The organism is Catellatospora vulcania (assembly GCF_009720385.1).
Classification (GTDB): Bacteria; Actinomycetota; Actinomycetes; order Mycobacteriales; family Micromonosporaceae; genus Catellatospora; species Catellatospora vulcania.
This window is the reverse complement of sequence record NZ_WARX01000001.1, coordinates 967,334-1,023,171: the sequence shown is the minus strand read 5'-3', so window position 1 is coordinate 1,023,171 and position 55,838 is coordinate 967,334. Positions and strand designations below refer to the sequence as shown.

54 protein-coding genes (2 of these 54 running past the window's edge) are annotated in these 55,838 nt (G+C 72.9%); 24 read left to right on the top strand and 30 right to left on the bottom strand.

All coding sequences use genetic code 11. The features are described from left to right. The 3 genes in view from F6W97_RS23910 to F6W97_RS23900 are tightly spaced (at most 20 nt apart) and all read right to left on the bottom strand, a layout consistent with a single transcriptional unit that may run on beyond the window. Positions 1-617: the 5' portion of an alpha/beta fold hydrolase gene (locus F6W97_RS23910; RefSeq protein WP_155372634.1), read on the bottom strand. It extends 178 nt beyond the left edge of the window; 617 of the gene's 795 nt are visible here — the first part of the coding sequence; the start codon lies at positions 615-617; the stop codon falls past the left edge of the window. Positions 618-637: 20 nt separating this feature from the next. Then, positions 638-1,381, bottom strand: coding sequence for an SRPBCC family protein (locus F6W97_RS23905; RefSeq protein ID WP_155372633.1), 744 nt, complete (start codon positions 1,379-1,381; stop codon positions 638-640). Position 1,382: 1 nt separating this feature from the next. Beyond that, positions 1,383-1,976 (bottom strand): winged helix-turn-helix domain-containing protein, encoded by a 594-nt coding sequence (locus F6W97_RS23900; RefSeq protein WP_155372632.1) that lies wholly within the window; start codon positions 1,974-1,976, stop codon positions 1,383-1,385. A 169-nt stretch (positions 1,977-2,145) separates the two neighbouring features. Between F6W97_RS23900 and F6W97_RS23895 the strand changes: the two genes are divergently transcribed. After that, positions 2,146-2,967, top strand: coding sequence for a hypothetical protein (locus F6W97_RS23895; protein ID WP_155372631.1), 822 nt, complete (start codon positions 2,146-2,148; stop codon positions 2,965-2,967). A gap of 86 nt (positions 2,968-3,053) precedes the next feature. Next, positions 3,054-3,827 carry a 2-phosphosulfolactate phosphatase gene (locus F6W97_RS23890; RefSeq protein ID WP_155372630.1) on the top strand — a complete coding sequence of 258 codons (774 nt, stop codon included), beginning with the start codon at positions 3,054-3,056 and terminating at the stop codon, positions 3,825-3,827. Between the two features lie 36 nt (positions 3,828-3,863). Here F6W97_RS23890 and F6W97_RS23885 read toward each other — a convergent pair whose 3' ends face one another. The 3 genes from F6W97_RS23885 to pip all read right to left on the bottom strand — a co-directional run bounded on the left by F6W97_RS23885 (position 3,864) and on the right by pip (position 6,056). Further along, complete coding sequence (locus F6W97_RS23885; protein ID WP_230686906.1) at positions 3,864-4,331, bottom strand: GNAT family N-acetyltransferase; 468 nt, start codon at positions 4,329-4,331, stop codon at positions 3,864-3,866. Next, positions 4,328-4,915, bottom strand: coding sequence for a TetR/AcrR family transcriptional regulator (locus tag F6W97_RS23880; protein WP_155372629.1), 588 nt, complete (start codon positions 4,913-4,915; stop codon positions 4,328-4,330). The genes F6W97_RS23885 and F6W97_RS23880 overlap by 4 nt, the downstream gene beginning before the upstream one ends. Before the next feature lie 190 nt (positions 4,916-5,105). Next, positions 5,106-6,056, bottom strand: a complete 951-nt coding sequence (gene pip, locus F6W97_RS23875; protein ID WP_155373089.1) for a prolyl aminopeptidase — start codon at positions 6,054-6,056, stop codon at positions 5,106-5,108. Positions 6,057-6,098: 42 nt separating this feature from the next. Between pip and F6W97_RS23870 the strand changes: the two genes are divergently transcribed. Continuing rightward, positions 6,099-6,599 (top strand): MarR family winged helix-turn-helix transcriptional regulator, encoded by a 501-nt coding sequence (locus F6W97_RS23870; RefSeq protein ID WP_155372628.1) that lies wholly within the window; start codon positions 6,099-6,101, stop codon positions 6,597-6,599. Positions 6,600-6,701: 102 nt separating this feature from the next. Then, positions 6,702-7,346 carry a DJ-1/PfpI family protein gene (locus F6W97_RS23865; protein WP_230686905.1) on the top strand — a complete coding sequence of 215 codons (645 nt, stop codon included), beginning with the start codon at positions 6,702-6,704 and terminating at the stop codon, positions 7,344-7,346. 88 nt (positions 7,347-7,434) lie between these two features. Here the strand turns inward: F6W97_RS23865 and F6W97_RS23860 are convergent, their stop codons facing one another. Next, positions 7,435-8,316: a bile acid:sodium symporter family protein gene (locus F6W97_RS23860; protein WP_155372627.1), complete on the bottom strand. Its 882-nt coding sequence runs from the start codon at positions 8,314-8,316 to the stop codon at positions 7,435-7,437. Between the two features lie 86 nt (positions 8,317-8,402). Between F6W97_RS23860 and F6W97_RS23855 the strand changes: the two genes are divergently transcribed. Next, positions 8,403-8,933: a hypothetical protein gene (locus F6W97_RS23855; protein WP_155372626.1), complete on the top strand. Its 531-nt coding sequence runs from the start codon at positions 8,403-8,405 to the stop codon at positions 8,931-8,933. A 3-nt stretch (positions 8,934-8,936) separates the two neighbouring features. On the opposite strand, the gene F6W97_RS23850 is transcribed toward F6W97_RS23855, so the two are convergent. Next, positions 8,937-9,608, bottom strand: a complete 672-nt coding sequence (locus F6W97_RS23850; protein ID WP_155372625.1) for a FadR/GntR family transcriptional regulator — start codon at positions 9,606-9,608, stop codon at positions 8,937-8,939. A gap of 254 nt (positions 9,609-9,862) precedes the next feature. Here F6W97_RS23850 and F6W97_RS23845 point away from each other — a divergent pair, with 254 nt between their 5' ends. The 3 genes from F6W97_RS23845 (at position 9,863) to F6W97_RS23835 (ending at position 13,481) form a co-directional block, all read left to right on the top strand. Beyond that, the gene (locus F6W97_RS23845) at positions 9,863-11,122 is read left to right on the top strand and encodes a phosphotransferase family protein (RefSeq protein ID WP_155372624.1); all 1,260 of its coding nucleotides are present in this window, start codon (positions 9,863-9,865) and stop codon (positions 11,120-11,122) included. A gap of 183 nt (positions 11,123-11,305) precedes the next feature. Further along, positions 11,306-12,598 carry a L,D-transpeptidase gene (locus F6W97_RS23840; protein ID WP_155372623.1) on the top strand — a complete coding sequence of 431 codons (1,293 nt, stop codon included), beginning with the start codon at positions 11,306-11,308 and terminating at the stop codon, positions 12,596-12,598. Between the two features lie 256 nt (positions 12,599-12,854). Beyond that, positions 12,855-13,481 (top strand): hypothetical protein, encoded by a 627-nt coding sequence (locus F6W97_RS23835; protein ID WP_155372622.1) that lies wholly within the window; start codon positions 12,855-12,857, stop codon positions 13,479-13,481. Between the two features lie 390 nt (positions 13,482-13,871). Here the strand turns inward: F6W97_RS23835 and F6W97_RS23830 are convergent, their stop codons facing one another. The 3 genes from F6W97_RS23830 to F6W97_RS23820 form a co-directional block, all read right to left on the bottom strand. Further along, entirely contained in the window at positions 13,872-14,534 is a 663-nt protein-coding gene (locus F6W97_RS23830; protein WP_196279290.1) for a hypothetical protein, read from the bottom strand. 76 nt (positions 14,535-14,610) lie between these two features. Beyond that, complete coding sequence (locus F6W97_RS23825; RefSeq protein WP_155372621.1) at positions 14,611-15,492, bottom strand: hypothetical protein; 882 nt, start codon at positions 15,490-15,492, stop codon at positions 14,611-14,613. Positions 15,493-15,568: 76 nt separating this feature from the next. Further along, the gene (locus F6W97_RS23820) at positions 15,569-16,285 is read right to left on the bottom strand and encodes a YqeB family protein (protein ID WP_155372620.1); all 717 of its coding nucleotides are present in this window, start codon (positions 16,283-16,285) and stop codon (positions 15,569-15,571) included. 155 nt (positions 16,286-16,440) lie between these two features. Between F6W97_RS23820 and F6W97_RS23815 the strand changes: the two genes are divergently transcribed. Next, complete coding sequence (locus tag F6W97_RS23815; RefSeq protein ID WP_155372619.1) at positions 16,441-16,953, top strand: hypothetical protein; 513 nt, start codon at positions 16,441-16,443, stop codon at positions 16,951-16,953. 41 nt (positions 16,954-16,994) lie between these two features. On the opposite strand, the gene F6W97_RS23810 is transcribed toward F6W97_RS23815, so the two are convergent. Further along, the gene (locus F6W97_RS23810; protein WP_155372618.1) at positions 16,995-17,840 is read right to left on the bottom strand and encodes a slipin family protein; all 846 of its coding nucleotides are present in this window, start codon (positions 17,838-17,840) and stop codon (positions 16,995-16,997) included. 207 nt (positions 17,841-18,047) lie between these two features. Here F6W97_RS23810 and F6W97_RS23805 point away from each other — a divergent pair, with 207 nt between their 5' ends. From F6W97_RS23805 to F6W97_RS23780, 6 genes are all read left to right on the top strand, one after another. Beyond that, complete coding sequence (locus F6W97_RS23805; RefSeq protein WP_407924604.1) at positions 18,048-19,253, top strand: geranylgeranyl reductase family protein; 1,206 nt, start codon at positions 18,048-18,050, stop codon at positions 19,251-19,253. A gap of 229 nt (positions 19,254-19,482) precedes the next feature. Next, a complete protein-coding gene (locus tag F6W97_RS23800; RefSeq protein ID WP_155372616.1) occupies positions 19,483-20,418 on the top strand; it encodes a transporter substrate-binding domain-containing protein in 936 nt (311 codons plus the stop codon). Next, entirely contained in the window at positions 20,415-21,416 is a 1,002-nt protein-coding gene (locus F6W97_RS23795) for a hypothetical protein (protein ID WP_155372615.1), read from the top strand. Before F6W97_RS23800 ends, F6W97_RS23795 begins: the two co-directional genes overlap by 4 nt. A 129-nt stretch (positions 21,417-21,545) precedes the next feature. Further along, the gene (locus F6W97_RS23790) at positions 21,546-22,139 is read left to right on the top strand and encodes an RNA polymerase sigma factor (RefSeq protein WP_196279289.1); all 594 of its coding nucleotides are present in this window, start codon (positions 21,546-21,548) and stop codon (positions 22,137-22,139) included. Further along, complete coding sequence (locus F6W97_RS23785) at positions 22,139-23,059, top strand: hypothetical protein (RefSeq protein WP_155372614.1); 921 nt, start codon at positions 22,139-22,141, stop codon at positions 23,057-23,059. Before F6W97_RS23790 ends, F6W97_RS23785 begins: the two co-directional genes overlap by 1 nt. A 91-nt stretch (positions 23,060-23,150) precedes the next feature. Continuing rightward, a complete protein-coding gene (locus tag F6W97_RS23780) occupies positions 23,151-23,609 on the top strand; it encodes a VOC family protein (protein WP_155372613.1) in 459 nt (152 codons plus the stop codon). 64 nt (positions 23,610-23,673) lie between these two features. Here the strand turns inward: F6W97_RS23780 and F6W97_RS23775 are convergent, their stop codons facing one another. Both F6W97_RS23775 and F6W97_RS23770 read right to left on the bottom strand, forming a co-directional pair. Then, on the bottom strand, positions 23,674-24,363 hold the full coding sequence (locus tag F6W97_RS23775) for a hypothetical protein (RefSeq protein ID WP_155372612.1): 690 nt from the start codon (positions 24,361-24,363) through the stop codon (positions 23,674-23,676). 10 nt (positions 24,364-24,373) lie between these two features. Further along, positions 24,374-24,934 carry a TetR/AcrR family transcriptional regulator gene (locus F6W97_RS23770; protein WP_155372611.1) on the bottom strand — a complete coding sequence of 187 codons (561 nt, stop codon included), beginning with the start codon at positions 24,932-24,934 and terminating at the stop codon, positions 24,374-24,376. A gap of 285 nt (positions 24,935-25,219) precedes the next feature. Here F6W97_RS23770 and F6W97_RS23765 point away from each other — a divergent pair, with 285 nt between their 5' ends. Beyond that, complete coding sequence (locus F6W97_RS23765; RefSeq protein WP_155372610.1) at positions 25,220-26,470, top strand: hypothetical protein; 1,251 nt, start codon at positions 25,220-25,222, stop codon at positions 26,468-26,470. A gap of 87 nt (positions 26,471-26,557) precedes the next feature. On the opposite strand, the gene F6W97_RS23760 is transcribed toward F6W97_RS23765, so the two are convergent. Then, positions 26,558-27,064: a DinB family protein gene (locus F6W97_RS23760; RefSeq protein WP_155372609.1), complete on the bottom strand. Its 507-nt coding sequence runs from the start codon at positions 27,062-27,064 to the stop codon at positions 26,558-26,560. A gap of 197 nt (positions 27,065-27,261) precedes the next feature. Here F6W97_RS23760 and F6W97_RS23755 point away from each other — a divergent pair, with 197 nt between their 5' ends. Beyond that, the gene (locus F6W97_RS23755; protein WP_155372608.1) at positions 27,262-28,683 is read left to right on the top strand and encodes a glycerophosphodiester phosphodiesterase family protein; all 1,422 of its coding nucleotides are present in this window, start codon (positions 27,262-27,264) and stop codon (positions 28,681-28,683) included. A gap of 45 nt (positions 28,684-28,728) precedes the next feature. On the opposite strand, the gene F6W97_RS23750 is transcribed toward F6W97_RS23755, so the two are convergent. The 4 genes from F6W97_RS23750 to F6W97_RS23735 form a co-directional block, all read right to left on the bottom strand. Continuing rightward, positions 28,729-30,009 carry a GAF domain-containing protein gene (locus F6W97_RS23750; protein ID WP_196279288.1) on the bottom strand — a complete coding sequence of 427 codons (1,281 nt, stop codon included), beginning with the start codon at positions 30,007-30,009 and terminating at the stop codon, positions 28,729-28,731. Between the two features lie 199 nt (positions 30,010-30,208). Next, entirely contained in the window at positions 30,209-31,816 is a 1,608-nt protein-coding gene (locus F6W97_RS23745; RefSeq protein WP_196279287.1) for a GTPase family protein, read from the bottom strand. Next, positions 31,813-33,543, bottom strand: coding sequence for a GTPase (locus F6W97_RS23740; protein ID WP_155373085.1), 1,731 nt, complete (start codon positions 33,541-33,543; stop codon positions 31,813-31,815). The genes F6W97_RS23745 and F6W97_RS23740 overlap by 4 nt, the downstream gene beginning before the upstream one ends. Positions 33,544-33,688: 145 nt before the next feature. Then, a complete protein-coding gene (locus tag F6W97_RS23735; RefSeq protein WP_155372606.1) occupies positions 33,689-34,813 on the bottom strand; it encodes a TetR/AcrR family transcriptional regulator in 1,125 nt (374 codons plus the stop codon). Positions 34,814-34,917: 104 nt separating this feature from the next. On the opposite strand from F6W97_RS23735, the gene clpX reads away from it, so the two are divergent. Beyond that, positions 34,918-36,180, top strand: a complete 1,263-nt coding sequence (gene clpX, locus F6W97_RS23730; RefSeq protein ID WP_155372605.1) for an ATP-dependent Clp protease ATP-binding subunit ClpX — start codon at positions 34,918-34,920, stop codon at positions 36,178-36,180. 6 nt (positions 36,181-36,186) lie between these two features. Here clpX and F6W97_RS23725 read toward each other — a convergent pair whose 3' ends face one another. After that, complete coding sequence (locus F6W97_RS23725; RefSeq protein ID WP_155372604.1) at positions 36,187-37,107, bottom strand: ornithine cyclodeaminase family protein; 921 nt, start codon at positions 37,105-37,107, stop codon at positions 36,187-36,189. Between the two features lie 118 nt (positions 37,108-37,225). On the opposite strand from F6W97_RS23725, the gene F6W97_RS23720 reads away from it, so the two are divergent. Then, positions 37,226-38,599, top strand: a complete 1,374-nt coding sequence (locus F6W97_RS23720) for a sulfatase-like hydrolase/transferase (protein ID WP_155372603.1) — start codon at positions 37,226-37,228, stop codon at positions 38,597-38,599. Positions 38,600-38,603: 4 nt separating this feature from the next. Here the strand turns inward: F6W97_RS23720 and F6W97_RS23715 are convergent, their stop codons facing one another. After that, the gene (locus tag F6W97_RS23715) at positions 38,604-39,134 is read right to left on the bottom strand and encodes an NUDIX hydrolase (RefSeq protein ID WP_155372602.1); all 531 of its coding nucleotides are present in this window, start codon (positions 39,132-39,134) and stop codon (positions 38,604-38,606) included. A 171-nt stretch (positions 39,135-39,305) separates the two neighbouring features. Here F6W97_RS23715 and F6W97_RS23710 point away from each other — a divergent pair, with 171 nt between their 5' ends. Next, positions 39,306-40,097 (top strand): N-formylglutamate amidohydrolase, encoded by a 792-nt coding sequence (locus F6W97_RS23710; RefSeq protein ID WP_155372601.1) that lies wholly within the window; start codon positions 39,306-39,308, stop codon positions 40,095-40,097. Between the two features lie 10 nt (positions 40,098-40,107). On the opposite strand, the gene F6W97_RS23705 is transcribed toward F6W97_RS23710, so the two are convergent. Next, a complete protein-coding gene (locus F6W97_RS23705; protein WP_155372600.1) occupies positions 40,108-41,112 on the bottom strand; it encodes a LacI family DNA-binding transcriptional regulator in 1,005 nt (334 codons plus the stop codon). Positions 41,113-41,659: 547 nt separating this feature from the next. Between F6W97_RS23705 and F6W97_RS23700 the strand changes: the two genes are divergently transcribed. Beyond that, positions 41,660-42,850: a GNAT family N-acetyltransferase gene (locus F6W97_RS23700; protein ID WP_155372599.1), complete on the top strand. Its 1,191-nt coding sequence runs from the start codon at positions 41,660-41,662 to the stop codon at positions 42,848-42,850. A 57-nt stretch (positions 42,851-42,907) separates the two neighbouring features. Here the strand turns inward: F6W97_RS23700 and F6W97_RS23695 are convergent, their stop codons facing one another. The 4 genes from F6W97_RS23695 to F6W97_RS23680 form a co-directional block, all read right to left on the bottom strand. Next, a complete protein-coding gene (locus F6W97_RS23695; RefSeq protein WP_155372598.1) occupies positions 42,908-46,075 on the bottom strand; it encodes a hypothetical protein in 3,168 nt (1,055 codons plus the stop codon). Positions 46,076-46,144: 69 nt separating this feature from the next. Next, positions 46,145-47,500, bottom strand: coding sequence for a GGDEF domain-containing protein (locus F6W97_RS23690; RefSeq protein ID WP_155372597.1), 1,356 nt, complete (start codon positions 47,498-47,500; stop codon positions 46,145-46,147). 112 nt (positions 47,501-47,612) lie between these two features. Further along, the gene (locus tag F6W97_RS23685; RefSeq protein WP_155372596.1) at positions 47,613-48,476 is read right to left on the bottom strand and encodes an alpha/beta hydrolase; all 864 of its coding nucleotides are present in this window, start codon (positions 48,474-48,476) and stop codon (positions 47,613-47,615) included. 3 nt (positions 48,477-48,479) lie between these two features. Beyond that, positions 48,480-49,178: a TetR/AcrR family transcriptional regulator gene (locus tag F6W97_RS23680; protein WP_155372595.1), complete on the bottom strand. Its 699-nt coding sequence runs from the start codon at positions 49,176-49,178 to the stop codon at positions 48,480-48,482. A gap of 123 nt (positions 49,179-49,301) precedes the next feature. Between F6W97_RS23680 and F6W97_RS23675 the strand changes: the two genes are divergently transcribed. After that, the gene (locus F6W97_RS23675; protein ID WP_155372594.1) at positions 49,302-50,276 is read left to right on the top strand and encodes an extracellular catalytic domain type 1 short-chain-length polyhydroxyalkanoate depolymerase; all 975 of its coding nucleotides are present in this window, start codon (positions 49,302-49,304) and stop codon (positions 50,274-50,276) included. 94 nt (positions 50,277-50,370) lie between these two features. Here the strand turns inward: F6W97_RS23675 and F6W97_RS23670 are convergent, their stop codons facing one another. Next, the gene (locus F6W97_RS23670; RefSeq protein WP_155372593.1) at positions 50,371-51,348 is read right to left on the bottom strand and encodes an EamA family transporter; all 978 of its coding nucleotides are present in this window, start codon (positions 51,346-51,348) and stop codon (positions 50,371-50,373) included. Positions 51,349-51,434: 86 nt separating this feature from the next. On the opposite strand from F6W97_RS23670, the gene F6W97_RS23665 reads away from it, so the two are divergent. Further along, complete coding sequence (locus F6W97_RS23665) at positions 51,435-51,980, top strand: CGNR zinc finger domain-containing protein (RefSeq protein ID WP_155372592.1); 546 nt, start codon at positions 51,435-51,437, stop codon at positions 51,978-51,980. 127 nt (positions 51,981-52,107) lie between these two features. Here F6W97_RS23665 and F6W97_RS23660 read toward each other — a convergent pair whose 3' ends face one another. Beyond that, positions 52,108-52,872: a sulfite exporter TauE/SafE family protein gene (locus F6W97_RS23660; protein ID WP_230686904.1), complete on the bottom strand. Its 765-nt coding sequence runs from the start codon at positions 52,870-52,872 to the stop codon at positions 52,108-52,110. Between the two features lie 136 nt (positions 52,873-53,008). Next, positions 53,009-54,442: a sigma-70 family RNA polymerase sigma factor gene (locus F6W97_RS23655; protein ID WP_155372591.1), complete on the bottom strand. Its 1,434-nt coding sequence runs from the start codon at positions 54,440-54,442 to the stop codon at positions 53,009-53,011. A gap of 196 nt (positions 54,443-54,638) precedes the next feature. Between F6W97_RS23655 and F6W97_RS23650 the strand changes: the two genes are divergently transcribed. Then, a complete protein-coding gene (locus tag F6W97_RS23650; RefSeq protein ID WP_155372590.1) occupies positions 54,639-55,154 on the top strand; it encodes a DinB family protein in 516 nt (171 codons plus the stop codon). A 30-nt stretch (positions 55,155-55,184) separates the two neighbouring features. On the opposite strand, the gene F6W97_RS23645 is transcribed toward F6W97_RS23650, so the two are convergent. Continuing rightward, on the bottom strand, positions 55,185-55,838 hold the 3' portion of the coding sequence (locus tag F6W97_RS23645) for a coiled-coil domain-containing protein (RefSeq protein WP_230686903.1). The gene runs 390 nt beyond the window's last position; the window shows 654 of its 1,044 coding nt (coding positions 391-1,044); the start codon falls outside the window, past its right edge — the gene reads right to left on this strand; it ends in the stop codon at positions 55,185-55,187.

Sequence of the window (55,838 nt, the reverse complement as noted above, 5' to 3'; positions counted from 1 at the left end):
CCCGCCCAGCGGGAGGCGTCCAGCGCCTGGCCGCGACCGGTGTCGCCGAGCACCCGGAAGTCGTACGGCAGCGTGTGCGCCACACCCTTGAGCTTCTTGAAGTTCGGCGTCAACTTCATGATCGCGACCACGAACCCGGGCACCCCGACCGTCTTCATGAACGTCGTGACGGCGTCGCCGCGGCGGTCCTGCGCGATCATCGCGTCCATCTTGTCCAGGTAGTCGTCGGGCCGGGCCGCGTGCGTGCCGTCCACGATGAACGGCGGCTCGTACACGGCGAGCTTGCGCACCCCGCCCAGCCGCGCGGCGGCGTCGCAGGCCAGCACCGCGCCGGAGGAGATGCCGTACACGTAGGCGCTGCCCCCGGCCTCCTTGATCAGCGCGTCGAGGTCCTCGACCTCCCGCTCGACCGAGTACGGCGCGGTGTCGCCGCTGTCGCCCCGGCCGCGCCGGTCGTAGGTGTAGACGGTGTAGCTGTCGGCCAGCAGCTTCGCCAGCGGCTCGGCCGGGCCCATGGCGCGGTAGCACATGGCCCCGTCGACCAGGATCACCGCCGGGCCCTGCCCGACCTTGCTGAAAGCGATCGCGGTGCCGTCCGCGGAGACGACGGTGTTCATGGGTTGCTCCTTGTGGGTCATCACGCCCGGCCCTGCGCGTAGAGGGTGTCCAGCCAGGACTGCCAGGCGGCGGATTCGTCGGTGGGGGTGAACAGGTGGTGCATGGCGACCATGGACCCGGTGAAGCCGCGCACGAAGCGGTACAGCGCGTCCGGGGTGCGCACGGCCAGGGCGTGGGCGCTGACGTGATACACGGCGCCGGTGCGCGCGACGCCGTCGACGGTGAACCCGGCCGCGTCACCGGGCTTCGGCGCGTCCGCCAGGCCGAGCGCGCCGTGCAGCAGCCGCCAGGCTTGCGGCCAGTCGCCGACCGGCGGGCCGAACACCGTGACCGGCGTGGCGGTGCGGCCGCGGAACCAGGTCAGGTACTCGGCAAGGGTGCGGTGGAACAGCGCCAGGCCCAGGCCCATCGCCTCGAACTCGTCGGCCCAGTCGTCGCCGGGCAGGAACCCGCTGGTCACCGTACGCACCACGGCGCTGCCGCCGGCGCGGCCCTCGATGAGGAACTCGTACGCCACGAACCTGCCGTCGGGGGCGGGGGCGTCCCCGTACGCCAGGCGGTGTCCGGGTTCCCAGGCGGTGATCGGCAGCGTCGGGGCGTACCCCCCGAAAGCAGTGCTCACCGTGCCACCCGGACCGGGTGTCACCTCGTTGCGGCCCATGAACCACGAGTCGATGCCCGGACCGGTCGCGATGGCGTCCCAGACCTGCTCCGGAGTCGCCCCGACCGGCAGCTCCTCGGTGATCTCGAAGTCCTTGCCCATGTCAGCCCTCCTCGGTCCGGGTCACGCTCGGGTGCACGGCGATGATGATCCGGTGCTCGCGCCCGCCCTCGGCCTGCTCGTCGTGGTACTTGCTCACCAGCGCGGTGACCGCGCTCGCCAGCTCCTCGGCGAACGCGGACCGCTCGGCCGGCCCGGCGAAGCGCACCGTGCCGTCCATGGCGAACGTGGCCAGCCGCTTGTTCGCCTTGGCCGCGCCGGTCAGCAGCTCGCCGATGTCGCGGACCAGCCGGGCCGCCAACGCCAGCAGCCAGCGCGCGGACAACCGGTCGGGCGCGCGGCCCGGATCGGGCTGCACGGCCGACAGCGCGATCGGGGAGATGACGTAGGACGCGGCGGTGGCCTGCAGCACGCGCTCGGTGACGTTGCCCTTGCGCCGCTCCTCGATCAGCTCGACCAGCCCGTGCCGCTCCAGCTCGCGCAGGTGGTAGTTCACCTTCTGCCGGGGCTGGCCGACCTTGGCCGCCAGCGAGGTCGCCGAGCCGGGCTCGACCAGGGCGGCCAGCAGCCGGGCCCGGATCGGGTCCAGCGAGGCCTCGGCCGCCGCCGGGTCGTCGATCACCGCTACATCGAACATGTCCGTATCCTGCTACCGACAAATTTTTTTGTCAAGCCGCGGGCAGCCCGGCCGCCGAACCGGGCAGAGGTGACTTTCCGCAGGGGCGTCAATCCGGCGACAGTCAGAAACCCCACAAAAGATCACCAGATCGTAGAGCACGCGGCTACGCAACGTTAGCGTCGGTGGCATGACGAACCCGATCGCCGATATCAGCGTGCCGGAACTCAGCCGGCGGATCGCGCTTCTGGAGCGTCAGGAGATCGCCGAAGGCGCGCTGGACGTCTGCACCCTCACCATGGACCTGCGCCACAAGTACCGCCGCGCCCTCGTCGCCCGCGACCAGGCAGCCCTGTCCCTGGTGCACCGCGAGCACTGGACCGCCGCCGACGTCGCCGAGGTCATCTGCGGCCACCGCGCCTGCGCCCCGCGCGCCGCGGTCATTCTGGAATGGACCGGGCTGACCGCCGACGGCGGCACCGAACGCGACCTGGCCGAACGCCAGCTGGTCGCGACGCAGCTGCGCGAGCTGCTGTCCCTGGCGTACGACAAGGCGCTGCGCCTGCTCCCGGCGGCCCCGGTCGACCTGAACCTGCCCGAGGATCCCACCGAGCGGCTCGCCTACTGCGCGCACTGGCTGCGTTTCGTGGACGGCTACCGCGCCGCCAACGAGGCCTCGCGCATCCTGTTCGCCGCGATCCTGGCGCACCACCACGGCTGGCCGCTGCTCGACGTGGCCGAGCTGGGCGGCGTCACCGCCGACGAGGTCACCTCGGCGCTGGCGGCCGCCGCGGCGAGCCCGCCGTCCGATGCCGACAGCGGCCTGCTGGCCCAGCTGGCCCTGCTCGACCGCGTCCTGGAACACAACACCGAACGCCTGCTCGCCGTACGCGAACGCGCTCTGGCCGACAGTCTCGCCGACGGCGTGCCCGAACGTGTCGTCGCCGCCCACATCGGCCTGCCCGCCCACGAACGCTCCGCCGGCCACGACCGCCAGCCCTGCCCCGCCTGACCCCCGCAGCACCGCGCGAAGGACACGGGAACCACCGAAGCAGGTGTGCGCAGCGGTCGGCACAGCGGCTGCGGCAGACTCAGCTGATGACCAACCCGTATCTCCAGGCCGGTTACCGGGTGCGCTTCGACTGGGGGCCGAGCGGCGCCGACGTCGTCGGCGCGGGCGCGAGTGTCGTGGCAGTCGTCGACGTGCTGTCGTTCACCACTGCGCTGACCGTCGCCGCCGACCAGGGGATTGAGGTCTTCCCGTACCGGTGGCGCGATGCGAGCGCGCAGCAGCACGCCCGTCGGCATGACGCGGTGCTGGCCGTCGGGCGCTCCCAGGTGAGCGCGGAGCATCCGGTTAGCCTGTCGCCGGCGACCATCCGGCGGGCGTCCGGGGTGAGCAGGCTGGTACTGCCGTCGCCGAACGGCTCGACGATCGCGCAACGCCTGGCCGAGGCAGGCGCGACCGTCATCGGGGTGGCGCTGCGCAATGCCGCTGCCGCCGCGACGTGGACGGCGGCCCGGCTGTCCGACGATCCCGACGCGGTGGTGGCCGTCGTAGCGGCGGGTGAGCGGTGGCGGGCCGACGAGTCGCTGCGGCCCGCGGTGGAGGACCTCTGGGGCGCCGGGGCGTTCGTCGACGCGCTGGATGGGCAGGGGTTCGGCGCACTGTCGCCGGAGGCGGAGGCCGCCGCGGCCGCGTACCAGCGGGTGGCCGGCCGGTTGCCCGCGGCACTGCACGACTGCGCCGGCGGCCGCGAGCTCATCGGGTACGGGTACCCGCAGGATGTCGCGATCGCGGCCGAGGTCGGCGTGAGCCGGTCGGTGCCTGTGCTGTCGGGTGCGAGCTTCCGGGTCCAGACGTCCGGCTGAGCAGGATCGTCAGGCGCCCGCCGAGACGGCGCCCGGTCAGGCCGGCAGCGGCTTGGCGTAGCAGACGCTCATCTCCCACCGGTCGTACGGCGGGTAGTTGGGGATGCGGGTGAACCCGGCCCGCTCGTACACGGCGATCGCCTCCGGCTGCCGGACTCCGGTCTCCAGCTTCATCCGGCGCGCGCCCGCCCGCACCGCCAACGCTTCGGCTTCCGGCATCAGCCGCCGGGCGATGCCGCGGCCGCGCCAGGCCGGGACGACGTACATGCGCTTTAGCTCCGCCTCGCCGCCGTCCAGCGGCTGCACCGCGCAGCACCCGACAGCCGCCCCGCCCGCGAGCACGAGCAGGAACCGCGCCGCCTCCCGGACGGTCGGGTGCTCGAAGTCGATCTCCTCGGGGTAGAGCGCGTCCAGCTCGACCCGCATCGCGCCGACCAGCGGCGCCAGCCGCGGATCCGCCGGCGACACCTCGATGATCTCCATGGTGGCGGTCTCCGTGCTCATCGTCTCACTCCCAGCAGCAGGTCGAGATGGTTGTCGACGGCCCGCACCAGCAGGTCCGGCGGATACAGGTCGGGCGTGGCCACCCCGCACAGCGCCAGCCCCTCCAGCAGGGCGACCAGGTTGCGGGCCCGCAGTTCAAGATCGTCCGGGGGTACGCCGTACGCGTCGCGCAGCAGCCCGGTCAGCCGCCGGATCCACGACTCGTGCCGGACCACGTGCTCGGCCAGCAGCACCGGATCGGTGCGCGCCGCCATCAGGAAGTAGGCCCAGATGGTCGAGTTCAGCCGCCGCTCCTCGTCGAGCGGCACGCCCTCCTGTAGCACGGCGCGCAGCCGCTCCCGAGGGCTGTCGAACCCGCCGAGGGCGTCGATGCGCGCGGCCATGCGCCGGTGCATGACGTCGCGGGCATGGGTGAGCAGGGCGTTCTTGTCACGGAAGTAGTGCGCGACGCGACCCGTGGTGCAGTCCGCGGCGTCGGCGACCGCGCGCAGGGTGAGCCCGTCGAGCCCGTGCTCGCTGACCACCTGCCAGACGGCGGCGGACAGCTGCTCGCGTCGCTCGTCGTGGTCCACCAGCCGGGGCACGCCGCACCTCTTTTACATCACAGCCGTTACGTAACGCGCGTTACGCTATCAGCCTCGCCCGAACCCTGTCCAGGGTTCGGGCGAAGCGCCCCTCGATCATCCGACTTGCCTGGCTCATGGGCGTATCTTGAGCTCGCTTTCGACCACGTGCCAGGCAAGTCGGGTGATCTGGCGGGCGCCCGGGGTCCGGCTACCGGCGGGCCGCGAAGCGGTCGAGGGCGGCGAGCACGACCTCGCCGATGCCGCCGCCCGAACCGTGTCCGGCCCGGTCGACCAGGGTCAGCTCGGCGTCGGGCCAGGCCTGGGCGAGGCGCCAGGCGATGTCGGCCGGGCCGCTGATGTCGAGCCGCCCGTGCACCAGCACGCCGGGGATGCCGGCCAGCCTGCCCGCGTTGGCCTGCAGCTCGCCGTCGGCCAGGAACGCCGCGTTGGCCCAGTAGTGGGTGACCAGCCGGGCGAAGACCATCCGGAACTCGGGGTCGTCGTAGCGCGGGTCGGCCTGGAATGCGGTGGCGATGGCGACGTGCTGGTCCTCCCAGGCGCACCAGTCCCGGGCCGCCTTGTCACGCACGGCCAGGTCCGGGTCGGCCAGCAGCCGGGCATACGCCGCGGCGAGGTTCCCGTCGCGGTCGGCCTCGGGCACCCCGTCGCGGAACCGGGCCCACTCCTGCGGCAGGATGCGCCCCATCTGCCGGGTCACCCAGTCGACCTCGGCGTGCGTGGTGTTGGTGAGGCTGAACAGCACCATCTCGGAGACCGCGGACGGGTGGCGCTGCGCGTACGCCAGGCCCAGCGTGCAGCCCCAGGACACGCCGAGCACCAGCCAGCGCTCGATGCGCAGGTGTGCCCGCAGCTGTTCGAGGTCGCGGATCAGGTGGTGGGTCGTGTTGACGCCCAGGTCGGTGGCCGGGTCACCGGCGCTGGGCGTACTGCGTCCGCAACCGCGCTGGTCCACGAGCACCACCCGGTACGCGGCCGGGTCGAAGTAGCGCCGCCAGCCCGCGGTCGCCCCTGAGCCGGGCCCGCCGTGCAGCACGACCGCCGGTTTGCCGGCGGGGTTGCCGCAGACCTCCCAGTACACGCGGTTGCCGTCGCCGACGTCGAGCAAACCGCTGTCGTACGGCTCGGTCTGCGGGTACACGGCCACCTCCGGGAAATACAACAGCGCTGTTATATTTTTAGCATGGCCCACCTCCCCGAGCGCGAAGCGGTCGGCACCCTGCTGCGTCACGTGCTGGAACTGCTCGACGGCGATGTCGCGAAGGTTTACGCCGAACGCGGCCTGGCCGACTACCGCCCGCGCTACTCCCCCGTGGTCCGCGCGCTGCTGGCGAGCGGCCCGATGCCGATCCGCGACCTGGCCCGCGCCGTCGGGGTGACCCACTCCGCGGCAAGCCAGACGGTGGCCCAGATGAACCGCGCCGGCCTGGTCGACCTCACCCCCGGCGCCGACGCACGCCAGCGCCTGGTCACCCTCACCGCCAAGGCCCGCGCCCTGCTGCCCGTGGTCACCGCCGAGTGGTCGGCCACCACCGCCGCGATGCGCACATTGGACACCGAACTCTCCATCCCCCTGGCAGACCTCCTCACCGAACTCGCCACGGCCCTCACCCGCCGCCCCTTCCGCGCCCGCATCGCCGACGCCGGCCTTCCCTCCCCCGAAGCTCGCGACGATCTTGTGTGAACCGTTGCCCGCTGCCCGGAAGGGGCGTGTCCCCCACGGTTCGCGCAAGATCGTCGGGTCGGAGTGGGGCGGGAGTGAGGGTGGGCGGGTGATAGTGGGGAGGTGACGATCGTGGCGGTGCTGCTTTATCCGGGGTTCACGGCGCTGGATGCGGTGGGGCCGTATGAGGTGCTGGCGCGGTTGCCCGATACGCGGGTGGTCTTCGTGGGCAGGCAGGCCGGGGCGGTGGTGGCCGACACCGGGGCGCTGACGATGGTCGCCGAGCGGGCCATGGACGAGCTGCGGGAGCCGGATGTGGTGGTGATCCCGGGCGGGCTGCAGGGGTCGTTCGCCGCGGCCGCCGACGCCGGGTACGTCGACTGGGTCCGTACCGCGCACGTGACCTCGACCTGGACCACGTCGGTCTGCACCGGGGCGCTGATGCTGGGGGCCGCGGGCATCCTGCGCGGCCAGACCGCGACCACGCACTGGGCCGCCAAGGACTACCTGGCCCGGTACGGCGCGACGTACGTGTCCGAGCGCGTGGTCGAGAACGACCGCGTGATGACCGCTGCGGGGGTGTCCGCCGGCATCGACATGGGGCTGCGCCTGGCGGCGCACCTGGCCGGACCGGCGCTCGCCGGGGCGGTCCAGCTGTCGATCGAGTACGACCCACAGCCGCCGTACGCGGCCGGCTCGCTGGGCACCGCCTCGCCGCAGACGGTGCGGCTCGCCGTCGACCTGATGCGTACCGAGACGCTGCCCTGACCGGTTGCCCGCCGCCCCTACCCTGCGCGCGGCATGGGGACGAGCCTGACCGCCGGCGCCCTGCCGGGCAGGACGCCGGCAGGCGTCCTCAGCCCTCCAGCGCCGGTTCGGGCCGCTCCGACCGGGCGGGGCGGACCAGGTAGCCGAAGGCTGCGGCCGTGAAGAACATGATGATGCTGTACACCGCGGCGGGCACCGCCAGCGCCGTGCTCGCCAGCAGCGTGGTGGCGATGAAGATGGCCAGCGTTCCGTTGTGGATGCCGATCTCCATCGCGGCGGCGACCGAATCCCCGCGGTCGAGCCCGGCCAGGCGCGGCAGGAAGTAGCCGACGGCGAGGCTGAGCACGTTGAACAGGAGCGCGACCAGGCCCGCGTCGGCGAAGTAGGCGGCGATGTTGTCCTTCTCCGACACCAGCGTGCCGATGATGACCAGCACCAGCACCGCCACGGACAGGAAACGCACCGGCCGCTGCATCCGCTCGGCGAAGTCGGTCGAACGGCTGCGGATGAACATGCCGATCACCACCGGGATCAGCACGATCGCGAACACCTGCACCGACTTGCCGAACTGCAGGCCGATCTGCTCGGTGCCGCCCAGGAAGTGGTTCAGCGCGAAGTTCACCACCAGCGGCAGCGTGAAGATGGCCAGCACCGAGTTCACCGCGGTCAGCGTGACGTTGAGCGCCACGTTCCCGCCGAACAGGTGGCTGTAGAGGTTCGCGGTGGTGCCGCCGGGCGACGCCGCCAGCAGCATCATGCCCGCCGCCAGCGTCGGATCCAGGTCGAGCAGCACCACCAGCCCGAAGCACACCGCGGGCAGCAGCAGCACCTGGCAGACCAGGGCCACCAGCACCGCCTTCGGGTACACCGCGATCCGCTTGAAATCGGCGACGGTCAGCCCGAGGCCGAGGCCTAGCATCACGATGCCGAGGGCGACGGGCAGGAACACCTGGGTCAGCACTGAATCCATAGCCGAGGATTCTTCATGGCGTGTGACCGGCGACACATCAGCCGGACAGCCGACGTGGCAGACTCCCCGCCCATGGGGAGCCCGCGATGAATTACACCCGCGATGCCGCGATGACCGCTTTGATCTTCGGCTTCTTCGCCTCGGCCTGGTTCGGCTGGGCGCAGGAGGCCCCACCGGCCGCCTGGAAGAAGCGGCTCGGCATCGCCGGTGGCGTGAGCATGCTGGTATCGGTGATCGGCGGCATCCTGGCCTGGCAGCACTGGTCGGCCGGATCGGCGCTGAGCGAGCCGGGCGCGATGCGCAGGTACGGCATCATCGTCGGGATCGAACTCGTCGCCGCGGTGGGCGGCGCGCTCGTGCTCGGTCTGCGCGGCAAGCGCGAGCTGATCGCGCCGTGGGTGTGCCTCGTGGTCGGCGTGCACTTCATCCCGCTGGCCGGTCCGCTGCAGAGCCCGATCCTGTTCCCGCTGGCCGTGGCGATGACCCTGGTCGCGGCGGGCGCCACCCCACTGGCCCGCAGACACGGCCTCCCGCCGAGCGCGACCACCGGCGTCGGCGCGGGCGTCTGCCTGCTGGCCTGCGCCCTCGCCGCTCTGGTCTACGCCTTCACCCGCTAGGGGTCAGAGGGCGCGGCGGAGCCATTCCTCGACGCCGGCGACGTGGATGAGGGCCCAGGACTGGGCCACCTCGGGGCGGCGGGCGGTGATGGCGTCGAGGATGGCCAGGTGCTGCTCGCGGGTGCGTGCCACGGCGCCGTCCTGGGTCAGGCCGCGCCAGATCCGGGCCCGGGTGGTCGGGCCGGACATGCCGTCGATGATCGAGCACAGCACCGCGTTGCCGGTGCCCGCCGCGATCAGCCGGTGGAACTCCAGGTCGTTGGCGACCAGCTCCTCCAAGGACGCGTCGGGGCCGATCGCCTCGACCACCGTGGCGAGTTTGGCTACGTCCTCCTCGGTCATCCGCTGTGCCGCCAGCGCCGCGGCGGCGGGTTCGAGGATGCGGCGCATCTCCAGGAACTGCAGCACCGTGTCGTCGCGGTGGAAGTCGACGACGAACGTCAGCGCCTCCAGCAGCAGCCCGGGTTCGAGGCTGGTCACGTACGTGCCGTCGCCCTGGCGGACGTCGAGGACCCGGATCAGGGACAGGGCGCGCACGGCCTCGCGCAGCGAGTTGCGGGACAGCCCCAGCCGCTCGGCGAGGTCGGCCTCCTTGGGCAGCTTGTCGCCGGGGCGCAACGCACCCGAGAGGATCATCTCCTTGATCTTCTCGATGGCCTCGTCGGTCAGTGCCATGGCGCGCTCCTGGTGCGAAAGGTGGGGTGGGAGTCCTCACGAACACCGAACAGGCTCGCGATCACCGTCCCGACAGCCGCGACAGCAGCGTCGCCGTCTCCATTGGACACCCCCCGTCCCGAGGAAAGGAAGGGCACCTTCACATCGCTATGCGTTATAGAAGGTGCCCTTCCTAACGGTGACAGCCTGCGACCTGGGGATGCGTGGTTAAAACCCGGCGACGTGCGGCGTCGCGCGGCGGTAGGGTCCGCGGCGTGGGACGAGTCGTGACGCTGGTGCTGGTGGACCCGGTCGGAGCCGTACTGGGGGCACTGCCTCCGTACGAGGTGGAACTGCCCTGGTGGCAGGAGGTCGCCGAGGTCGTCGCCGGAGCCCGCGAACACCACGGCGTCGACGTGACGGTGCTGCGGCTGCTCCACGCGGACCAGCCGGCCCCTCCCGGGGGCAAAATCACCTATCTCGCCGAGGTCGCCGGGGATCCGGGCCCGTTGCGCCCGGCCGCCGCCGCGCTCGTGCCGCACCCGCGCCGCGCGCCGTACGCCGAGGTCGGCGGCCCCGCCGCCAGCCTCGCCTGGGCCACCGAGGCGCTGGCCGCCCAGGGCCGGACCGTGACGGCCGCCGCGCAGCAGCGGACCTGGAACCTGTCCGCCATCTGGCGGCTGGACACCGACACCACGCCGGTATGGCTCAAGCAGGTCCCCGCGTTCTTCGCCCACGAGGCCGCCGTGCTGCGCTGGCTGGGCGAGCACTCCCCCGGCACCGCGCCCGTCCCGATCGCCGCCGACGGCGGCCGGGTGCTGCTCGACGACCTGCCCGGCACCGACCGGTACGGCGCGCCCGCCGCGGAGCGGCTCACCATGCTGGCCGACCTGCACGCCGTGCAGCTCGCCGCGGCCGGGCGGGTCGGCGACCTGCTCGCTCTGGGCGTGCCCGACCAGCGGTCGGCCCGCCTGGCCGAACGCCTCCGCGCGGTCGTCGCCCGCGACGCCGGACCGCACGCCGCCGTGTCCACACCGGTGGCTGAACCCGGCGACCAGACGAACGAGCAGGCGCGTGCCGCCGGGGAGCTGTCCGGGGCGGCCGGCGTCGGCGGACCTGGTCCGCGGTTGTCGGCACTGCTGGCCGGGCTCGACGACCGGCTGGACGAGCTGGCCGCCTGCGGGCTGCCGGACACGCTCGTGCACGGGGACTTCCACCCCGGCAACGTGCGTGGCACGGCCGAGCGGCTCAGCATCATCGACTGGGGCGACTCCGTGATCGGGCACCCGGCGATCGACCTGCTGCGTATGTGCGAGCACGTCGACGACCCCGAGCCGCTGCGCCAGGAGTGGGCCGCGCGGTGGCGGGCGGCCGTGCCCGGCTGCGACCCCGAACGGGCCGTGGTGCTGATCGAGCCGCTGGTCGCGTTGCGCAACGCGGCCGCGTACGCCGGTTTCCTCGACGCCATCGAGCCGTCGGAGTGGCCGTACCACGCCGACGACGTGCCGTACTGGCTGGCGCAGGCGGCGGCCTGACCTGTTCGGCCGCTCCCGCGGAAGGCGGCGCGCACGGCCCGGACCGATGTCATGATCCGGGTAGTAGGCGATCTTTGCCCCATCCGGCTGGTCCCGAAGGAACCGAACAGGGCTCACGGAGCGTTCGGGCGATGCGGCAGGATGTTCCGCGATGTGTGGATCTGGGGAGCGGGGTAGGCGGCGATGAGCCTGAGGACGACGGCGCGCAGGGGCGCGATGGCACTGGTGCTGGCGGTGGTCGCGCCGCTGGCGTTGACGGCGTGCTCGAAGGGTGAGACGCCGCCTTCGTTCGTGGCGCCGACCCAGTCGGCCCCGGTGCCCGCGCCGGCCAGCACGGAGCCGCTGGCGCTGGCCGTGACGCCCGCCGAGGCGGCCAAGAACCAGCCGGTGAGCGCCGAGATCGGCACCAAGGTCAGCGGCGGGCAGGTGCAGTCGGTGACGATGACCGACGCGGCCGGCGGCAAGGTCGGCGGGAGCATGCGTGCCGACGGCTCGTCGTGGGTGCCGAGCAAGCCGCTCAAGTACGGCAAGAAGTACTCGGCGACGGTCGTCGCGGTCGGCCCGGACGGCACGACCATGGAGAAGAAGACGTCGTTCACGACGATGGGCAGGCCGAGCAAGAAGACCGGGGCCGGGCTGTACCTGTTCGCCGAGCGTACCTACGGCGTGGCGATGCCGGTGGTCATCGAGTTCACCAAGCCGGTGCCGGCGTCGGCGCGGGCCGCCGTGGAGCGCCGCCTGTTCGTGAAGGTGGAGCCGCCGCAGCCGGGCATCTGGCACTGGTCCAGCGCGCTGCAGGTGATGTACCGGGGGCCGGAGTACTGGCAGACCGGCACGAAGATCACCGTGCGGGCGGCGCTGGAGGGCGTGCCGATGGGCGACGGCCGCTACGGCGACGCCGACCGGCTGGGCGTCGGCAACATCGCCAAGGAGAAGATCGAGCTGATCGTCGACAACGCGAACAAGCGCATGCAGGTGTTCAAGAACGACGCGGTGGTCAAGACGATCCCGGTCAGCCTGGGCAAGAAGACGACCCCGTCGTCCTCCGGCACCATGGTGATCATGGACAAGCAGCGCAAGACGGTCTTCGACACCACCGACGACCCGGGCAACGTCGACCGCTACGTCGTCAACATCGAGTACGCCCAGCGCCTGACCTGGGGCGGCGAGTACATCCACGCCGCACCGTGGTCGGTGCAGCACCAGGGCGTGCGCAACGTGTCGCACGGCTGCGTGAACGTGTCCATGGCCAACGCCGTATACCTGTTCAACCTGACCAGCGTCGGCACGCCCGTCACCGTGAAGGGCACCGAGCGCAAGGTCAAGCCCGCCAACGGCTGGACGGCGTGGAGCGTGGGCTGGGAGGACTACATGAAGGGCAGCGCGCTGCCGATCCCGCCGGAACTGGCCGCGCTCGGCAACCCGGATCCGTCGGCGTCGGCGCAGCCGTCGCCGAGCGTGTCCCCGACGGCGTGACCAGGGCCGCCTGACTTTCGTCAGACATAGGTCCCGACCGACGACAGGTGCAGTCGGGACCTGTGTTTGGGCAGACTGGTTCAGGTCGGCCCGGGTTCGCCTCAACGGCGCGGTGAACCGGGGCCGCACAGACCTTCCTCGCACACCTGTCCCCGCCCTCGGGCCGCCGCCGGCGCCGGGGGCGTCCCCGTCTCCGGGTCAGGTCAGGGTCACGTCCCTGATGCGGGACCGGGCGGCAGCGGCCAGGCTGGCCCGCATGGCACGCAGAAGTGGGCAGTGGGGGCGGCAGACGCTGGTGTGGCTGCACGCCGTCACCTCGATCGGCTGGATGAGCCTGGCCCTGTGCCTGTGCGTATTGCTGATCACCCGCACGCCGGCCGGTTACGAGGCCGCCCGCACCCTCGACAAGCAGCTGCTGGCGCACCTGGCGACCTCGTCGGCGTTCACCGGGCTGATGCTGTCCGCGCTGACGGCCTGGGGTTACCTGCGTTACTGGTGGGTGCTGGCGAAGTTCGCGGTCACCCTGATCCAGCTCTACGTCGGCATCTTCATCCTCAGCCCGCGGCTGGACGCGCTGCCCGAAGCCGGGGCCGCCGCCGACGCCGGCCCGATGATCGTGGCGTCGGCGCTGATGGCCTCGGCGATCGCGGTGCAGGCCTGGCTGTCGGTGGCCAAACCTTGGCGGCACACCCCGTGGACCGACCCGAGACGTCGTACGCCGACCTTCCCCGCCTGGTTCCACTGGGCCGCGGTCGCGGTGCCGGTGCTCGACTTCGTGCTCTGGCGGGCGCTGTTCGGGGCGCCCGCACCGCTGCTCTCGCTGATCGTCGTGCTGGCCTTCCCCTTCTTCCGGCGCCGCCGCATGCGCCTGGCCGCGGCCTGACCGGCCGGTCCGGGTGGCGCCGGCGGCCGGCCCTGGGGCTAGGACCGGCCGCCGTGTCTCACGGTGCCGTGGGGCGCTGCGACGCCTCGATGCCGCGCGCAGCGCACGGCCGCCACCCCGGGGGAGGTACGGGTGGCAGGGCCCTGCCCACGTCCGTGAGCCTTGACCCACCATTGTCGTGACGGCCGGCGCGCACCGGAACTGATCTTGGTGGAGAGCGCTCTCTCCGCCAGATCTGTTCCTGCCCGCGCCGGAGGGGACGGGATCGGAGTCTTTCTACCCCGCCGCGGTATGTCAGCGCCAGAGCAGGCCGGGAATTTGTTGCCGGAGAATGCATTCACCGAGGCCGGGCGTGATCCGCCCGAAACCGCCGCGTCCCGTCACGTCCGCTCAGCGGGAAAGGGCAGGTCCGAAAAGCTGGGGGAAATCGCTCCCGGCAACCAGTGCGGCGAGCGCCGGGTCGCGGGCCAGGGCCGTCGGGTCGTGGGCGAGCGACGTCTCGCCCACCCGTGCCACCGCCTCCTTGAGCGCCGCGCTGAACCGCTGCGCCTGCGCCGTCGACGGCAGGCGCCCCACCAGCAGCGCCGGCAGCAGCAGCCGGCGGGCCAGCAGTTCCTGCGCCGACGTCACCTGCGGGCGGCGCACCACCGAGACGTTGACCCGTACGGCGTGCTCGTTGCCCTGCGGCGCGCCGGGCCGGTCGGTCTCGATCGCCGCGTACCGGAAGCCGTGGGCGACCTCGCACGATCCGCACGACACCGGCCCGGAGCCCAGCCGGCCGCCGCACCCGTCGCAGCGCAGCCGGTCGAGGGCGGCGTCCACCACGCACCAGTCGTGGCGGTGGGGCTCGTCGGCGACCATCCGGGCGACGTCGGTTTGCTCGGCCGCCGACAGCTCCCCGAACCCGGCCCCGACATAGGCGCGCCACTGCTCCTCGACCAGCGCGTCGACCAGGCCCGCGCACCGGGCGCAGCCCGGCGCGCCGCCGAACTCCCAGGCCGGGCAGTCCAGGCAGGGCCGCAGCGGGTCGCCGATCTCCGGGCGCACTGCCACGACCGCCCCCTTCCGCCCCGATCGCGGTCAGCCTGCCAGGCGCGACACCCGAGCCGCCAGCGGATTCCGGTGGCCGCTACGACGGGTGCTCGGACGTGTGGAGCAGCACCCGGTTGCCCAAGGGCTGCGCCAGGCGCACCGTGAACTCCTCGGTGTACAGCTTTGCGAACCGCGCGCAGCCTTCGGGTGTGCCTGGGCTGGCGGCCGGGGGCGTGGCGACGATCCGCAGCCGCACCAGGGCCGCCTTGGCCGACTCCACCACCTCGGCTTCGTACTGGTTCGCCAGCCGGCCCGGACACGGCGGACCCGGAGTCGTCAGGCGGACGGTCAGCGTCACCCCGTCGGCGGCGAGACCCGCCGGGCCCATCGCCCCCTTCATGCGCTCCGCCGGCCAGAACGCGGTGTCGGCCAGCGCGAGGACGGCGATCGGCTGGAACGACTCCGCCGCGGTGAACAGCCACGCGGGCAGCTTGCGCAGGCCACGGTCGGTGGAGAACTCGGCTTCGCCGAGCGTCACCTTCGTGATCGCCAGCGGCGCCGGGTTGGCGTCGGGCGCAGACTTGGGATCGCCGACAGCGAGGAGCATGTCGTACGCCTGCCGCGCGCTGATCGCCGGCAGCTCGAACGCGCCGTCGTGCAGGGTGGCGCGTACCGTCGCCGGGCTGTCTGGCAGCTCCGCCCGCAGCGCCAGCCGCCCCAGCGAAACGGCGATCTTCGCGTCGCCGGAGGTGTAGCCGTACTCCATCACACGGCCGCTGAACAGCAGGATCGGCCGCGGCGTGCGCTCCACCGGGAAGTCGGCGAACTGGGCGAGCAGCGCCTCGGCGTCGGCAGGTGCGGTCGCCTCGCCGACCATCGGCACCGCCAGGGCGGGCTCGGGAGCCCGCGCGCACCCGGCGAGGACGAGCACCGGCACAGCGAGCAGCCCGGCCGCGAACCTGGTCAACTTGCGCTTCACAAGAACTCCCCCGAGTCGGCGATGCATGTCACTCGATCGACGCTCGGCAGCGCGCTCCGGTTGCCGGATCCGGCGGCTAATCGACGCGGCCGCCCGCGGCGGGTGGCGTGGCCAGCCGCCAGTACTGCCGGCGCTGCTCCTCGCGCACCAGCACGCCCAAACGCCGCAGCTCCTCGCGCAGCACCGCCGACTCCGCCTCCTCGCGTTTGGACAGCGCCTTCGCCCGCGCCACCAGCAGCGCGTTCGCGCCCTCCGGCAGCCCCGGCAGGTCGGGCACCCAGAGCCGGAACAGCTCGCCGTGCGGGTCGCCGTCGGTGCGCCACGGCCAGCCGTGCGCGGTGAACGCGGCCCGCAGCTCGTCGGTGCGCAGATCGGAGGCCTCCCGGGCGTGCTCCCAGCCGTCCGCGTTCTGCAGCACGAGCTGCTTGCCGTCGGCGAAGACCACGGCCACGTCGGCGCGGGCGACCGTGCGGGACGGCCCGTCGACCCGGGCCAGCACGGCCACGTCGTCGCGCACCGTCACGGTCAGCCGCTCGCCGATCGCGGTGAGCACCAGCAGCAGCCCGGCGACCAGGCCGAGCACGAGCGCGCCGACGGTGGCCCACGGCTCGGGGATCTCCGCGATCAGCTTGAACGGGCCCTGCAACGGCGCCCACGACAACCCGGCGATCCAGCCCGCGACCGCCTTGAGCAGCCAGCCGAGGGCCATGCCCGCGATCGGGAAACCCCAGGCGATCAGCGCCCGCTCCCCGGCCGGCACCGCCACCACCGTCTCCGCGTCCCCGTGCGCCATCGCCGGCCTCCTGCCTGCCGTGTGCTCCGGGCCGCGGCCGGTGCGGCCCGTGCCGCGGCGTCGCCGCCGAGAGTCGCACACGCGCCCGCCGCCGTACACCGCCGGGCACCTTGACGGCGCTGCGATCGTGGGTGGGGACTGAAGGGACGGACGCCTTGGAGCCGTTGACGATCCTGCTCAGCACCCTGGGCCCGCTGCTCGGCGTGCTCGCCGGTGGCTGGGTCGCGAGCCGGACACAGGCCGCGGGACACCGGCGGGAGGACCGGCGGCACCTGGCCGACACCCGCCGGACGGCGTACGCGGCGTACCTCACCGCGGTGCGCGAATACGTCGCGTACACGCAGAGCCCGCACACGCAGGTCGAGATCGTCCCGCACGCGGAGCAGCAGGAGATCCTCATCCCGCTGCTGGACGCGGACGGCACCGCATACCGGCAGCGCATGGACGCCGCGCATGTCGGCGTGCGGCTGATCGCCGGTTCGGCCACGGTCGTCGAGCACGCCCGTGAACTGGCCAGAGCGGTGCGCCGGGCCGCCGCGGCGCGGGCGACCCACGCCGCGGGCCGGATCCCGGCCGACGTCTACGAGGCCATGTGGGACGCGGAGTCGCGGTTCGTCGACACCGTCCGGGTCGAGCTCGGCCTGCCCGGATTCGGCTCGGCCGAATAGCCGCCGGGCGGATCCATGTGGACCCGCCCGGCGAGCATCGTTCAGTTCGGCGTGCTGTGCTTGTCGAAGCCGATGTACAGGCGGGCCTCGGCGTTGCCGCCGAGCGCGGTCATCGTCTCCAGCTCGCGCAGCCGCAGCAGCGCCGGGTGCTCGGCGTACACGGCCGCGGCCTCGGCGAGCCGGCGCAGCGCCTCGACCTCGGCCTCGACCCGGATGCGCTGGGCCGCGGCGTCGGCCTCGGCGGCCAGCCGGGTCGCGTCGCGCCGGGCGGCCGCGGTGACCTGGTCGGCCTCGGCGCGCGAGCGCGCCTCCAGCACGTCCTTCTCGGCCTTGGTGCGCGCGTCGACCAGCTGCGCCTCGGCGAGCCGCTGCGCGGTCAGCACCCGGTTCATGACCTCCTGCAGGTTGCCGGGGAAGACGATGTCCTTCACGTCGGCCCGCAGGATCTCCACGCCGTACCCGGCCGCGGCGCCCTGCACGTCGCGCAGGATGTCCTCGGACAGCTGGTTGCGGTTGGTGAGGATGTCCTCCAGCGTCATCGACGCCAGCGACCGGCGGGCCGCCAGCTGCACGTCGCTGTAGACGCGGTCGGTGTAGCTGTCCACCCGCTCCACCGCGGCCACCGGGTCGACCACCTTGAAGTGGGTCAGGATGCTCACCCGCAGCGCGACCTTGTCCGAGGTCAGGATCTCCTGCCCCTTGAGGGTCAGCTCGCGCTCGCGCATGTCCACCAGGGTCACCTCGACGACCGGGCCGCGCTTGCCGAAGCGGCCGAACGCTGCGGGCAGCTCGTAGCGTCCGGCCTCGAGCACGTCGGTGAGCCTGCCGTCGACGTAGCGCAGGCCGCGGTGGGTGTTCTTGATGACGATCTCTTTGGTGGTGCCCATGGCGATTCCTCGGGAGAAGGGAAGGAAGAGGTCGCCCCGGAGCGGGTCCGATGGCTAGGACGGGTATCAGGCTAAAGAGGCCTGTCAGCATGGAATGACGGATTCCAGTGCACTTTGTCTGGCAGACACCCGCTATGAGCCCGCCGGGGCGAGATCACTTCATCACGGACCCCGTTGCCCGGCAACGGATTTTCGACTCCCGTGGCGGTGTGCGCGGCAATGGCCGATGCTGGAGGCGTGTACGACGTCGCGATCGTCGGGGCCGGGCCGGCCGGGTCAGCCGCCGCGCTCGCCGCCGCGCAGGCCGGGGCGGACGTGCTGCTGCTGGACCGTGAGCTGTTCCCCCGCGACAAGGCCTGCGGCGACGGCATCGCCCAGCAGGGCCTGGACGTGCTGGCCGGGCTCGGGGTCACCGGGCTGACCGACGGGTTCACGCCGATCCGCTCGCTGCGCCTGACCGGGCCGGGCGGCGCGCACGCGGCGGGCGAGCTGCCGGAACCCGCGTACGTCATCCCGCGCGCGGTGTTCGACGCCCGCCTGGTCGCCGCCGCGGTGCGGGCCGGCGCCACGTTCGAGCAGCACACGGTACGCGCCATCGCGGTGCGCGCGGACGGCGTCGACCTCGGTGACGGCCTCGCCGCACGTGTCGTGATCGGGGCCGACGGCGCGAACTCGACGGTGCGCCGCGCGCTCGGCCTGCCCCGCAACCCGCCGGACCGGCTGGCCGTGGCCATCCGCGCCTACGCCCCCGACCCGGTGTCTCGACCGTCGGCGACCAGCCAGGCCGGTGTCGTGCCGCGGGACCCGGGCGAGGCCGGGCCGGAGCAGCGGATCGTGATGACCGGGCAGCGCTGGCCCGCCTACGCCTGGTCGTTCCCGATCGGCGACGGGCGGCGCAACGTCGGCTACGGCGAGCTGGTGTCGGGCGGCCCGCTGAGCCGGGCGCATCTGCTGGAGCGGATGCACTCGCTGCTCGGCGACACCGGTGCGACCGAGGTGGCCGACGCACGGGCGCATCACCTGCCGCTGTCGACGTGGCGGCCCCGGCCAGGGCACGGGCGGCTGCTGCTGGCCGGGGACGCGCTGTCGCTGATCAACCCGTTCACCGGTGAGGGCATCTTCTACGCGGTGCTGTCCGGGTCATTGGCCGGGCAGGCCGCGGTGACGCCCGGCGGTCCGGCCGCAGGGCAGGCCTACATCGCCGCGCTACGCCGCCGGCTGGGCCGCCACCTGCGGCACACCGGCGTGATCGCCCGGCTGACCGCGCAGCCGTGGGTCGTGGACGCGGGCCTGCGCGCCGCCGCCCGCCACCGCCACGTCTTCGACGGCTTCGTCGGCCTCGGCCTCGGCGACGGCCTCCTCACCCCCCGCCTGCTCGCCTCCGTGGCCGCCGCCGTCCTCGCCCGCGCCTGACGCCCCTACCCCCACCCGCACCCGCGCCGTTGCAGTTTCGGGGAAACTGCGCGTTTGGCGGCCCGGATTCGTGCAGTTCCCCCGAAACAGCGGGACGGGCGCCTTCGGCGGGGTTGTGCGTGGCGTGTCAGGTGGGGTGCTTCATCTAAACGTTGTATTGGCGGGGGTCACGGGCTGGAATCGGACGACTACATTGGACCGGCGCCGTCCAACTACCTGAGGACCGCCGATGACTGAGACTTCTGGCCGGCCACGCTGGCGGCCGCTGCTGACCGCCACCGCGGTGACGCTGACGATGCTGTTGGCGGGCGCCGCGGCCTGCGGGCCCAAGGGCAATGCGCCGAAGACCGTGGACGACCTGTTCAAAAAGACCGATGTGTACGGGCAGCCGAAGATCAAGATCGGGGTCGCCGAGGACCAGCCGCTCATGGGTCAGATCGTGAACGGGCGGTTCGAGGGCTTCGACATCGAGATCGCCCGCTACCTCGCCGAGTCGCTGGGCTTCAAGGGCGACAGCCGCATCGAGTGGGTGCCGCTGCAGACCGAGGACCGCGAGAACGCGCTCGTCTCCGGTCAGGTGCACCTGGTGGTGGCCAGCTACTCGATGACCCCCGACCGGGAGAAGGAGATCGACTTCGCCGGGCCGTACTTCGCCACCAAGCAGGAACTGCTGATCCGCACCACCGACCGCGACAAGATCCGCAACCTCAACGACCTGGCCCAGCCCGGCCGGGAGACCTGCGTGGTCGGCGGATCCACCGGCGAGCGCCAGTTCACCGACCGGGCGCTGAAGGTGTACCCGGCGGCGACCAACCGCGAGTGCCTGGAGCGCCTGCTGTCGGGCAAGTCGCACGCGTACTCCACCGACGAGACGATCCTCGCCGGCTACCTCTCCGAGCACCCGAAGGACCTGTTCATCGTCGACGTCCCGATCGGCGCGAACGAGCGGCTCGGCGTCGGGGTGTCCAAGCAGGACCCGGAGCTGCGCGACCTGGTGGCGTTCTTCCTGCGCAAGAGCTACGACACCGGCCGCACGACGTCCACCAGCCCATGGCTGGCGGCGTACCGGCGCACGCTGGGGCCGTGGCTCGGCGACGACACCACCCAGCCGCCCATCGACGCTCCGGACCTGGTGGACTACGACGAGAAGGCGCCGAAGCCATGACCGTGGCCGGCGAGCCGGGGCCGCCGCCGCCCCGCAAGCGCAACCCGTGGCGCGCCGGCCAGGGCTTCTGGACGGTCGCCGTCGGTGTGCCGGCCGTCTTCTCGGTGATGCGGCTGTGGATCGAGGCGGGCGGGGAGCTGCAGACGACGCTGCTGCTGGTCGCCAACGTCGGGCCGATCAACCTGATGGCCGCGCTGTTCACCACCGCGACCCGGCTGGTGACCACAGGGCTGGTCGCGGTGTTCGCGCTCGGCGCGGTGCTGGCGGTGAGCACCGCCGGCTGGCCGCGGCGGCGGCCGCTGTTCGCGCGCTGGTACGCGATGTCGCCGCCGTGGTTCCTGGCGGCCGTGTTCGCCATCGCGCTGGCCACCTGGCAGATCCTCTACCTGCCGTTGCTGGTCGTGGCTGCGGTCGCGGTGTTCCAGCGGGAGCTGGCGGCGGTGGAGTGGCCACGCTGGCGCTGGGCGGCGACGATCGCGGTGGCGCTGGCCGGATACGGCTGGCTGATCGCACCGACAGTGCTGCAGGCCTGGCGCGCCGGGGAGCTGTTCGCGGTGGCGCTGCTGGTGGTGCCGCCGGTGCTGGCGCTCGGCGTGAGCGGGCCGCTGCCGCGGTGGCTGGTGCTGCCCGCGGCGGCGCTGGCCCAGCCGGGCATCGCGGTCGTGCTGCTGATCGCGGCGGTGCCCGTGGTGCTGACGCCGGTGCTGCCGATGACGGTCACCACCGTGACCACCCAGGCCGGGGTGCCCGAAGAGGTGCGCGGGCACGTGATCAGCACCGACGACGTCAACACGGTGATCCTGCAGGAGCGCGGCGGCGTCCGGTACATCGACAACGACGACATCGCGGCGCGGGTGCTCTGCCCCACCTCGGAGGAGCTGGTGCGCTACCGGTTGCGGGTGCGCGACTTCCACGTCGAGGACTCGCTGCTGGGCGCGCTGGGCCGCCGGGTGCGCCCGATGGCCCCGGTCAGCGCGGTCTGCCGCATCCCGACCTGAGCCCAGGGCGGGTCACCAACAGACGAGGCAGAACGGGTGGCCGGCCGGGTCCGCGTGCACCCGGAAGCCTGCCGCACGGGTCCGCCGGATTCCGTGCAACAGCAAGCGGCCGGCCGGCCATAGGTAGGCGTGACGACCATCATGCAGCGCAGCGACGGGCAGTTGTGGGCCGACGCCGCCGACGGCGACGAGGCGGCGTTCGGGCTGCTGTTCGACCGGCACGTGAAGGCGGTGTACAACCACTGCTTCCGGCTGTCCGCCTCGTGGAGCACGGCCGAGGACGCGACCCAGGCCGTGTTCCTCACCGCGTGGCGCAGGCGATCCGACATCCGGCTGGTCGACGGCTCGGCCCTGCCATGGCTGCTGACCGTGGCGACCAACGTCGTACGCGACGAGCGGCGCTCGGCCCGGCGCTGGCTGGCCGCCGTGCTGCGGCTGCCGCCCGACCGGGACGCCGCCGACCTCGCCGACCGCGTGGCCGGGCAGGTCGACGACGAGCGGCGCATGCGCGCGGTGCTGCACGCGGCCCGCCGCCTGCCCCGGGCCGAACGCGAGGCCCTGGCGCTGTGCGTGTGGTCGTCCGTGTCCTATGCCGATGCGGCTGCGCTGCTCGGCATCACCGAGGCGTCGGTACGCGCGCGGGTCAGCCGCGCCCGGTCCCGCCTGTCCCGGTCCCTCGGCGACGCCGCGGCGCCGGTGCCCCACGAGACGCAGGAGGCGTGATGACCCACCTCGACCAGTTGCCGCCCGAGCGGGACATGCCCGCGGCCCGGCAGGCCCGCATGCGGCGCCGGATCCTCGACGGCCTCTTCTCGTCGGCCCGTCCGGCCTACGGGCGCGGACGTGCGCTGCGGGTGCTGGGCGCGGGTCTGGCCACGGCGGCCTGCGCCACGGCGGTCGTCATGTGGACCGGCGGTCCCGGCGACGAGCAACCGCAGCCCGAGATCGTCGCACTCGGCGACAGCGCGCTGTCGCCGATGGTCCGCAAGACCGGCAACCTGTGCCTGACCCACGCCTGGCAGCACGTGCACGTGCACAACGTCGACCGCCCGGCGGAGGAGCCGACCTTCGCCTGGCCCGAGGGGGCTCGCCCGAGCCTGGTGAACTACGCCGAACGCGAGGACCGGGCGATCGTCGTCTACCGGCTGGAGCAGACGGTGATCTTCTGCACCATGGAGCCGACCATCCCGCCGACGGACGAGTGGAGCAGCAGCATGAGCTTCCGCAACGCACCGCAGTGGCTGCCCGGGCCGGTCTCCGGTGAGTCCGCGGGCTCCAGCGACCCGTGGGGCGGGCAGACGGCGATCGCCGGATTCGTCCACCGCCGCGTCACCAAGGTGGTCCTCGACGACGGGGAGGGCCACCGCAGCACGGCCCGGCTGGCCGACGGCACCTTCGCGGTGCTCAGCGACGGCCACCTCGCCGCCCGCAAGGGTCTGCTCATCAGCTACGACGAGCAGGGGCGCGAGATCGACCGGCGGGACGCGTTCGACCTCGGCGTCGTCGGCACCACGTGCTGGGTGGACCCGGCGGGCAGGGTCGTGCTCTACGCCATGGATCGCAAGAACGCCCCGGATCCATCGCCGGTGGGCTGCGGCAAGGCCGAGCCGTGGACAACGCCGAGAGGGTGGACTCCGGCCTAGCACCGGGCCGGGCACGGGCGGATGTCAGCCGACGGGCGTTAGATGGGGAGCGGGCGCACCGCTGCCCATCTTCGTCGGCAAGGAGGCCGTGATGCAGAAGATCACCCCGTACCTGTGGTTCGACACCCAGGCGGAGGAGGCCGCGGCGCACTACACCTCGATCTTCAAGAACTCGCGGATCGTCAGTGTGGTCCCCGGTCCCGAGGATCGGGCGATGCTGGTGAACTTCGAGCTGGAGGGACAGCCGTTCGTCGGGCTCAACGGCGGGCCGGCGTTCCACTTCACCGAAGCGATCTCGTTCTTCGTGGACTGCGCCGATCAGGCCGAGGTCGACGAGATGTGGGCGCGGCTGTCCGACGGCGGCGAGGAGGGCCAGTGCGGCTGGCTCAAGGACCGCTACGGCGTGTCCTGGCAGATCGTGCCGAAGGTGCTCGGCGAGCTGATGGCCGATCCCGATCCGGCCAAGGCGAGCCGGGTCATGCACGCCATGCTCGGCATGACGAAACTCGACATCCAAGCCCTCCACGACGCGCACCAGGGCAGGTCCTGAGCCCTGCGAGGTTGGGAAGGGCACCTTCTACATCGCATAGCGATGTGAAGGTGCCCTTCCTTTCTCAGGAGGCTGGGACGGCGACGGCGGGGGCCGGGACGGCCGCGGCGGGGCGGGAGGCGGCCCGCCACAGGCCTGTCGCGAGCCAGACGCAGCCGGCGGCGACGAGCAGGCCGTGCGCGACGCGGACGGGCGCGGGGGTGAAGAACTGCGGCAGGAAGGTCGCGAAGCCCACCGCGAACAGCACTCCGGACAGGGGCTGCAGCACGCCGGAGCGGGCGATCGCCACGGCGGCGAGGACGGCCCCGACGGCGAGCAGGACCAGTCCGATGCCGAAGGTGGTCATCGCGGCCGGGAGGTAGCGCACGCTTTCGGTGAGGCCGAGCAGGTCCAGCTGCGCGCCGCCGGTGCTCTCGACGGCCAGCACGTGCAGCGCGAAGTCCTCCGCGCCGTAATAGGGCAGGGTCAGCCCGGCGCCGATCCAGGCGGTCACCGCGGCGGTGAGGGCAAGGGGTTCGGCCCGCGTGCCGTCGACGACGCGGCGCACCGCCAGCAGGGCGAGCGGCACGAGGATGAAGCCGATCATCGCGAACAGGTGGGTGGCCACCCACCACGGCGAGGACATGGCTTCCTGCGCGCCCTGCAGCGTGGTCTCGTCGCGCCACGGGCGCAGGCCGGGGTACAGGGCGAACAGCACTCCGGCCGCGGCCAGCGCGGCGGCGGCGAGGCGGATGCGGGTCAGGGGTGCGGACACGGTCTTCTCCTCAGGGGTGAGCCGGCAGGGAATCGAGAAAAGTGGTGATGAGCTGCTGGTATGTCTCGTCGAGGTCCTCGGGCAGGCCGAAGCCGCCGGCGGACTCCAGCGAGGCGAACCCGTGCGCGATGACACGCAGCTTGCGGATGGTCTGGATCTGCCCGGCGGGGTCGAGCCGCCAGGGCCGCAGCGCCGCCTGGATGACCTCCAGCTGCCGGATGCCGGCCGCGGCGAGTTCAGGCTGGTGCAGCGGGTCTACCGGCATCGCGGCGTAGCGGGCGGGGTGGGCGGTGACGTAGGCGCGGTACGCGTGCATCAGTGCGGTGATCGCGTCGGCGCCGCTGCGGCCCATCGCCGCGTCGGCGAAGCGGTCCGCGAGTTCGTTGAGCACGCGTACGCCGACCAGGGTCTTCAGCTCGGTGAGTCCGGCGACGTGTTTGTAGAGCGAGGGGGCGGCGACGCCGCAGCGGGCTGCGACCGCGGCCAGGGTGAGCGCCGCGACGCCGTGCTCGTCGATGACCTCGACGGCCGCCTGCACGACGGCCTGGGTGGACAGTCCGGCCCTGGGCATCTCACTCCCTTCGCTATTACTTATAGCCAAAAAGCTACTGCCATTAGCCATGCACGTCAAGTGCCGCTTCGCTACCCGGTCAGGCGCGTCGCAGAAACCGCGCAATTATGGACATTAAGGACTAAATCCGATACAAAGGGCATACCTGATAGAGCGCGTGGCGGGATGCGCTCCAGGTGTGCCGGCCACGGCTCCCCCTGACACCTGTGCCTGCCGCTACGCCTCCCCAGGCCCAATGTCCATGGTCTACGAGTCGGCGCGGTCGATTCGGGTTCGGAGGCTGGCATGTCGATTCGAAGGTCCCTGGCGGCAGGCGCGGCGGTGGCGACCACGCTGCTGCCGGCGCTGCTGAGCGCCACGCCGGCGCAGGCGGCGGTGATCCCCGGCGTCGGCTCCGCACCGCTGGTCGCGTACGCGGACCGCAACTTCACCGGCGCCAAGCAGTCCTACGGCGCGGGCGTGTTCGACGCGGCCAAGAAGGAACTCGGCGTCGTCGGCAACGACGCCATCACCTCGCTCTACGTCGCCTCCGGCTACCGGGCGGTGGCCTGCGACAACGGCGGCTCCGAAGGCAACGTGAACAAGGGCTCCCTGGGGACCTGCCGCTACTTCGACGCCGGCTTGCACGACTTCGTCGGCGGCGAACTCAACGACAAGATCTCGCTGCTGGCCGTCATGGGCAAGCCGGTCAAGGGCACCGCGGTCACCGCGTTCCAGGACACCAAGTTCACCGGCACCTCGCTGCCGCTGGGCTCGGGCGGCTTCGGCCAGGTCGCCGGCAACCTGTCCACCCTCGCCGACTCCGTGAAGTCGCTGAAGGTCACCGACGGGTACCGCGTCGTCGCCTGCGACAACGACGCCAAGCCGGGCACCGCCAGCCTCGACCTCGGCAAGTGCCGGCTGTTCCGCGGCGGCGAGCACGCCACCGTCGGCGGCGACCTGGAGAAGAAGATCTCCCTGGTCGCCGTGGGCGCTCCCCCGCTGATCGCCACCAGCGACGCCAACATGGGCGGCCTGCTCCAGCGCTTCAACCCGGGCGTGTACACGGCGTTCGCCAACGAGCTGGCCACCGTCGGCAACGACAAGATCAGCTCGCTGCGGGTCGGCGACGGCTGGCGCGTCGTCGGCTGCCGCAACGACACCACCGGCCTGAGCGGGCAGGGCGACCTGGGCCTGTGCCGGATGTTCGGCCCCGGCGAGCACAACCTGGCCGGCAACGCCATCAACGACGGCATCTCCACGCTGGTCGTGCAGGCCGGCCCGGCATCGGGCAACCTGCTCGACGTGTACGCCGACCGCGACTTCAAGGGCGCCACGGCCACCTTCGGCCCCGGCATCTACACGGCCGGCGACCTCGCCCCGGTCGGCAACGACGCGGTCAGCTCGCTGCGCGTGCCCGGCGTGGGCCGCGCCGTGCTCTGCGACAACGACTCGGGCCAGAACCTGGGCACCTGCCGGCTGTTCGTCAAGAGCGACCACCTGTACGTCGGCGGCGACATCAACGACAAGACCTCGCTGATCGCGCTCGCCCCGTAACCGCTGCCACACCAGGCCGACGCGGCCCGCGCACGCAGCGCGGGCCGCGTCGCGTCGCGTCGTGTGCGGACGGTGCGGCGCGACCGGTCAGGCGCCGGTGACGCCGTCGACGCCCTCGCGCAGGAAGTCGGCGTGGCCGTTGTGGCGGGCGTACTCGTGGATCAGGTGCAGCATCACGAACCGCAGCGAGACGTCTTCGCCCCAGCGGGCCTGGTGCCCGACCACGTCCAGCGACCCGGCCTCGCGCTCGATGCGGCGCGAGTGCTCTACCTCGGCCTGCCAGGCCGTGAACGCCTCGGCCCGGGTCGCGCCGGTCGGGTCGTACGCCACCTGGTAGTCGTTGTCCGGTGACCAGACCAGGGTGATGTCCTCACCGGCGATCACCTTGCGGAACCAGGTGCGCTCCACCTCGCACATGTGCCGGACCAGCCCGAGCAGGGTCAACGTCGACGGGGACATGGACCGCTCGCGCAGCTGCTCGTCGGTCAGCCCGTCGCACTTCCAGGCCAGCGTGGCCCGGTGGTAGTCGAGGAACTGCCGCAGCATCTCCCGCTCACCGGCGATCACGGGCACGTCGGGGCGTTCGGTGGCCATCGCGAAGATCCTTCCGTCGTACGGGGTCGGGGTGGAAGCAGGACCGCCGGTTCGGGTCGGCAGGTGTGGTCCGAACACAGATCATGACCTCAACCGGCGATCTTGCCATCATCCGCACCCACGACCGACAGCCCCCGTTACCTGTGCGGCCATCGCGCATTCGTGGGCCGTTCCGTCCTTTTTCCTACGGTCCGGGCATGGCCACCTCACCGCGTACCCCCTCCTGGCATCTGCGCACCACGGCGGCGCTGGCCGCCCTCGCCCTGTGCGGCACCGCGGCGGCCGCGTCGCCGGCCGCCGCCGCGCCGGGCGACGTCGTCGTGTCGGCGGACTTCTCCGCCGGCACGCTGCCCGCCGGGTGGCGGGCCGTCGACGGCTCCTGGACCGTGCAGAACGGCCGCCTGGTCGGCGCGTCGACCGGCTCGTCGGCCAACAACAAGATCACGTTCGGGCGTAACCTGGCCCACTTCCGGTTCGAGGCGACGGCACGGTTCGAATCGGTCACGGCGAGCACCCGCTGGGCGGCCCTCGGCCTGGACGTGCCCGGCGACGGCACGACGCCGTGGTCCATCGCGACCATGCGCAGCGGCACCACCGCGAGCAACGGCCTGGAGTTCGCGCAGCGCACCACGGGCAACGCGTGGAACGTCACGAACACCGCCGCCGCCCCGTACGCGGCAGGCACCGGCCGGGACGTGCGTATCGCCGCCGAGGTGCACGGCAGCCAGGCCCGCTGGCTCTTCGACGGGGTGGAGGTGCTGCGCACCACCAGCCTGGGCCGCTCGACCGGCGGCGGGCAGGCGCTGTTCGTCAACGGCGCCACGGTCTCCTTCGACGACGTACGCGTGACCAAGCTGGCCCCGTCCAACATGTACCTGCGCGCGCCCGGCAGCCCGGTCGCGGTCATCGCGCACCGCGGTGCGTCATCTGCCGCACCGGAGAACACGCTGGTGGCACAGGAGATCGCACGCCGCGCGGGGGCGGACTGGATCGAGAACGACGTGCAGCCGTCGTCCGACGGGGTGCCGTTCATCCTGCATGACAGCACCGTCGACCGGACCACCGACGGCTCCGGCGCGATCCGCAACCTGACCTCGGCACAGCTCAAGGCGCTGGACGCCGGTTCCTGGTTCGCGCCCCACTACGCGGGCGCCCGCCTGCCCACCCTCGCCGAGCAGCTGGCCGACCTGCGCACCCGTGGCGGCAACCTGCTCCTGGAGATCAAGGGCGCGCACACCCGCGACCAGGTCGCGAAGATCGTGCAGATCATCCGCGAGCAGCAGATGACCGGCCGGGTGTTCATCCAGAGCTTCGACGTGCCGTCGCTGCAGCACAGCTACGAGCTGGCCCCGGAGCTGCCCATCGGCCTGCTGCGCAGCACACTCGACGCCGACCCGGTGGCCCTGGCCGGGCAACTGCACCTGACCGCGTACAACCCGGCGGGGGCGGCGCTGCTGGCCCGGCCGGCCCTGGTCGGCGAGCTGCACCAGGCGGGCGTGGCGGTGATGGCCTGGACCATCGACAGCGCGGCGCAGTGGCGCTCGCTCGACCAGCTCGGTGTCGACGGCATCATCACCAACCGCCCGGCGGAGCTGGCCGGTTGGATCTCGGCGGGCTGACGCGACACAGGGTTCCCTCCCACGGCGGGAGGGAACCTCCCCGTGTCAGCGGTCGGTCCGCTGGAACGTCAGCGACTTCAGGTGGTCGATCAGGGCGTCCATTTCGGCCAACTTGTAGCCGGCCTGCTCGCGCAGCTCGATGTCCATGCAGTGGTCGACGAGGGAGCGCAGCGAGAAGCTGATCCGGGTCAGCCGGTGCAGGAACCGCTCCCGCAGTCCCTCGGCGAAGGCCAGGTGCTGATCGGTCAGCTCGCCGTCATCGAGGTCGGCCGCGCCCGCGAGTTCCAGCGCCAGGCTCGCCTGGCCCGCGAAGACCGAGGCCATCTCGACGTCGACGGCGTCGAAGGGCCCCTCCGCGGGCTTCTTCGACAGCAGCATCGCGCCGAGCATCGTCTCCTGCCCGGTCAGCGGGGCGATCAGGATGTGCCAGGGGTGCGCGGTGCCGAGCAGGTCCCTCAGCCGCGGATCGGCGCCCGGCTCGACGACCAGCACCCGGCGCTCGGCCATCACCAGGGCGCACACCGACAGCAGCGCGTCGGGTGCGTCGACGAGCAGTTTCAGCGTGCCCATGGCCTGCACGGCGGTCACGGTGAGGCCGTCGGGCGAGAGCAGCACGACGCACGCGCCGTCGGCCCGGTCGGCCCGCTCCGCCTGGCTGATGAGCTCGGCCATCAGCGTGTCCGGCTCCACGCCGCCGAGCACCCGCTCGGTGATCATGACCATGGCCTCCTGCCAGGCGTGGCGACGGCAGGCCTCGGTGAAGATGCTCGCGTTGGCGATGGCGGCCGCGGCGACCTCGGCGAAGTCGATGATCAGCTCCTCGTCCAAGGCGCTGAACTCGGCCTCGCCCTGCTTCTCGGTCAGGTAGAAGTTGCCCAGCAGCCGCCCGCCCGACACGATCGGCACCCCGAGGAAGGACGTCATCGGCGGATGGTGCTCCGGAAAGCCCACCGAACCCGGGTGCCGGGAGATGTCGGCGACCCGGACCGGGAGCGGCTCGGCCAGCAGCAGCCCGAGCAGTCCACGCCCCTCGGGCTCGTGCGCCATACGGTCGGCGGTCGCCGCGTCCATGCCGTCGTACACGAACTCGGTGATGTGCCCGTCCTCGACCACACCCAGCGCGGCGTACCGGGCTCGCACCAGTTGCCGTGCGGTCACCACGAGCCGGTGCAGCACCTGGGTCAGATCCACCCCGCGGGCCATCTCCAGATTCGCCCGCAGCAGCGCGCGGATGCGCTCGTCGCCGGCGCCGACGGCGCGGGCCCGCTCGATGAGGCGCTGCAGGGCCAGGTCGAGTTCCAGCCTGCCGGCATGGGTGTAACGCACCGCGGCGCCGAGACTGCCCGCGTCCAGTTCTGTGCATACCGTCAACTTCGCCGCGAACGGCTCACCACCGGCCATACTTCACAGCCTTCCTGCCGGAGGGCATGTCGGGAAGCCTTGGCGGAGGCCCTTCCAGGAAGCATATTCCCTGTTCAGCGCCTTTGCGTCGATCTGAAGTGCCTGGTTCGGGACGAGGGCGAGGTCAGCGGCGGGCGGTGCCGCCGGCGGCCTCGCGCAGGGCGGCGCGGGCGTCTGTGTAGTCGGTGAGGACGGCGGTCGCCGGGGCCTCGACCAGCTGCTTGACCACGCCCTGCACCGAGGCGCGCAGCCGTCTGGCCGCGCGGCGGCGGCGGCCGCGGGCGGCCAGCCGGACCACCGGGCGCACCAGCACCGCGATGAGGAACCCGGCCAGCAGGCCGCCCACCAGCAACGCCGTGGGCATGGGCAGCCAGCCGTCCACCAAGGGTGTGCGCAGCGGCGGCAGCGCCAGCGCCTGCATACCGATGCGTACGCCGAGCCAGAGCAGGCCGACCAGGGCCACCGCGGTGACGAGCCATTGCAGCAGTCCCACCGCCCGCCACCACCAGCGTTTGCGGGCGACCCCGAGGTCGGTCTGCGCGACAGCGCGGTCGAGCGCATCGGGCAGTTCGTCGCGATGCGAGCGCACAGCCGCGAGCATGGCGTCCTGCCAGGGCGCGGGCAGCGGCGCACTGGCCCGGTCGGCGGCCTCGCGCAGCGCCTTGGTGACGGCGGCGGTGGCGGCGGGCGACGCCGGGGCCAAGGAGGTGGCGGCCGGGACGGCGGCCCGGTGGTCGCCGAGGTGCAGCCGGTCCAGCGGGTCGGCGCGGGTACGGCGGATCCAGCGCAGCAGCGGCCAGCCGGTCATCTTGCGGGCCCGGTGCACGTACGCGCCCTCGACCGCGGCGGCCACCGTCGGCACCGCGGCGGCCTGCGACAGCGCCGCGGTGAGCGCCCTGCTCGCCTCGGCGTCCAGGGCGGCCTTCGGCGGGTCGGCCGCGACGGTCGGGGTCAGCTCGGCGGTGATCCCGTCGAGGTCGGCGGCCAGTCGCCGCACCGCGGCCTGACGGGCGACGACCGCCTGCCGGATCGCCTTGACCAGCGGGTCCAGCCCCGGTGGGCCGACTGTGGAGGTGGTCAGCACGGGCAGCCCGTCCAGGCCGTCGGCGGACAGCAGCCGGCGCAGGTCGCTCACGCAGTCGTCGAGGTCGGAGGCGGACAGCAGGTCGACGGCGTTGAGCGCGACGACGGTGATGTCGCGGTGGCGGTGGAACTGGGCCAGGTAACCGGCGTGCACGATCTTGTCGGCGTACTTCTGCGGGTGCAGCACCCACACGATGAGGTCCACCACGGACAGCAGCCGGTCGGCCTCGGCCCGGTGCGCCGCCTGCACCGAGTCGTAGTCGGGCAGGTCGAGCAGCACCAGGCCGGACAGGTCGGGCTCGGTCCCGCCGTCGCGGGTGTAGCGGCGGTCCACGCCGAGCCAGTCCAGCAGCGGGTCGGCGCTGTCGGGGCCCCATACGCAGGCGTGCGCCTCACCGGTGGTGGGCCGGCGTACGCCGGTCTGCGACAGCGGCACCCCGGCCAGCGCGTTGAAGATGCTGGACTTGCCGGTGCCGGTCGCCCCGGCCAGCGCGACCACGGTGTGCAGCTGCGACAGGGCCAGCCGCTCCCCCGACCGCGCGATCAGCGCGCGGGCCGGGACGAGGTCGCGTTCGGGCAGCCGGTCGGCGGTGGCGGCGGTGAACCGTTCGAGCGCCGCCATCCGCTCGACCACCGTCGGCGCGCTCACCCGGCGGCCCCGTCCTGGGAGATCGGGTCGGCCCGGCGCGCGGTGTCGACGGCCGCGGCGGCGGCGCGCAGCTGCTCGCCGTCCTCGGCGGACACCCCGGTGCCGTCGAGCACGGCGTGGAAGCGGGCCGCCTCCTGCTGGAGCAGGCCGTCCACCTTGGTCAGGAAGTCCTGCCGGGCCCGCTCGGCCAGGCGGCGCACGGCGTCGTCGCCGAAGATGGCTTCGAGCACCTTCTGCGCGGCGACGGCGGTGCCCGCCCCGACGGCGATCTCCGCCCCGGTCGGGATGAACGCCGTGGCCGCGAACACCAGCACCATCAGGCACAGCCCGAGCGCGTTGACGGCGTACGCGCTGAACTTGGCGGCGAACAGCTTGCCGCCCGACTCGTCGCGGACCAGGTCGAGCACGCCGCGCTGCCAGTCGCGGACCACCCGGTCGGCGCGGGCGTCGATGTCGGGGCCGACCCGGGCCAGGCCCGGGTTCGCGGCGAGCAGGCCACCGCCCGCGGGGTGGGCGCGCCAGGCGGCGGCCGCGTGTTCGGCGGCGTCGGCGGCCGCGCCGTGCACGAAGACGACCAGCTGCGACTCGATCGCGGTGATCAGCTGGTCGGCGGGGCGGGGACGGCCGGTGACCGCGCTGACGAACTGGTCCCGCCACCGCCCTACCTTGGCCTGCAGGCTGCGCATGAACTCGCCGGTGCCGACGAGTTCCTGCCAGCGGGCGAGCACTTCGCCGCGGAACATTGTCCCGTCGCGGATGCCCTGGTCGACGGCGCCGGCGGCCTCGCGGTAGGCGCTGTCGACGGACGCGCCGAGGGCCTTGACGGCCTCGGTCTGGGCGTCGGCCTCGGCGGCGAGGCGGCTGGTGGCGGGCGACAGCGCGGCGACGGCCCCGTCGACGGTCTGGCGCACCACGGCCGCGCGGGCCGCGGCGGAGCGGGCGAGTTCGTCCAGCCAGCCGCGCAGCGGGGCGACGGCCTCTTCGGACAGCAGCCCGTGCTGGTCGAGGCGCTGCTCATCGATGACGAACATGGGCACTCCGCCGAGCCCGTGCTCTTCCAGCATCTCGGTCAGGTGTGGCCTCACCTCGGCCTCGGCACCGGGTGGCACCCGGTTCAGGATGATCGACACGGCGGTGCCCCGGTCACGGGCGGCGTGCAGCAGCTCCCACGGCACGGCGTCGGCATAGCGGACCGCGGTGGTGACGAACAGCCACAGGTCCGCAGCGGCCAGCAGCTGCTCGGCCAGCGCCCGGTTTTCCTCCTCGACGGAGTCGATGTCGGGCGAGTCGAGCAGCGCGACCCCCGGGCTGAGCACCGCGACCGGGGTGACGAGCAGGCCGATGCCGCCGCCGTCGACCGCGCCGGTGCGGCCCAGCCGCGGCAGCAGGTTGGCCTCGCTGAACCAGGCCGCGTCGGACGGATGGCAGACCAGCACCGGCGCGCGCGTGGTGGGGCGGCGCGCGCCCGCGATGCTGACCGGGGCGCGCACGATGCTGTTGACCAGAGTGGACTTGCCCGCACCCGTGGACCCGCCAGCGACGGCCAGCAGCGGCGCGTCCAACCGGGCCAGCCGCGGGATGAGATAGTCGTCGAGCTGGCCGGCGGTGGCCTTGGCCAGGCTGGTCGCGGCGGCGGCCCCCGGCAGGGCCAGCGGGTAGCGCACCCCGGTGAGTGCGTCGCGCAACCGTGTCAGTGCCCCGCCCAGTCCCGCGTCCGCACCCGTCATGGCCACCACATATCCAGCATGGCGGAAACTATGCCCCTCCGGCCCCCTCTGCCGGAAACACGATCACCGCTCGCCGCGCCCTGCTCGCCGCCGCGAAGATCGCTGTCTCCGGTCAGAATCTGCGGTCAGACCACAGATTCCGACCTCAAACGGTGATCTTGCCTTCCTCCTGGAGCTCCGTGGTCGCGACGGCGAGGCAGGCCCCGTAACCCTCGGCGCGGGCGGTGATCCGTCCGGACACGACCCGCACCGCGCTCTCGGTGGCGTCGCTGACGGCGTCCACACCGGCCGCCGCGGCCAGTTCGCCGCTCTCGTCGTACACGATGCGCAGGCGTGGCCAGGCCGGGCGCGGGAACGCGGCGGTCAGGCAGCGACGCAACTCGGCCAGCATCAGCCGGGCCAGCGGCATCAGCTCGCCCGGCGTGCCGCTGACCAGGACCGCGGTGACCTGCTCCCCGGGCGGCGCGGCGCGCACCGCGTCCTCGACCGCGGCGAGCCGGTGCAGCCCGAGCACGGCCACCACACCGTCGAGGCCGAGGTCCACCGGCGTGCCGTCGAGCGCGTCGACGGGCGCGGTCTCCTGCTCGGCGAGGCGCGGCGACCACGGATCGTCGGACGGGCGCGGCGGTGGGACGTGGGCGGCGTACAGCGGCTGCCAGCTGTCGCTCAGGTCAAGCTCGCCGAGGTGCTCGCAGGTGGCGACGACGTGGAACGGGTCGACGAAGCCGGGCGAGGTCTGCGCCAGCACGCTGGCGCCCTGCAACGTGGTCAGCGCGGCCTCGGCGACCCGCACCCGCCGCTGCGCCGGTTCCGGCGTGCCGCGGCCGGCAGCCAGCCCCTCCAGGGCCAGCCCGAGCAGGATCGCCTGCAATTTGAGCAGCTGCGCGAAGGGCCGCCGGACCCGGTCGTCGTCGAGCACCTCGGGCACCAGGTCCAGGGCGGGCGGCGGCGCGCCCGGCACGCGGGTCGCCGGTGGCAGGCGGGCCACGGTAGCCCGCGCGTACGCCCCCAGCGCCTCGGCAAGCGTGCGGCCCGGCGACGGCTGCTGCTCGCCCGCGGCGTGCTCGGCGTCGTCGGCCAGCACGGCGAAGTAGAGGGCCCGCTTGCCCGGGAAGTTGGAGTAGACCGCGCCGCGGGTCAGCCCGGCGCGCTCGGCAATGCCGTCGACGGTGGCCTCGCGGTAGCCGCGGGCGGCGAACTCGGCGCGGGCCGCCGACAGCACGAAGGCGCGGTTGCGCTGCTGCGTCTCAGCCCTGGTGAGGCGGCTCATCCCCTGCTCCCGTGTCCCGACCGGTAAGCAACATAACGCGGCACTCGGATGTTGTCATCATCTGCCGGTATCATCTGAAGGTCGACGACCCCCGAGGAGCGCCCGTGACCCGCAGCGATGTGCTGGCCTGCTCCTTCTGCGCCAAGACCCAGCGGCAGGTCCGCAAGCTCATCTCCGGCCCCGGCGCGGTCTGCATCTGCGACGAGTGCGTCGGTCTGTGCAACGAGCTGATCGAGGAGGAGGCCACCGAGCAGGCGGCGGCCACCCTGCTGCACCCGCCGACCCCGCGCGACATCCACGCGGCCCTGGAGCAGTACGTCGTCGGCCAGGAGGCCGCGAAGACGGCCCTGTCGGTGGCCGTCTACAACCACTACAAACGGGTCGCCTCCCGCGGCGCGACGGCCCCGGCCGGAGAGCAGCCGATCGAGCTGGGCAAGTCCAACATCCTGCTGATCGGGCCGACCGGCTGCGGCAAGACCTACCTGGCCCAGACCCTGGCCCGCACCCTGGGCGTGCCGTTCGCGATCGCCGACGCCACCGCGCTGACGCAGGCCGGATACGTCGGCGAGGACGTCGACAGCATCCTGGCCAAGCTGATCCAGGCCGCCGATGGCGACGTCCGCCGGGCCGAGACCGGCATCGTCTACATCGACGAGATCGACAAGATCGCCCGCGGCGGCGCGGACCGCACCGCCGTGCGCGACGTCTCCGGCGAGGGCGTCCAGCAGGCGCTGCTCAAAATGCTCGAAGGCACCACGGTGCGGGTGCCGCAGCCGAACTCGCGCAAGCAGCCCGCGGAGGAGTTCCTCCAGCTCGACACCACCGACGTGCTGTTCATCCTCGGCGGGGCCTTCGCCGGCCTGGAGGAGATCATCGAGCAGCGCTCGCGGCGGCGCGGCATCGGCTTCGGCGCCAACATCCGCGCCGCCGAGCCCTCACTCGACGAGGTCATGCCCGCCGACCTGGTGACGTTCGGGATGATCCCGGAGTTCGTCGGGCGGCTGCCGATCGTGACCACGGTGCGCCCGTTCGACCGGGCCACCCTGATGCGCATCCTCACCGAGCCCCGCAACGCGCTGATCAAGCAGTACCAGCTGCTGTTCGAGCTGGACGGGGTGGAGCTGGAGGTGACCACCGACGCGGTCGCGGCCATCGCCGAGCAGGCCCTGCTGCGCCGCACCGGCGCCCGCGCGACCCGGGCCATCCTCGAGGAGATCCTGCTCAACGTGATGTACGAGGTGCCCAGCCGCGACGACGTGGCCCGGGTGGTGATCGACCGGGCGACGGTGCTGGACAACGTCAACCCGACGCTGATCCCCCGTGACCACCCCGTCCGCCGCCGCGCCCGCCGCGCCGAGACGGCCTGACGAGCCTCAGCCGAGCAGGTCGATGGTCACGGCCTCGGCGCGCGAGAGCCGCCGGTAGACCGCCCACAGCAGGGCCAGATCCTGCCAGGGCAGGCCGACCGGGGCGTACACGGTCGGCCGGTCGGTGCCGTCCCGGGCGGGCAGGTCACCACGCAGCACGTCGCCGAGCGTGCCCGCGGCCACCCCGGCCTCCAGCCCGACGTTGCCCAGCGCACCCGCGGCCGCGGCCAGCGCCAGGTCGTCGACCACCACCCGGCTGGCCAGCAGCAGGTCCGCGGGCAGCTCGACCTTGCCCGGCTCGTCCGCGCCCAGCGTGGTCAGGTGCTGGCGCGGGCGCACCTCGTCGGCGCGCAGCAGCGGGCGGCGTGACCAGGTCGCCAGCACCACCACGTCGGCGGCCAGCGCGACCGCCGACGCGCTCTCCAACGGCAGCGCGCCGACGTCGGCGGCCCGCGCCGGGTCCAGATCGGTTGCCACCACCTCCCGCCAGGTGCGCAGCCGCCGCAGCCCGGCCACGACGACGCGGGCCTGCGCGCCGGCCCCGACGAAGCCGAGCGTGCCGGCCGCCGGATCGGCCAGCAGGTGCGTGCCCAGGGCCGCGGCCAGCCCGGTGCGCCAGGCGGTGACGGCCGCCGAGTCGGCCAGCGCCAGCAGCTCACCCGAGCCGAGGTCGTGCAGGCAGACCACGCCGCGCAGCGCGGGCGAGGCGTCCGGGAACTTCGCGTTGACCTTCACCGTGTACGCGGGCACCCCCGGCAGCAGCCCCGGCATGAGGCAGGTCGCGGTCCCCGGGCCGGGCAGCTCGGTGCGCACCCGCAGCGGCGGCTGCACCGGAGCGGGCGCACGGAACCCGTCCGCGAGCAGCTCCAGCACCTCGTCCACGTCGACCGCTCGGTCGACGTCGGATCGGGTCAGCAACACGGTCACGTCTGGAACGCTAGTGCCGCCGCGGGTCGCCCGAGTCGCAGGTCGTTAACAAACTGATCACGTCATGAACTGGCGTTTCAGCCGGACCAGCCGATGACCTTGCTGAAAGGTTGTGCTGATGCGATACGTGATGCGCCGCACGCGGCGGCTCGCCGCGGTCCTGGCTGCCGCCCTCGCCACGGCCGTGATGCTGGGCCCCGACCCGGTCGTCGCCCACCCGGCCCACCCGGCGGCGGCACGGCAGACCCGGCCGAACGTGCTGCTGGTGGTCCTCGACGACGCCCGGCCCGAGGGCATGGCCGCGCTGCCGCAGACGATGGCCTGGCTGGCCGACGGCACCGCCTACCCGAACACCGTGGCGGCCACGCCGAGCTGCGGCCCCAGCCGCGCCACGCTGCTGTCCGGCCGGTACGCGCACAATCACGGCGTGCTCCACCAGGCCGACGTCGACCAGCTCGACCACAGCCAGACGCTCCAGCACACCCTGCACGAGGCGGGCTACGGCACCGCCGCCGTCGGCAAGTTCACCAACAACTGGGCGCTGGAGCAGACCCCGCCCGGCTTCGACCACTCGGCCCTGGTCGGCGGCGGGTACACCAACGCCCGTTTCATGGTCGACGGGAAGCAGCGGCGCGTGCCGTACTCGACGACGTTCATCGGCCAGCAGGTGAACAACTACCTCGACGGGTTCGAGGCCGACGACGCCAAGCCGTGGTTCCTGTACGCGGGCTTCACCGCGCCGCACGCCCCGTGGATGCCCGAGCCGCAGTACGCCGACCGGCAGTTCGACTGGGAGCCGGGTCCCGCCGTCGGCGAGGCCGACCGCTCCGACAAGCCGGCCTACGTGCGCCGCCACCGCGCGGGCCGCGCCGCGGCTGACGCGATCCGCCTGGGCCAGCTGCGCACCCTGCTCTCGGTCGACGACGCGCTGACCCGGGTCCGCCGGCACCTGGAGCGCCTCGGCGAACTCGACGACACACTCGTCGTGCTGGTGTCCGACAACGCCAAGTTCTGGGGCGAGCACGGCCTGGACGAGAAGTTCATGCCGTACGCGGCCGCGTACCGGGTGCCGCTGTTCCTGTCCTGGCCGGGGCACCTCCCGGCGAGCTCCGACGAGCGGCTCGCCTCGACCGTCGACCTCACCCCGACCGTGCTGGCCGCGGCCGGGCTGACCGCCGACTACGTGCTCGACGGCCACGACCTGCGCGGCGACGTCCGGCGCGAGGCGACGCTGCTGGAGTACTGGCAGGACTCGCACAACGGCGGGTTCCCCACCTGGGCCTCCCGGGTCGCGCCCGGCGAGCGCCAGTTCACCCGCTACGTCGACCTCGCGGGCAGGCTGCTCTCCCAGGAGTACTACGACCTCGCCGCCGACCCTGGGGAGCTGGTCAACCTGCTCGGCGACGCCGACCCGGGCAACGACCCCGACGTCAGCGCCGACGCGGCGACCCTGGCCGCCTGGCAGAAGTGCGCGGGCACGACCTGCCCGTGAGCGGTCAGCCGGTCTGCGCGCGCCAGGCCTGGTGGCGGTGCCAGGCCTCCAGCCCGTCGGGCACCCAGTCCCATTCGGGCAGCCGTTCGGCGATCTCGTCCTCGGTCAGGAAGGCGTGCCAGGCGACCTCCTCGACCTGCGGGTCCACCGGCCCGTCGCAGCGCACCTCGTACAGGGCCGAGAACCAGGAGTGCTCGGCCGTCTCGTAGAGGAAGGTGAACAGCGGCCGCGGGGCGGGCAGCCCGGACACGCCGAGTTCCTCCTCGGCCTCGCGCAGCGCGGCGTCGTCGTAGGTCTCCCCCGCGCCGACCACCCCGCCGACGAACATGTCGTAACGCGACGGGAAGACCAGCTTCTGCGCGGTGCGCCGGTGCACGAACAACCGCCCGTCGCCGGTGCGGGCCAGCACGAACACGCAGCGGTGGGTGAGCCGCCGGGCGTACGCCTCGGCGCGCGTGGCCTGCCCCACCACCCGGTCCTGCCCGTCGACGATGTCCAGCAACTCCGCCGCCGACCGCGGCTCCTGCTCACCCATGCCGCCATTCAACACGCCCACCGTTGATCATGATCAACCGACTTGCCCGGCACTCGTGCGCATCTTGAAGGCGCTTTCGCCCAGGTGCCCGGCAAGTCCGACGATCGGGCCGCTGAACCGGCGAGTGTCGCACCCGCGGGATACCGTTCTGGTGATCTTCAGGAGGTTGGCATGTCGGTTCCGGTGTTCCGCGTCGACGGCGGGGACGCGTCCTCGCCCGTCGTCCTGCACGTGCCGCACTCCTCGCGGCAGATCAGCGGGCCCGCCCGCGCCTCGATCGCGCTAGACGACGCCGAGCTGGTCGCCGAACTCGATCACATGACCGACGCGTGCACCGACCTGATCGCGGCGCGGGCGGCCGCGGCGGCCCGCGTCCGGCCCTGGATGTTCGTCAACGAGTGGTCGCGTCTGGTCGTGGACCCGGAGCGGTTCCCCGACGAGCGCGAGGAGATGGCCGCGGTAGGCATGGGCGCGGTGTACACGCGCACCTCGCACGGCAGGCGGCTGCGCCCCGACGATCCCGCCTTCGCGCAGCGGCTGCTCGACGCGCACTTCCACCCGTACGCCCAGGGCATGACCGACCTGGTCGACGAGCGCCTGGCCGCGACCGGCCGCGCGATCGTCGTCGACGTGCACTCCTACCCCGCGCTCGCGCTGCCGTACGAGCTGCACGGCGACGGCCCGCGCCCGCAGGTGTGCCTCGGCACCGACCTCGCCCACACCCCGCCGTGGCTGCGCGACGCCGCCGCTAGGGCGTTCGCGGGGTTCGAGGTCGCCTTCGACACCCCGTTCGCCGGCTGCTACGTGCCGCTCAAGCACCACGGGATCGACGACCGCGTGTCGGCGCTGATGGTGGAGCTACGGCGCGACGTGTACCAGACCGAACCCGGCGGCGAACCGCACTCCGGCCTGGACCGGCTGGCGGCGTCGCTGGCCGCGCTGGTCGACGCCCTGGAGGCGTGACGGCCCCGGTTCAGGCGGAGGCGCGGCGGACCAGGCGGGTGGGCAGGATCAGCGGGTGGGGCTCCTCGCCGGCGATCAGGCTGAGCAGCATCTTCGCCATCTCCCGGCCGAGCCCGTGGACGGGCTGGTGGACCGTGGTCAGCTGCGGATCGGTGTGCAGCGCGGTCAGCAGGTCGTCGAACCCGATCACCGCGACGTCGCCGGGCACCGTACGCCCATGGGCCTTCAGAGCGCGCAACGCACCCGCCGCCGTCGCGTCCGACCCGGCCACCACCGCGTCCACCTCGGGGTACGCCGCCAGCAGCCGGGTCATCGCCGCGGCGCCGCCGGCCTCGGAGAAGTCGCCGTGCTCGACCCGGGACGGGTCCAGCCCGGCCACCGCCATGGCGTCGAGGTAGCCGCGGTGGCGGGCGGTGCCGGCCTCGGTGTCCATCTGGCCGGTGATGACGGCGATGTGCCGCCGGCCGAGGCCGATCAGGTGCTCGGTGGCCAGCCGGGAGCCACCGCGGTTGTCGGCGTCGACGTACCAGCGCGGTTCGGCGTGCAGCGGACGGCCGCCGAAGACGACCGGGACGTCGTGCTGGTCGGCGAGCGCCGCCAGGGGGTCGTCGCCGTGCAGCGCCATGAGCATGACGCCGTCGGCACGCCGTGACCTGAGGATGCGCTGCAGCCGGGCCTGGCCCTGGGTGGTGTCGGCCAGCACCAGGAGCAGTTCGAGCTCGGTCTTCTCCAGCTCCGCGTTGACGCCCAGCACGATCTGGGCGAAGAACGGGTCGGTGAACTGCGCCGGATCGTGATGGGACAGCGCGAGCACCACCGCGCCGACCTGCTGCGTGGCCAGCGCCCGCGCGGTCGGGTTCGGCACGAAGCCCAGTTCGGCGACGGCCCGCTCGACGGCGTCCCGCTTGGCCTGGCTGACGTGCCGGGCGTTGTTTATGACGCGGGACGCGGCGGAACGCGACACACCCGCCCGTGCCGCGACCTCGTCGAGCGTCGGCTGACGCTTGGGACCCATGGAGCGGTGACACCCCTCTGCGGAGACGGTGGCAAGAGCGTACGCGCCGCCGCAGGGTTATTGGAAGCGCTCCCGGGCCCTACTTTCCGGCCGGGACACGGAGCGGCGCACAGGACACCCGGCTGTTGCCGGTGTCTCCCGTGCTGCGACGGCTCAGGCCCAGCGCAACCGGCTCGCCCGGGAACCGGGGAAAACCGGGAGCGCTTCCAGTTGCAACATAGGAGTGTCGGGTTAAGACGTCAAGACAAGTGTCCGAAACCTTCGACAGCACCAGCCGAACAGTGGCCCAGCCTGGCCTACCCGACACAACCGTAACTTCCACCAACTGGAACCGCTTCCAGTCTTGCCCACCCCTCGCCTCCGGCCCACCCGCGCCCGCGCCCGGGTCCGGGTCCGGGTCCGGGTCCGGGTCCGGGTCTGCAGTTTCGGGGAAACTGAGGCTTCCGCCCGCCGGTTGCGCGCAGATTCCCCGAAACTGCGGGCCGCCCGGCGGGCCACGGCGGGATAAAGGCGGGACGGGTGGTGAGGCGGCTGGCAGGATGGCCGGGTGACATACGAGGTGCGGCCGCTGGGGCCGGAAGACGACAAGCTGGTTTGGGACCTGGGCAGCCTCGCCTTCGGCTACCACGAGCAGCCCATTCCTGACGGTTGGAACCCGAATTCCGCAGGTCGCCGTGCCCTCGGGGTGTTCGACCCGGCCGGTCGGCTGGTGGCCAAGGCGGTCGACCGCGAGCAGGGCCAGTGGTTCGGCGGGCGGATCGTGCCCACGTGCGGCGTCGCCGGTGTCGCGACCGCGCCCGAGCTGCGCGGACGCGGGCTCGGGCGGCTGGTGCTCACCCGGCTGCTCGAAGGCGCGCGTGAACGCGGCGCGGTGATCAGCACCCTGTTCGACACCACCCCGCTGCCGTACCGGGCGCTGGGCTGGGAGGAGGTCGGCGCGCTGACCTACTGGACGGTGTCCACCCGGGTGCTGGCCGGAATCCGGCCCGACCCGAAGACCACGCTGCGGCCGGCGACCGAGGCCGACATCCCGGCCGTGTACGAGCTCTACCGCCAGGTGGCCCGCGCGGGCACCGGCCTGATGGAGCGCTCCGGTCCGGCGTTCGGCGCGACCCCGGCCAAGGTGCTGGCCGACTACCACGGCTTCACCGTCGCCGTGGACGACGCGGAGACGATCGTGGGTTATGCGAGCTGGGATCGCGGCCCCGGCTACGACGCGAGCGGCAAGCTCACCGTCGACGACCTGATCGGCCTGACCCCGGAGGCGACCCGCACGCTGCTGGCCATGTTCGGCGGCTGGGCCAGCGTCGCGCCGACCACGGTGCTCCGGCTCGGCGCGACCGACCCGGCCTGGTCGCTGATCGCCCGGATCGACGCCGAGGTCACCACCGCGCAGCCGTGGATGGTGCGCGTCGTCGACGCCGCCGGGGCCGTCGCGGCGCGTGGCTGGCCGCGGCACCTGACCGGCGAGGTCGACCTCGACCTGGTCGACGACGTCTGCCCGTGGCAGCAGGGCCGGTGGCGGCTGGCACTGTCCGGCGGCGAGGGCAGCCTGGAGCCAGGTGGCGCGGGCACGGTCCGGCTGACGTCGCGCGGCCTGGCCGCCTGGTACGCGGGCGCGGCCACCCCGGAGCAGTTGCGCCGCACCGGCTTCCTGAGCGGCGGCGACCCGGACACCGACGAACTGCTGCGTACCGCCACCGCCGGCCCGCCGCCCACCCTGCACGACTACTTCTGACGCTGTTAAGAAGGGCGCCTTCTACATCGCACAGCGATGTAGAAGGCGCCCTTCTTTTCACGCGGTGCGGGGGTGACGGCGGCCGATGGACAGGAGCAGGCCGCCGGTGGCGAGGGCGAGGCCCGCGTACGCGGCGTAGACGGGCAGGTCGGCGGGGATGCCGAGGTAGACGGTGATGCCGAGGATGCGGGACAGGCCCCACGGCAGCAGCGCCATCTGGTCGTTCCACACGGTGAGCGCGCGTTCCAGGCCGGTGAAGGCGATCAAGCCGCCGAGCAGGCCCAGCGCCACACCCATCGCGAGCAAGGTGAGGCCGACGGCGCGGCGGCGCAGCAGGCCGTACCGGTCGCGCAGGACGACGGCGGTGGCGACGAACAGCCAGCAGAACGCGGCGAACGCGACCGTGATGTAGACCGTGCGCAGGGTGGGTGAGGTCCAGAAGGCGAACCAGTACTTGCCCGGACCGCGTCCGGCCAGCGCCGCCAGCAGGAGCACGCTGCGCAGCAGCGCCACGCCGCCGAGCACGGCCCACAGGTGGAACGGGTCACGCCGGCCGACGACCAGCCGGGCCACGGCGGCGAACAGCAGCCACCCGCCCAGTGTCACCAGCAGGTGCGCCGGGGCGGCGAACCAGGTGTACACGGCGCGGCTCGCCACCAGTACGAACGCGGGCACCAGCCAGACCAGCACCCGGTCCAGCCGCGACGGCGGGGCGTCCAGCAGCGCCACCCGCCACGGGCGCACCGCGCCGAGCAGCAGCGCCCGCGCGGCCCGGCCGCCCCGGCCCCGGCCGCGCAGGCCGAGCAGGAACACGATCAGGATCAGCGCCAGCAGGCCGCGGGCCGCCCAGGCCATCGCCGGATCGCGGTCGGCCCGCACCGCGCCGAGATCCGCGGCGGTGAAGTTGTACGCGGGCAGGTCCAGGTCTCCGCCGTAGCGCTGCGCGTGCACGTCGCGGGCGCCGCGGTACACGGTCTCGGCCTGCCGCCAACCGTCGTAGGCGGCCTGGGCTCCGGTGTCCAGCCACTGCGCGTGCCGCAGCACCATGGCCCGGTACGCGCCCAGCGTCTCGAACAGGTTGACCTGGTAGTCCAGCGTGCTGGTGAACGACGCCCGCAGCTGCGGGTCGCGCCAGGTCGCCGGGTCCGTCGCGGCGACCAGGTCGCGCATGCGCCGGGCCAGCACGACGGCCTGCTCGCCCTCGGCGATCGTCTGGTCGACGCGGCCGCCGGTGACGGCGTAGATGCTGTCGAGGGCCGCCGAGTCGCCGGTGGCGATGTCCCACTCGAAGATCCACATCATCGGTGGCGGCTCCAGGCCCAGCGCCTTGACCGTCTGGTCCGCGTACGGCCCGAGGTACAGCCCCTTGGTCAGCGCCTCCCGGGACAGCGCCATGGCCTGCCCGAGCGCCGCGACCGTGGCCGGGTCACCGGAGAACGTGCGGTACGCCCAGTCCGCGGTGAGCTGCGCCGGGTCGGCGGCGGGGTCCCAGGCCAGCCGCGCGACGGCGTACGTGTTGAGGTCGTACAGCTGCCAGAAGCCCGTGCGCAGGTAGAGCGACATCGGGCCGGCGCGCAGCGGGCCGCCGTCCTGGGTCCAGTTCCAGACGCCCTCGACCTTCGGGTTCGCCGCCAGGAACTCGCGCAGCGCCTGCCGGTGCAGCACGCCCAGGTCGTTGGGCAGCGAGCCGAAGCCCTCGAACTCCCGCCGCGCCTGGAACTCCACGATCCGGCGGTGCTCGCCCGCCAGCAGCGTCGCGTTGAGCGGCAGGTGGCTGTAGAAGTCGCCGAGGGTGTACTTGGTCGACACGATCAGGTGCGGGTCGTCGAACCCGCCCAGCACCTGCGCGTAGGACTCGGGATTGGTGTGCAGGTCGCCGACCGCGCCGACGCCGACGGTCCAGGTCCGGAAGATGACCTCCCGGTCGGCCCGGCCGGCGGTGTCGAGCAACGCCCGCAGCATCGCGCGCACCGCGGCGTCGGTGGTGACCGCCAGCCGCGACGAGTAGTCCCAGCCGTTCTGTGCGTACACCTCGCCGCCCTCGCCGATGCGCACCATCAGCCCGTCCACGAACGGCAGGCTCTCGAACAGCTCGGCCAGCCCCGCCTGGTAGACGGCCCACAGCCGGGGATCGGCGACGTCGAGCCCGCCGACGGTGCGCGTCAGGTACGCCTCCAGCGGCGGCGACACCGCGAGCATGTCCGTGAGCAGGAAGACCTTCATGCCCATGTCCTCGGCGTACCGGAAGACCGGGCCGAACGCGGCGACCAGCGCCCTGGCCCGGTCGACGTGGGTGTCACCGGCCGGGTACACGGCGCGGCCGTCGCCGACCTTGGCGAACGTGACGTACTCCAGGAAGCCCGGCACGACCACGCCGTTGTAGCCCTGCGCCGCGGAGTGGTCCACGAACTGCCGGAACTGGGTGCCGATCCGCGCCACCGCGACCGGGTCGACCCAAGGGGCCTGCGGCAGCAGGGCCTCGCCGACCACATCGGTGTTCAGGTTGTAGTCGTCACCCGCCCCGAACGCCGCGGCGTCGGGCTCGCGCCCGACCGATCCGGCGTCGGTCAGCCGCAGCCCCAGGCGCGGCGTGACCACCCGGCCGTCGTCCCCGGCCGGCACGACGGCGACGCCGGAACGGATCCGGTCGGCGACCCGGTACAGCCCGTCCGCGGTCCCAGCCAGGTCGGCGCCCTCCACCGCCAGTTCCGCGCCGCGTGCGGTGATCCGGTAGGAGTCGGTCGCGGGCGCGAGCGTCGCCAGCACCCCGGCCCGCAATGTGGCCGGGCCGCCCGGCGCGGATGCCCCGACACCGTTCGCGCCGGGGTTCACCCGCGCTGCGGGCGTGGTCGTGCTTGTCGTGGTCGCCGTCCCGGCGGGCGTCGTCGCGGTTGCCGTCCCGGCGGGCGTCGTCGCACCGGGCGGCGACGGCAGCCTGGTGACCGCCGGGCGGGGCAGGCCACGTGCGGCGACGGCGTCGGCGACCGCGTCGGCGGCCTTGGTCAGGCGCAGCAGGTCGGGCACGACGATGGAAGTGAGCGGCGGCGCGGGCACGGGCTCGCGCTGTGGCGCGGCGGCCGGGTCCTCGCGCGGCACGGCCGCCGGGGTGTGGCTCAGGCCGAGCGCGTCCCCGACGCCCCAGGCCACCCCCGCGCCGAGCAGCAGCAGGACGACCGCTGCGGCGAGCAGCGGATACGGCTTACGGGCGCGGGGAACATGAAACACGCTCGCATCGTAGTGCCCACCGGACCCACGGTTGGATCACGATTTCCCAACGGAACCGCGCGCCCGACGTCACCGGCCCGCGGGCTGCGGCGGCGGCCCGCTCACACGATCCCGCCCGGCCCGCTTGGCGTGGTAGAGCGCGTCGTCGGCGCGTTCGAACAGCTGGTCGCCGGTCCGCGCGTGCCAGGGGTAGCAGACCACCCCGATGCTCGTGGTCGCCATGAGCGTCGCCCCGGCGTGCACCACCGGGCAGCGCGCGATGGCGGTCCGCAGCCGCTCGGCGGCCGCCATCGCGTCCCGCTGGCCGATGCCGGGCAGCAGCACGCCGAACTCCTCCCCGCCGAGCCGCGCCGCCACGTCCACCGCCCGCAGCTCCCGCACCAGCAGCGCCGCCACGGTACGCAGCACCTGGTCGCCCGCGGGGTGGCCGTACCGGTCGTTGACCGACTTGAAGTGGTCCAGGTCGAGCATCAGCAGGCAGACCGGCGTGCCGCTGCGGTCGGCGTACGCCAGCGCCCCGGCCAGACGTTCCTCGAAGGAACGCCGGTTGTGCAGGCCGGTCAGCGGGTCGCGTCCGGCGAGGTCGGTGAGCGCGGCCTTCTGCACGGCGATGCGATCCGCCATGGTGTTGAAGGCTCCCGCCAGCTCCCCCAGCTCGCCGCGGCTGCCGACCAGGGCCCGCGCGCTGCCGTCCCCGGCGGCCAGCAGGTCCGCGGCCCGGGTCAGCCGGCGCAGGTCCCGGACCAGGCCACGCGAAAGCAGATAGCCCAGCGCCAGCGCCGCGCCCATCCCGGCCAGGCTCGTGGTGACGATGATCTGACGGGTCTCGCCGCCGGCTGCCAGCAACTTCCGGTAGAGGGGGGTGTACTCCAGCAGCACCGCCCCCACGATCTTGTGGGGCGTGGCGCGCATGGGCACCGCCACCAGCTCGATCCCGCTCGGGAAATCGGCGTTGAGCTCGCTGAACGCGCGCGGCATGCCGTCGCGCATGGTGGCGGCGACCTCGCCGCCGCGGTCCTCGGCGAAGAACCGGCCCTGGTTGGCCGGGACCGCGTCGGCCAGCACCCGCCGATCCAGGCCGACTATCTCCAGGTCGCGGTTGCCGTCCCGGTTCACGCCGCTGACGTACTGCTGCAGGCGCGCGGGCTGCTGGTAGAGCAGCGCCCGGCCGGTCCCGACAGGCTGGGTGACCATGTGCGCGACCTGCTCGGCGACGTTCTCGGCCTCGATCTGGGCAGCTCGCAGGCTGGCCGCGTGCTGCTCCCGGATGGCGACCAGGCCGACCAGCGGCAGCAGCAGCGCGACCGCCAGGAACGCGACGGTCAGCCGCAGGCCGGTCCGGGCCAGCGGCGCGCGCAGCGCGCCCGGCAGGGGCGACCGCAACGCCGCCACCCGCCGGTACGCCAGGCGGAACAGGTTGATCATCTTCGGCCGCTCAGGCGACCGGGTCGGTCGGCACGCATCACAGCTCCCAGGACGGGACCCCAGGTCAGCGGGCCTACTACTTTAGCTCTGCTAACTACCTGCGGACAGGGCGTCAGGCGAGCTCGGTCAGCCGTCGCGCGATGACTTCCGCCGGGCGATCGGTCATCAGGATCGTGTAGTGGTTGGTGTCGGCGACCAGCTCCGGACGAAGCTGCGGCGCCTGCGCCGCCCAGTGATCCACCACCGGCTGCGGCAGCAGGCCCGGCTCCTGCCCGAACATGCCCCGCGGGGCGTACAGCAGCGTCGCGGGCAGGGTCAGCTTCACCAGGTCGTCGCCGCTCGCCGCGCCGTTGACCAGCAGGTCGCGGCCGTCCGCGTAGACCGCCTCAGAGCTGGTCCGGGAGCGGATCGCACCGGGCTCGCCGACCGCGTCGTAGCGGACGTACTCGGCCATGTCGTCGTTCCAGTCCCCGGCCAGCGCCGGGTGTGCCTGGAAGAAGGCGACGTAGGCGTCCACCGACGGGTAGGTCTCGCGCAGCCGGGCGACGGCGGGGCCGATGGTCAGCTCCAGCAGCCGGTCCGGGTCGAACTCGGCGGGCACCGGCAACGGCAGGCCGCCGTCGACCAGCACCAGGCGGCTGAACAGCTCGGGCCGCTGCGCGGCGGCGCGCAGGGCGGCGTACGCCCCCATCGACTGCCCGGCCAGCGCGACCGGCGCGCCCAGGTGCTCGGCGACGGCGGCGAGATCGGCGGCATGCGCGTCCATGCCGTACGGACCGGGCAGCCCGGCACTGCCGCCGCGGCCGCGCAGGTCGACCGCGACCAGGCTCCAGTCCTCCGGCAGGTGCCGCGCCACCGCGCGAAACGACATCGCCGAGGCCGTGATGCCGTGCGCGGCGACCGCGATCCGCGCGCCCTCGCCGAAGCGCAGCGCGTGCAGCGAACCGCCGGACACCGGAATCTCGATGGAGCGCATGGGTCAGCCTTTCTTCACAGGGATGGCGTCCGCCGCACGGGCGGTCTTCGTGCCGGGAGCGGCTGCCGCGCCCGCGATCTGGAGTGCGTAACCGGCGTACGTGTCGGCGACCTGGTCGCGGCTGTACGGCTGGTCGGGGCCGAACCAGTGCGCGACCTGCATGCCCATCGAACCGATCGCGGTCGCGGCCAGCAGCGGGTCGGCGACGTGGAACACGCCCTGCTCGACGCCGAGCAGCAGCACGCGCAGGCCGAGTTCGCGCGACTGCTCGCGCAGCGCCAGGGCGGGGGCGGCCCGTTCCGGCGACAGCGCGTGCAGCTCGGCGTTGGCGACCAGGGCCAGCAGCGGGAAGTCGGCGTGCGCGCCGACCTGCGCCCGCACCAGCGCGGCCAGCTGCGCGGCGGGCCCGGACGGGCTCTCGACCAGCGCCTGCTGCAGGCGACGGTGCAGCTCGGTGTGCCCGAGCAGGACCAGCTCGGCGAGCACGTGCTCCTTGGCGGGGAAGTGCGCGTACAGGGTGGCGGAGTTGATCCCGGCGCCCCCGGCGAGGTCGCGGATGGACGTGCCGTGGAAGCCGTACTCGGCGAACAGCCGCAGCGCCGACAGCAGGATCCGGCCGCGGGTGCCGGGCGGGGTGACGCCCTCGGGCAGCTCGACGGCGACGGCACTCAGCCGCCGCGGCTCCCACCGGGGTGTCGTCACACGTGCTCCTTTACCGATCGAACGATTGGTTGACACGGTAACCGACCGGGCGCATAGTCGCTAGCAATCCTGCTACCCAATCAATCGATTGGTTGGCAACTGGAACCGAGAGGAGAGCGCACCGTGTCTGTCCCGTCCCCGGACCGCACCGCCGTTCCACCGCTCCGCCGCATCGCCACCCACGCCGCCACCGCACTCGCCCTGCTCCTGGCGCAGCTTGCGGTCCCCGCCCCGGCCCACGCCGCGGGCGGGTACTTCCATGGCGTCTACGCGAGCATCTACGGCACCCGTGACTACCACGGCTACGTGCCGTCGTCGTACCGTCCCGGCACCCCGATGCCGCTGCTGGTCGCCCTGCACGGCTGCACCGAGAACGACGTCGGCTTCGACCTGCTCTCCGGCTGGAGCGCCGAGGCCGAGGCCCGCGGCTTCATCGTGGTCTTCCCCGACCAGAGCAACGTGGTCAACCCCGCCACCTGCTGGAACTGGTTCCTGGAGACCAACCAGCACCGCGGCTTCGGCGAGCCCGCCATCATCGCCGGCATCACCAACCGGATGCGCTCGCAGTACACCGTCGACGCCCGGCGCATCCACACCACCGGTGTATCCGCGGGCGGGGTGATGGCCAACATCATGGGCGTGACCTACCCGGACCTGTTCGCGTCCGTCTCCATCATGGCCGGCTGCGAGTACGACTGCGACGTGCTGCAACTGCAGACGGCCCAGGAGTCCGGCCGCAAGGCGCGCCAGGAGATGGGCAGCCGCCTGCGGCCCGTGCCCGCGATCATCTTCCAGGGCACCGCCGACCTGGTGGTCCCGCCGTCCACGGCGTACCGCATCGCGGAGCAGTGGACGACCGTGGCGGGCGCCGACCCGGTCGCCGACACCGTCGTCACGGGCCAGGTCCCCGGCGGCCGTACCTACACCCACCTGACCTACCGGACCACGTCCGGCCAGCCCCTGGTCGAGCAGTACATGATCGACGGCGCCGGCCACGCCTACCCCGGCGGCTGCCCCTGCAGCCTCTACGGCGACCCCACCGGCCCCGACGCCACCGCGCTGTCCTGGAACTTCTTCCTAGCCCACCCCAAACCCTGACCCGAAGCAAAGGAAGGGCACCTTCACATCGCATAGCGATGTGAAGGTGCCCTTCCTTTGCGAATCGCTCGGGCGTGCGGCCCTGACCTGCGCGCTAGCGGCCCTGGCCCGCGAGCACCGGCTCGGCGGCGGGCACAACCCCGTCCGCCGCCTGCGGCGCGGGGCGCAGCTCGTCGACGCGCACCAGCACCACCCCGCCGATGATCAGCGCGCCGCCGAGCAGCTGCACCAGCACCGGCAGCTCGCCCAGGAACAGCCAGGCGATCAGCACGGCGAACAGCACCTCGGTCAGCCCGACGAACGACGACAGCCGCGCGCCCAGGATCCGGGCCGCACCGATGCCGGACACGTACGAGATCACCGCCGCGACCAGCGACAGCCCGACGATCGGCACCAGCCAGCTCATCCGCTCGCCGGCGAAGGTGACGTCACCGAAGGTCGCCCGCAGCGGCAGCGCGCCGAACGCGCCCAGCGCCAGCAGCACCACCGCGCCGATCGCCATGCCGCTGCTGGCCATCGCCACCGACGGCAGCTGCTCGTCGACCCGCGCGCTGAGCACGAAGTAAGCCGCCAGGCCCACCGCCGCGCCCAGGCCCCACAGCACGCCCACCGGGTCGATGCCGCCACCGCCGGTCAGGTCGAGCACGAAGAACAGCCCCAGCATCGCCGCGGCCGAGCCGGCCAGGGTCAGCCGCCGCGGCCGCTGGCCGTGGCGGGCCCACATCCAGAACACGACGAGGATGATGCCGAGGTACTCCAGGAGCAGCGCGACACCGATGGGCAGGTAACGGACGGCGTTGAAGAAACCGACCTGCGCCCCGGCGACGGCGAGCAGCCCGAAGACGCCGACGGAGCCGAGGTTGCGGCGCAGCACGTGCCACTTGCCGCGCAGCGCGAGGACGGTCGGCACGGCCAGGATCAGGGCGGCGATGCCCACCCGGGCGGCGACCGCGGCCTCGGCCGACCAGCCCGCCTCGATCAGGGACCGGGCGAAGGTGCCAGAGGTGCCGAACGTCAGCGCGGACAGCAAAGCCAGACCGAAGCCGACACCGGCGGAGCGTTGGGTCTGCATGGAAACACCTCGGAGAGTGCGATAAGCGTAATAACCAAAACATGGCTATGCTCATGACACTAGGCCGATCAGTGACAGGAGTCAAGATGCTCTTTGCCCATGACACCGAAGTCGCGCTGGTGGCTGCCGCCGCACTGGTCAACACCACCGGCTCGGACGGCGAGCAGCTGCCCGACCTGGCCGCGCTCGACGACTTCTTCCGGGCGTACGGGTGGTCCGGCGGGCGCGAGCACACCCTTGCCGAGCTGCGCGCGGTGCAGGACCTGCGCCCGCGGCTGCGCCGGATCTGGGAGGCCGACGAGGACGAGGTAGTCGAGATCGTCAACACGCTGCTGCGCGAGTCACACGCGCTCCCCCAGCTCGTCAAGCACGACGAGTGGGACTACCACCTGCACGCGACGCCCGCCGACGCGCCGCTGGCCACCCGGATGGCAGTCGAGGCTGCGATGGCGCTCGTCGACGTGGTCCGCGGCGGCGAACTCGGCCGCCTGCGTGTCTGCGACCACCCCGACTGCGGCAACGTCGTCGTCGACCTGTCCAAGAACCGCTCCAAGCGCTTCTGCGACGCCGGCTGCGGCAACCGCGCCGCCGTCTCCGCCTACCGCGCCCGCAAAGCCGCCGCCCGCCCCTGACCCCGGCCTGCCGCCGCCCGGCGCCCCCACCTGCCGCAACTTTTAAAGAGTCGCGCCTTCCGGAGCCTCCTGTGGCCGCAAGTCTTTAAGAGTTGCGCCAGGCGGGGGGCAGGGCGGGCAGGCGCCGTCAGGTGAGGAGTTGGATCATGGCGGCTAGGCCGATGATGACGATGAGGGTGCGCAGTACCGTCGGGGGGAGGCGGCGGCCCCAGCGGCCGCCGATGAGGCCGCCGACGACCGAGCCCGCGGCGATCAGCAGCGCCGGCTGCCAGGCGACCATGCCCAGCGCGATGAACAGCACCGCGGCCACCCCGTTCACCAGCGCCGCCAGCACGTTCTTGATGCCGTTGACCCACTGCAGGTCGGTGGATAGCAGCACCCCGAGCAGGCCCAGCAGCAGCACGCCCTGGGCCGCGCCGAAGTAGCCGCCGTACACGCCTGCGCCGAACACGCCGAGCAGCAGCAGCGGCCCCACGTGCCGATCACGGTCGGGACGGCGCAGCGCCAGCGACCGGGCCAGCCGCGGCTGCAGGATCACCAGCACCAGGGCCAGGCCGATCAGCACCGGCACGATGGCCTGGAACGCGGCCGGCGGCAGCCACAGCAGCAGCACCGCGCCGAGCAGCGCGCCCAGCACCGAGGCGGTGCCCAGGCGCAGCAGCAGCGGGCCGTGCCCGGCCAGTTCCCGGCGGTAGGCGTACGCCCCGGACAGCGAGCCGGGCACCAGGCCGACCGTGTTCGAGACGTTCGCGACGACCGGCGGATACCCCAGGGCCAGCAGCACCGGGAAGGTCACCAGCGTGCCGGAGCCCACCACCGCGTTGATCGCGCCCGCGGCCATCCCGGCCAGCAGCACCGCCACACCCTCGGCGACGGTCAGCGTCGTCTGCATCGTTGTCGCGCCTTCCCCGGGCCGGTCGACGCCGACAGGTCGCCGCCACCCGGATCCTCATGATCCGATGACGCGAGCCTAGGCGGCCGGAACCGGTGTCAGCCCTCGACGCGGTGAAGGTCACTCCCGATGCCGGTCAGCGGAAGCCGAACATCTGGGTCCAGTAGTAGCGGTAGGTGCCGCCGGTCGCCCGGCCCGCGCCCATGGCCTTGTACGAGCAGTTCAGGATGTTCGCCTTGTGGCCGGGCGAGTTCATCCACTGGTTCATGGTCGCCTTCGCGGTGGCGTTGCCCGCGGCGATGTTCTCCGCCGACGGCTGCGTGTAGCCGGCCGCCTTGGCCCGGTCCCACGGGGTGACCCCGTCCGGGGTGGTGTGCGAGAAGTAGTTGCGCTTGACCATGTCGGCGCTGTGCAGCCGGGCGGCCTTGTCCAGCTTCGGCTCGGCGCGCAGCGCACCGCAGCCGGCGCTCTTGCGGGCCTGGTTGACCAGCACCAGCAGCTGCGCCTCCAGCGTCGCGGGGCCCGCGGCCTTGGTCGGGCTCGGCCGCGCCGACGCGGAGGCCGACGGCCCGGCGGACGGCGAGCCGGACGGGCTCACCGGGGACGCCGAGGGCGACCCCGGAGCCGACGGGGATGCGGCCCCGGGGGCGACACCGGCCGCGGCGGCCGCGGTCCCGGTCCGGTCGGCTTGCGGGCTTTCGAGTGCCAGCGGGACGAACGCGTACACGCCGGTCGCGGCCAGCACGGTGGCCGCGGAACCGAGCGCCAGCTTGCCGGGCAGCCGCAGCCCGCGCGCGCCGGCGGCGGCGATCGCGGCCGCCGGGCTGGTCTGCGCCGAGCTGCCCGGCACCGGGCCGTCGGTGAGCGCCAGCAGCGCGGCGAGCACGGCGTACGCGCCGTTGCGGGCGGACAGGCGGCGGCACTGGTCGCAGCCCCGCACGTGCCGGTCGACCTGGGACCGCTCGCGGGAGGTCAGCCGCCGGCGGCCGTGCACGATGGCGTCGAGCCCCGCGCAGCGGCCGTGCCGGCGGGCGATGAGCACCGTGCGCACCGCGCTGCCCAGCGCCGCGCGCGAGCGGTGCACGAGCACCGCGGCGTGGGCCGTGCCGACGCCGAGCACTTCGCCGATCTCGCGGCTGGACAGCTCCCACCGCACGTTCAGTTCCAGCACCGCCCGCTGGCGCGGTTCGAGCCCGTGCGCGGCGGCCCAGACCAGCTCGTACGCCTCCCGCTGCTCGGCGGCCTGCTCCGGGTGGCGGCCGGGGGTGTCGTCGACCAGCAGCGCCGGATCGGGCAGCGGCGCGGGCGCGACCCGGGCCGCGACCGACATCGCCCGGCGGTACGCGATGGAGAACAGCCAGGTCCGGATGACGTCGGGGTCGCGCAGCTTGGCCAGGTCACGCCACGCGACCAGGAACGTCTCCTGCACCACGTCCTCGGCGGTGTGCCGGTCGCCGACCTGCCGGAACACGAAGCCGAGCAGGCCCGGCCGGTACAGGCGGTAGAGCCGGTCGAACGCCTCGCGATCGCCTGCCGCGGCGGCCCTGGCGAGGGACGTGTCTGACCGCATGACTGCCTCCCGAGGTAGCGGTGTCTGCCTGGTAAGTCCCGCCACCGGTCGCGCCATTACACCCAACGCGAGAAATTCTGTCCACGCGAGAGCCGCTCCCGGCCCGCCAGGCGGAGATCGGGCCCCGCCCGTGCCACGCAGGCACTGCCCGGTTACGCGTCCGGCCGATGTCGGTGTCCGCGCCTACGCTGTCGCGATGACGAGTGAAGAGATCGGGACGCCGCCTCGGGTCCGGCCGCCGGAGGACGGCGCCGAGCGCGAGACCCTCGCCGGGCTGCTCGACTTCCTGCGGGCCACGGTCGTGAGCAAGGTCGCCGGGCTGACCGACGAGCAGGCCCTCAGCCGCCCGGTGGCGGCGTCCGAGCTGACCCCGGCCGGGCTGGTCCGGCACCTGACCGGGGTGGAGCGGTTCTGGTTCAGCATCGACTTCGCCGGGCTGGACGTGCCGTGGCCGTGGACCGAGGAGCAGCCCGACGGCGGTTTCCCGATCCCGCCGGGCGAGACCCTCGCCGCGATCGTCGCCGGTTACGTGGCCGAGTGCGAGCGGTCCCGGCACGCAGTCCGCGACGCAGCGCTCGACGAGCGTGCCCGGGGCGAGGGCAACACCTTCACCCTGCGGTACGCGTTCGCGCACATGGTCGAGGAGACCGCACGCCACTGCGGTCACCTCGACCTGCTGCGCGAGAGCATCGACGGGCAGACCGGCCAGTGAGCCAGGCCGTGTTGCCCTAGGCCGTGTTGCCTAGTAAACGGACAGGTGCACGTGGTCGGTGTGGTCGGCCGACGGCGAGTCGCCGCAGCTCGACCCGGTCGGCGAGTAGCGGTGCCAGCCGCCGCCGGTGGCCGTCCACACCTGGCAGAACCAGATGACGTACATGACGCCGAGCGCGCTGGCGTTCTTGACGAAGTACGCGGCGAGCTTGTTGCCGTAGGTGCGGTCGCCGCCGGAGGCCGTGCCGCCGAAGCCGCCGGCCGCGGCCGAGAAGTCGCAGGCGCGGCCCTTGGGGTGCTCGTACATGTCGCCGGGGCGCCAGCACGAGGTGTACCGCTTGAACCCGTCCTCCCGCGCCTGCTCGTAGGCGTGCAGGGTGCGCGGGGTGATGCAGGCGCTCGACGACGGCCGGGTGGGGTCGTTGATGCTGCACACCTCCTTGGGCCAGCTGCCGTCCGCGTTGCGCTTGGCGGGCTTGGCCAGCGGCGAGTCCGGGTCGACCCAGCCGCGGGTGGCCTCGCCGCCCAGGGCGCTGAGCGCCTTGTCGGCGGCCTTGCGCAGCTTCGCCATCTCGGCGAGGTGCTTGGCCTCCTCCTTGACTGAGGCGTCCACGGCGGCCTTGGCCGAGTTGATCTCGGCACGGACCTGGACCAGCTCGCTGATGCGGGCCTCGTCGCGGGCGGT

Bases quoted from the DNA above. Each gene is read 5' to 3' on its own strand.
- F6W97_RS23905 (WP_155372633.1), bottom strand. From the start codon at position 1,381: ATGGGCAAGGACTTCGAGATCACCGAGGAGCTGCCGGTCGGGGCGACT.
- F6W97_RS23900 (WP_155372632.1), bottom strand. From the start codon at position 1,976: ATGTTCGATGTAGCGGTGATCGACGACCCGGCGGCGGCCGAGGCCTCG.
- F6W97_RS23895 (WP_155372631.1), top strand. From the start codon at position 2,146: ATGACGAACCCGATCGCCGATATCAGCGTGCCGGAACTCAGCCGGCGG.
- F6W97_RS23890 (WP_155372630.1), top strand. From the start codon at position 3,054: ATGACCAACCCGTATCTCCAGGCCGGTTACCGGGTGCGCTTCGACTGG.
- F6W97_RS23885 (WP_230686906.1), bottom strand. From the start codon at position 4,331: ATGAGCACGGAGACCGCCACCATGGAGATCATCGAGGTGTCGCCGGCG.
- F6W97_RS23870 (WP_155372628.1), top strand. From the start codon at position 6,099: ATGGCCCACCTCCCCGAGCGCGAAGCGGTCGGCACCCTGCTGCGTCAC.
- F6W97_RS23860 (WP_155372627.1), bottom strand. From the start codon at position 8,316: ATGGATTCAGTGCTGACCCAGGTGTTCCTGCCCGTCGCCCTCGGCATC.
- F6W97_RS23855 (WP_155372626.1), top strand. From the start codon at position 8,403: ATGAATTACACCCGCGATGCCGCGATGACCGCTTTGATCTTCGGCTTC.
- F6W97_RS23850 (WP_155372625.1), bottom strand. From the start codon at position 9,608: ATGGCACTGACCGACGAGGCCATCGAGAAGATCAAGGAGATGATCCTC.
- F6W97_RS23840 (WP_155372623.1), top strand. From the start codon at position 11,306: ATGAGCCTGAGGACGACGGCGCGCAGGGGCGCGATGGCACTGGTGCTG.
- F6W97_RS23835 (WP_155372622.1), top strand. From the start codon at position 12,855: ATGGCACGCAGAAGTGGGCAGTGGGGGCGGCAGACGCTGGTGTGGCTG.
- F6W97_RS23820 (WP_155372620.1), bottom strand. From the start codon at position 16,285: ATGGCGCACGGGGACGCGGAGACGGTGGTGGCGGTGCCGGCCGGGGAG.
- F6W97_RS23810 (WP_155372618.1), bottom strand. From the start codon at position 17,840: ATGGGCACCACCAAAGAGATCGTCATCAAGAACACCCACCGCGGCCTG.
- F6W97_RS23800 (WP_155372616.1), top strand. From the start codon at position 19,483: ATGACTGAGACTTCTGGCCGGCCACGCTGGCGGCCGCTGCTGACCGCC.
- F6W97_RS23795 (WP_155372615.1), top strand. From the start codon at position 20,415: ATGACCGTGGCCGGCGAGCCGGGGCCGCCGCCGCCCCGCAAGCGCAAC.
- F6W97_RS23785 (WP_155372614.1), top strand. From the start codon at position 22,139: ATGACCCACCTCGACCAGTTGCCGCCCGAGCGGGACATGCCCGCGGCC.
- F6W97_RS23780 (WP_155372613.1), top strand. From the start codon at position 23,151: ATGCAGAAGATCACCCCGTACCTGTGGTTCGACACCCAGGCGGAGGAG.
- F6W97_RS23770 (WP_155372611.1), bottom strand. From the start codon at position 24,934: ATGCCCAGGGCCGGACTGTCCACCCAGGCCGTCGTGCAGGCGGCCGTC.
- F6W97_RS23765 (WP_155372610.1), top strand. From the start codon at position 25,220: ATGTCGATTCGAAGGTCCCTGGCGGCAGGCGCGGCGGTGGCGACCACG.
- F6W97_RS23760 (WP_155372609.1), bottom strand. From the start codon at position 27,064: ATGGCCACCGAACGCCCCGACGTGCCCGTGATCGCCGGTGAGCGGGAG.
- F6W97_RS23755 (WP_155372608.1), top strand. From the start codon at position 27,262: ATGGCCACCTCACCGCGTACCCCCTCCTGGCATCTGCGCACCACGGCG.
- F6W97_RS23740 (WP_155373085.1), bottom strand. From the start codon at position 33,543: ATGACGGGTGCGGACGCGGGACTGGGCGGGGCACTGACACGGTTGCGC.
- F6W97_RS23735 (WP_155372606.1), bottom strand. From the start codon at position 34,813: ATGAGCCGCCTCACCAGGGCTGAGACGCAGCAGCGCAACCGCGCCTTC.
- F6W97_RS23720 (WP_155372603.1), top strand. From the start codon at position 37,226: ATGCGATACGTGATGCGCCGCACGCGGCGGCTCGCCGCGGTCCTGGCT.
- F6W97_RS23715 (WP_155372602.1), bottom strand. From the start codon at position 39,134: ATGGGTGAGCAGGAGCCGCGGTCGGCGGCGGAGTTGCTGGACATCGTC.
- F6W97_RS23710 (WP_155372601.1), top strand. From the start codon at position 39,306: ATGTCGGTTCCGGTGTTCCGCGTCGACGGCGGGGACGCGTCCTCGCCC.
- F6W97_RS23705 (WP_155372600.1), bottom strand. From the start codon at position 41,112: ATGGGTCCCAAGCGTCAGCCGACGCTCGACGAGGTCGCGGCACGGGCG.
- F6W97_RS23690 (WP_155372597.1), bottom strand. From the start codon at position 47,500: ATGATCAACCTGTTCCGCCTGGCGTACCGGCGGGTGGCGGCGTTGCGG.
- F6W97_RS23685 (WP_155372596.1), bottom strand. From the start codon at position 48,476: ATGCGCTCCATCGAGATTCCGGTGTCCGGCGGTTCGCTGCACGCGCTG.
- F6W97_RS23670 (WP_155372593.1), bottom strand. From the start codon at position 51,348: ATGCAGACCCAACGCTCCGCCGGTGTCGGCTTCGGTCTGGCTTTGCTG.
- F6W97_RS23665 (WP_155372592.1), top strand. From the start codon at position 51,435: ATGCTCTTTGCCCATGACACCGAAGTCGCGCTGGTGGCTGCCGCCGCA.
- F6W97_RS23660 (WP_230686904.1), bottom strand. From the start codon at position 52,872: ATGCAGACGACGCTGACCGTCGCCGAGGGTGTGGCGGTGCTGCTGGCC.
- F6W97_RS23655 (WP_155372591.1), bottom strand. From the start codon at position 54,442: ATGCGGTCAGACACGTCCCTCGCCAGGGCCGCCGCGGCAGGCGATCGC.
- F6W97_RS23650 (WP_155372590.1), top strand. From the start codon at position 54,639: ATGACGAGTGAAGAGATCGGGACGCCGCCTCGGGTCCGGCCGCCGGAG.